Origin of the sequence: Streptomyces monticola, from assembly GCF_042665355.1 — a bacterium.
In the GTDB taxonomy this organism is placed as follows: Bacteria; Actinomycetota; Actinomycetes; order Streptomycetales; family Streptomycetaceae; genus Streptomyces; species Streptomyces monticola.
The window spans coordinates 57,672-113,877 of the sequence record NZ_JBHTCF010000025.1 but is presented as its reverse complement, the minus strand read 5'-3'; the positions used below and the strand labels follow the sequence as shown (position 1 = coordinate 113,877).

Here is a 56,206-nt window from a genome sequence, read left to right as displayed (position 1 = left end):
GGGTCGCAGCGGCCGCCCTCGTGCCGGTAGTAGCGGGCCACGAAGTAGCCGCACATGTCGATGCAGTGGTCGGCGTGCAGATGGCTGAGGAAGATCGCGTCCAGGTCGTAGAGACCGCAGTGGCGCTGCAGCTCGCCCAGGGCACCGTTGCCCATGTCGAGGAGCAGCCGGAAGCCGTCGGCCTCGACGAGGTAGCTCGAGCAGGCCGAGTCCGCGGACGGAAACGACCCCGAGCAGCCGACGACGGTGAGCTTCATGGAGCGGGAACCTCCGTGCTGGCTGGAAGGACGGGGGTTGTGCGGTCCGTTGAGCGTAAGGCGCAAAAGAGCTGGTCGCTCCTACCTGCCGGGCCGTTGTGGGGGAACTCACCTGCGTTGTCACCGGTTCGGGCGGTGAACCGGCCGGGCGAGCGGGTGCGCGGGGGCCCCGGTACCGTCGGGGGCATGGACACGTCCTGGTGGTTCGCGCTGGCCGCCGTCGTGGCGATCGCGTTGGTCGCCGCGGTCGCGGACGGCTATGGACGGTCCCGGACCCGGCCCGGCGGCCGCACCCGCCCCCCGTCCCGCCCGCGCGGCCCCCAGCGGACCCCCAAGCGGCGGCCGCAGCCAGGGGAGATCTGGTGGGCGGATGTGCCGTACGAGGACGGGCCAGGATCGAAGGACCGGCCCTGCCTGGTGCTCACGGTGCGGGGTGAGAGTGCCGTCGTCGCGAAGATCACGAGCAAGTACCACGACGAGCGGGCCGGCGTCATTCCGCTGCCGCCCGGCTCGGTGGGCGACGCCCACGGCCGTCCGAGCTTCCTCGAGACGGACGAGCTGCGGGACGTGCCGTTGTGGGAGTTCCGGCGCAGGGCGGGCATCGTCGACCCGGCGCTGTGGGACCAGGTGCGGTACCTGGCGGAGTGAGCCCGTGGCCTCGATCGCCGGACGGGTTGTCGCATCAAGCCCGTCCGGCGGTCGGGGACACCTACGGCGAGGTGCCTATGCCCACAGCTGCCCGTGCAGGGCCGCCACCGCTTCCTCCGTCGAGGACGCCGTGTAGATCCCCGTCGACAGGTACTTCCAGCCGCCGTCGGCCACGACGAACACCACATCGGCCGGCTCACCCGCGCGGAGCGCCTTGCGGGCGACGCCGATCGCGGCGTGCAGGGCCGCTCCGGTGGAGACGCCCGCGAAGATGCCCTCCTGCTGCAGGAGTTCACGGGTGCGGGTCACCGCGTCCACGGAGCCGACCGAGAACCGGGTGGTGAGCACCGACTCGTCGTAGAGCTCGGGGACGAAGCCCTCGTCGAGGTTGCGCAGGCCGTACACCAGGTCGTCGTAGCGCGGCTCGGCGGCCACGATCTTGATGTCCGGCTTCTGCTCACGCAGATAGCGGCCGACCCCCATGAGCGTGCCCGTGGTGCCGAGGCCCGCCACGAAGTGGGTGACCGAGGGCAGGTCGGCGAGGATCTCGGGGCCGGTCGTGGCGTAGTGGGCGCCCGCGTTGTCCGGGTTGCCGTACTGGTAGAGCATCACCCAGTCCGGGTGCTCGGCGGAGAGCTCCTTGGCGACGCGTACCGCCGTGTTGGAGCCACCGGCCGCCGGGGAGGAGATGATCTCCGCTCCCCACATGGCGAGCAGTTCGCGCCGCTCGGACGAGGTGTTCTCGGGCATCACACAGACGATGCGGTAGCCCTTGAGCCTTGCCGCCATCGCGAGCGAGATGCCCGTGTTGCCGCTGGTCGGTTCGAGGATGGTGCAGCCGGGCGTCAACCGGCCGTCCTTCTCGGCCTGTTCGATCATATGGAGCGCGGGGCGGTCCTTGACCGAGCCGGTCGGGTTGCGGTCCTCCAGCTTCGCCCAGATCCGGACGTCCTCGGCCGGCGAGAGCCTCGGCAGGCGGACGAGCGGGGTGTTCCCGACCGCGGCCAGCGGGGAGTCGTACCGCATATCAGGCCATGCCCGCCCGTCGCCCGGCCGCCACCCCGACAGGACGCGGCTCCGTCACGGCCGCACCTCCCGCGACGGCCGGGAGGATCGTGATGCTGTCGCCGTCGTTGAGCTTGGTGGTGATGCCGTCGAGGAAGCGGACGTCCTCGTCGTTCAGATAGACGTTCACGAAGCGGCGCAGTTCGCCGCCGTCCACCAGGCGGTCCTGGATGCCCGAGTGGCGGGACTCGAGGTCGTTGAACAGCTCGGCGAGGGTGTCGCCGCTGCCCTGGACGGCCTTCTCGCCGTCGGTGTACTGGCGGAGGATGGTGGGGATGCGGACCTCGATGGCCATGGCTGTGGGCTCCTGTCGAAGGAAGTCAGGTGGGTGGGCGCGCGGCAGCCCGCGCAGAGCGTGGTGGTACGCGTGGGAACGCCGTGGCCCGCGGGCGCCCGGCGGCAGGGTCAGCGTGGACAGATGGCGCTGTTGAGCCTGCACAGGTCGACGTGAAGGCGCGCCACGAGCAGCATGCCCGGCGTCTTGTCGTTCACGTCGTGAGAAACCATGCGGTCATCGTATCGATTCCCGGTCCGGCTCCTGGAATGTGATCTCGCATACTGGACGACTTTCGTTCGTCACGCGGACAGTCACACGGACAACGGGGCCGCGGGAAGGTAGGTGACCGTCGGAGCGCCGGTGCCCGGATGCACGCTGACCTCGGCACTCACGCCGTAGACGGAGGCGAGCAGCTCGGGCGTGAGGACCTCATCCGGTGTGCCGAACGCCACGACGCGGCCCTCGTCCAGGACATACAGGCGGTCGCAGTAGTACGCCGCGAGGTTCAGATCGTGCAGGGCCAGGAGGTTGGTGGTGCCCAGGGTGCGGATGAGGCCCAGGATCTCCAGCTGGTAGCGGATGTCCAGGTGGTTGGTGGGTTCGTCGAGCACCAGGAGGCGCGGCTGCTGCACCAACGCCCGTGCCATCAGGACCCGTTGGCGCTCGCCCCCGGAGAGCCGGGGGAAGGGGCGCCGGGTCAGGTCCCCGGCGCCGAGCCGGTCGAGCGCCTCCTGGACGAGCCGTTCGTCGGCCGCCGTGTCCGCCTCCCAGAACCGCTTGTGCGGGGAGCGGCCCATGGCGACCACTTCGGCGACGGTCAGGTCGAAGCCCGCGTGCCCGTCCTGCGGGACGGTCGCGATCCGGCGGGCACGGTCCTTGACGGAGAGCTCGCCGAGGTCGTCGCCGTCCAGGAGGACACGGCCCGACGCGGGGGTGAGCGTGCCGTAGACGCATCTCAACAGGGTCGTCTTGCCGCTGCCGTTGGGGCCGACCAGACCGACCGTCTCCCCCTCGGCGGCCCGCAGCGTGACCGCGTCGACGAGCCGGCGGCCGCTGATCTCGTACGAGAGTTCCTCGGTGCGCAGCATCAGGCTTCGGCCCCTTCGGCGGTACGTCCACGGTGCAGCAGCCACAGGAAGAACGGGCCGCCGGTGAGCGCCGTGAGCACGCCCACGGGTATGTCCTGCGGCGCCGCCACCGTGCGCGCCGCGAGATCCGCCGCGACCAGGAAGAACGCCCCGGCGAGCGCGGCGGCGGGCAGCAGTCTGCGGTGTCCGGCGCCCACGGCCATACGGACCGCGTGCGGCACCATCAGGCCGACGAAGCCGATGGCCCCGCTGTACGCCACGAGGACGCCGGTGAGCAGTGAGGCGAGGACGAAGACGGCGGCGCGGAAGCGCGCGGTGTCCAGGCCGAGCACGGTCGCACCCTCCTCCCCCACGAGCAGCAGGTCGAGCGGCCTGGCCAGGGCGAGCAGGAGCGCGGTGCCCGCGACGAGCACGGCGGCGGGCAGGGCGAGCATGTCCCAGCGGGCGCTGCCGAGGCCGCCGAGCGTCCAGTACAGGACTTCCTTGAGGTGGTCGGCGCGGGCCGAGACGACCAGGAACAGGCTGGTCAGGGCGGAGAGGATATAGGCGACCGCGACGCCCGCGAGGATCAGGCGGCCGGTGGTGAAGCCGCCGCGGCCGCTTCTGGCCAGGATGTAGACGAGCGCGAGCGAGCCCATCGCGCCCACGAAGGCCGCGATCGGCACGGACACGGTCGTCGCCACTCCGGCCAGGCCCAGGCTCCCGCCGAGCACGATCACGGCGACCGCGCCGGCGGAGGCACCGGAGGAGACACCGAGCAGGAACGGATCGGCGAGCGGATTGCGCACCAGCGCCTGCAGCACGGCCCCGATGACGGCGAGCCCGGCACCCACGCAGGCGCCGAGCAGGACCCTGGGCAGCCGGACGTCGAGGACGATCGTGCGGTACGGCGACGGCTCCGCGTTCCCGGTGAGCGCGGCCATGACATCGGCGGCCGGGATACGTACGGAGCCGAGGGCGAGCCCCGCGAGCGCCGCCACCGCGAGGGCGGCGCCCAGCACGACGAGGGTCACGGGGGTGCGGGTCACTGCCGGTCGGCGGGTGCGGGGCACCGGGGCCGGGCGGGTGCGGGTCACCGGAAGGAGTCCGGGTGCAGCTGCTTGGCCAGCTTCTCCACCGCCGCCGGTGCCCGTACGCCGAGGACCGCGTCCGACAGCGGCAGCACGGCGAAGCGCCGGTGCTTGATGGCCGGGACGTCGGCGAGGGCCGGGTCGTCCAGGAGGCGCTTCTTCTTCTGGGCGACCGAGGTACCGCCGTAGTCGTAGATCACGACGACATCCGGGGCCCGCTCGACGACCTTCTCCCAAGAGGCGTCGGCGAAGGGCTTGTTCAGGTCGGCGAAGACATTGCGGCCGCCGGCGCGCTCGATGATCTCGTTGCCGATGCCCTTGCCGCCGGCGGTGAAGGCGGTCTTGTCGCCGCTGTCGTAGACGAAGACCGAGAGCGGCTTCGCGCCCTTCAACCGGGCCGTGGTGTCCGCGACTTCGCGCTCGGCGCCCTCGACCCACTTCTGCGCGCGCCCGCGTACGCCGAAGGTGGCGCCGACCTCGCGGACCTCCCGGTGGACGTCCTTCATCGTGGAGGGTCCCGAGGTGCAGCTCTCGATGTTGAGGCGGGTCTCGATGCCGGACTTCTGCAGGGACGCGCGGGCGCGGCCGTCCGTCGCGGCGAAGGCGCTGGCGTATCCGCCGTAGACGAAGTCGGGGTTCGCGGCCAGGAGCTTCTCGTACGAGGGGTACTCGTCGGCGAGCACCGGCAGGGACTTGTAGTCCGCCGCGTACTCGGGGAGTACCCGGTCGTCGAGGTAGGCGGTGCCCGCCATCCGGTCGCGCAGGCCGAGTTCGAGCATGACCTCGGTGGCGTGCTGGTTGAGGGTGACCGCGCGTTTCGGGGGCGCCTTGAAGGTGGTCTTCACGCCGCAGTTGGTCACCGTGTACGGAAAGCCCGCGGCGGGCTCGCCCCCGGATTGCGCGGTGTTCGCGGCGCCGGACGAGCAGGCGGCGAGCGGGGCGAGCAGGGCGGCCGTGGCTATGAGGGCACGGGTGCGCGCGGGCCAGGTCACTGAGGACACAACTGGGGCCTCTCCGGGGGATTTCCGCGTCCCCTGGTCGGTGGGAGAGGGCGGCAGGTCAGTTCCTGACTTCCAGGCCGTGCCTGGTCACAGTGGCGGGACCGTCCCGGGTTCGCACCGGGTTCCTGGCTCCTGCCGCCTCAAAGGTCAGCGCTCAGTATGCCTGCACGACCTCGACCTCTTCCTCGGTGACCTCCCCCTCGACGATCCGGAAGGAGCGGAACTGGAACGGTCCGGCGTCGTCCGCGTCCGCCGTCGACACCAGGACGTAGTGGGCGCCCGGCTCGTTCGCGTACGAGATGTCCGTGCGCGACGGGTAGGCCTCGGTCGCGGTGTGCGAGTGATAGATGACCACGGGCTCCTCGTCCCGGTCGTCCATCTCGCGGTACAGCTTGAGCAGGTCGCCCGAGTCGAACTCGTAGAACGTGGGCGAGCGCGCGGCGTTCAGCATCGGGATGAAGCGCTCGGGACGGCCGGTGCCGACCGGGCCCGCGACCACGCCGCACGCCTCGTCGGGGTGGTCCTCGCGCGCGTGGGCGACGATCTGGTCGTGCAGGGCCTGGGTAATGGTCAGCATCTGATGAGAATAAGCAGATGGGCCGCGGATCTGAGATCCGCGGCCCATCTATTGAGACAGCAGCTGAGACGCCGGGTGCTCCGGACGCTTCGGTGCCGCCTCCTGCCTCAGCTCTTGGTGTCCTCCAGGGCCGGCGCCGCGGCCTGCTTGCGACGCTGCACGGCCAGATAGCCGACGGTCAGGATCAGAGCCCAGAGGGGGGCGAAGTACAGCGAGATCCGCGCTTCCTCGTCGACGCCCATGAGCACGATGGCCGCGGCGATGAAGGCGAGGGCGAACATGCTGGTGTAGGGGGCGCCGGGGGCCTTGAAGCTGGACTGCGGCAGCTCACCGCGGTCGGCCTTGCGGCGGTACTTGAGCTGGCTGATCAGGATCATGATCCAGGCCCACATACCGGAGATGGTGGCGAAGGAGACGACGTAGTCGAACGCCTCACCCGGGAACTCGTAGTTGATCCAGACGCCGAACAGCATCAGCGAGGCCGAGAAGCTCGTGCCGACGAGCGGCAGGCCGTTCTTGGTCAGCTTGGTGAAGAACTTCGGGCCCTGGCCGCTCAGCGCGAGGTCGCGCAGCATCCGGCCGGTGGAGTACATACCCGAGTTGCAGGAGGACAGGGCGGCGGTGAGGACCACGAAGTTCACGATCGCGGCACCGATACCGAGGCCCATCTTCTCGAAGGCGGCGACGAACGGGCTGACACCGGGCTGGAAGTGGGTCCACGGCACGACCGACAGAATCATGATCAGCGCACCGACGTAGAAGACGGCGATCCGCCACGGCACGGTGTTGATGGCCTTGGGCAGCACGGTCTTCGGGTCCTTGGACTCACCCGCGGTGACGCCGACGAGCTCGACGGCCATGAAGGCGAACATCACCAGGTGCAGGGTCATCAGGGAGTTGCCGACGCCGTGCGGGAAGAAGCCGCCCTCGCTCCACAGGAGCGACATGGAGGCGCTGTCGGCGGCGTCGGAGAAGCCGATGGTGAGGATGCCGGCACAGATGAGGATCATGCCGATGATCGCGGTGACCTTGATCATCGAGAACCAGAACTCCAGCTCGCCGAAGAGCTTCACGGAGATCAGGTTGGCGCCGAAGAGGACCACGGTGAAGATCAGCGCGAACACCCACTGCGGCTGATTGAGCCAGCCGTCGGCGTTCTTGGTCCAGAACTGCATGTACTCGGAGGCCGCGGTGACCTCGGTGATTCCGGTGACGACCCAGAAGAGCCAGTACGTCCAGCCGGTCACGAAGCCCGCGAACGGGCCGATGAACTCACGGGCGTACTCCGAGAAGGAGCCCGACACCGGGCGGTACATCAGGAGCTCGCCGAGCGCCCGCATGATGAAGAAGATGACCAGACCCGCGAGGGCGTACACGAGGATGAGGCTCGGGCCCGCCTTGGAAATGCCCTTGCCGGCGCCGAGGAACAGGCCGGTGCCGATGGCACCGCCGATCGCGATCATCTGGATCTGCCGGGCGCCGAGGCCGCGCTGGTACCCCTCGCCGGACGTGCCGCCGGCCACGGCCTCATTGCCGTCGTACTGCTTGTCGACCTGCGCTGAGGTCATGATGTGCGCCTTTCTCCATGCCGACCCGTGCCACTGTGGCCCGGATCGGGTCCCGACCCCCCGGATGTGGATGGAGCTTTTGCCTATCGACGTTCGGCCGACGGGGCGCCCTCGCGGTACATGGGTGGCGTCACGCGAGTGGTCGTGAAGATTTACCACGGCGCGGCGAACGCCCCTCGGGAAAAAATGTGGCACGGACCACAGGAAGAACCGGACAAAGGCCCCTTGCGACGGCAATAACGGCCGGATGGGTGACGGGATCGTTATCCGGATTTGAGAGTCCGTTGAGCGAACGCGCGAGGGCCCGCGCCCACCGGAACGGGTGGGCGCGGGCCCTCGGTCGCCCCGCCCTGCGCAGGGCGGGGCGGTCGGGCTGTCAGACCTTCGCCTTCTCCAGCGCGGCGTCCTCCGACTCCGGCTCCTGCTCGCCGTTCTTGCGGCGCTGGACGTACGCGAGGAACGAGTTCAGCTCCCGCTTGGCGATCGGGGCGAGGAGGTAGAGGCCGATGATGTTGAAGACGGCGAGGAGGAAGAGCACCGCGTCGGCCATGTCGATCAGCGTCTGCAGGGTCAGGAGCGCACCGGCGACCGAGAAGACGGTGTAGATCGCCTTGTACGTGACCTCGCTGGCGCGGCTGCGGCCGAAGAGGTACGTCCAGGCCTTGAGGCCGTAGTAACCCCAGGTCAGCACGGTCGAGATGGCGAAGAGCAGCACCGCGACGGTCAGGACGTACGAGAACCAGGGCAGCACGGTCCCGAAGGCGTCCGAGGTGACGGTGACGCCCTCGACCTGGCCGCTTCCGGCCTCCCAGCTGTCGGGGCTGGCGATGACGACGGTCAGCGTGGTCATGGTGCAGACGACGACGGTGTCGATGAACGGCTCGAGGAGCGCCACCAGACCCTCGCTCGCGGGGTGCTTGGCCTTGACCGCGGAGTGCGCGATCGGAGAGGAACCGAGACCGGCCTCGTTGGAGAACGCGGCCCGCTTGAAGCCGATGATCAGGGCACCGAGGACACCGCCCGCGACACCCTCGGGGTTGAAGGCACCCTCGACGATCGTGGCGATCGCGGACGGGACGGCGGTGACGTTGACGAGGATGACGACCAGGCAGGCCACGATGTAGAGGCCGGCCATGGCCGGGACCAGACGGCTGGTGACCGAGGCGATGGAGCGGATGCCGCCGAGCAGCACGATGCCGACCAGGGCCGCGATGATCAGGCCGAAGAAGAGCGCGCCCGCGGACGAGCCCATGGCGCCGCCCTCGCCGCCGGTGACGGAGACCAGCTGCGCGTAGCCCTGGTTGACCTGGAACAGGTTGCCGCCGAAGAGGCCGAAGAACAGGATCATCACGGAGGCGAGCACGGCGAGCACCTTGCCGAGCGCCTTGCCGCCGGAGCCGAAGCGCTCGGCGAGGCCCTTGGGCAGATAGTGCATCGGGCCGTCGGAGACACAGCCGTCCTCGTGCACCTGGCGGTACTTCACACCGAGGGTGACCTCGACGAACTTGGTGGCCATACCGAGCAGGCCGCACAGGGTCATCCAGAACGTGGCGCCCGCACCACCGATGGAGACGGCGACGGCGACACCGGCGATATTGCCGAGGCCCACGGTGCCGGAGACCGCGGCGGTCAGCGCCTGGAAGTGGTTGACCTCGCCGGCCGACCCCTTCTCGTCGCACTTCCCTCTCACCACGTCCACGGCGAGCTTGAACTTACGCAGCTGGATGGCTCCGAACCAGGCCGTGAAGACCAGGCCGGCGACCACCAACCAGGCGACGGTCAGGGGCAGTTCGGTGCCTGCGACGGGCACCGAATGGAAGACGACCTCGCCGGGCCAGGTGGCTACGGGCTCGACGTGCTCAGCTCACTGATCGCGTCGTCGATGGAGGTGGTGATGGAATCGAGTGACATGTGACTGCCTCGATGGCGCAGTGCTGCTGCACGGCTGGAGCGGCAGCAGGGCAGAAGTGCGGGCTGGAGCGAACGCCGTTGTCCGATCGGCGACTTGGGGCGTTCCTTGTCCGCGGACCCGGACAAGGTGGTGCCTCGGTCGTGCGCGCGCCGGGCATGCCTCGGGCATGCGCTGGACGCGTGTCGTTGCGTCGTGCGTTGCTGGCGATGCGCCAGGTCTCCACTGCGGCGAGGGGTGGCGCCGGAAATGGAGTTGACGATTCTCGCCATGTCTTTAACGCTGCTTTACGTGACGCAGGTCACCCGCAAAACAGCAAAAAGGCCCCCACCTGTCAGGAAGGGGCCCCGCTGTGACGGGATCGCATTCGGGCAGACGGCCGAGATTGCGTCCGGTAATCGGGCTCTCAGCCTCGGCGAACCGGGGTATATGCCGTCACATCCACCGCGTGACCGCGTGAGCGCGCTGCGCTCAGGCCATCAGCGTCTCGACGAGCGTCTCCTGCAGCCCGCCCAGCCACAGATACGCCATCACCATCGGCTTGCGCGGATCGCTGTCCGGCAGCTGATAAAGGAGGTCCGTGTCCTCCTCGTCGATGACGTCGAGGCGGGCGGCGATCGCGAGCCGCAGGTCGTTGAGGGAGCCGAGCCACTGCTTCGACTCGTCCACCGAGAGCTTGAGCACCGCGCCGCCGTCGCCGCCGGAGCTGAGCGCGTCCAGGGAGTGCACCACCACGAGGGCGCTCTCCCGCTTGCCGGCCCGCAGGTCGTTCTCCGTGAAGCGCCTGAACTCGGCCGAGTACTCCTTGAGTTGGTCGTCCGGGACCGCCTCGGGGTCGCCGTACGCGTCCGGGAAAAGGCGCTGCAGGACCGGGTCGGACGGCGGCTCGCTCGGGCCCTCGGCGAACAGCTCCGCGAGCGGGTCGGGGTCCGCTTCCGCGCCGCCGGGTCCCGGCCCGATCAGTTCGAGGAGCTGGACCGCGAGCGAGCGCAGGATGGAGATCTCGACCTCGTCGAGCGCCACGGCCGCGCCGCCGCCGGGGATCGGCTCGAAGTGCCCGGCCATCAGGTGCGGTCCTGGCTCAGGGTCGCCCACAGGCCGTAGCCGTGCATGGCCTGCACATCGCGCTCCATCTCCTCGCGGGTACCGCTGGAGACGATCGCGCGCCCCTTGTGATGGACGTCGAGCATCAGTTTGTGCGCCTTGTCCTTCGAGTAGCCGAAGTACGTCTGGAAGACATACGTCACATAACTCATGAGATTCACCGGGTCGTTGTGCACGATCGTGACCCAGGGGACATCGGGCTCCACGACGGCGGAGACCTCCTCCGCCGACTCGGGGCGCTGGACCTCTACGGGGGACACATCGGGAGCCACACTCACTTGCCCCATGCTGCCACTTGCGCCCGGCTCCCGCACAAATGACCCCCGGAAATCGTCAGAGTGACGAGATAGGGGTAGCATCCGGAAGCATGAACAGTGGGCCTTTGAACGCTGCAGACCCCGGCCTCGGTCTGCCCGTGGATGTGCCGTCGACGGCGCTCTTCACCGACCACTACGAGCTGACGATGCTGCAGGCCGCCCTGAAGGCCGGCACCGCCGAGCGCCGCTCGGTCTTCGAGGTCTTCACCCGCAGACTGCCCGAAGGGCGCCGCTACGGCGTCGTGGCAGGTACGGGGCGCGTCCTTGACGCCGTCGAGAACTTCCGCTTCGACGACGCCGTCCTCGGCTTTCTGCGCGAGCGCCGCGTCGTGGACGAGCCGACCCTGAAGTGGCTCGCCGGATACCGCTTCAGCGGCGACATCTGGGGCTACCCGGAGGGCGAGGTCTACTTCCCCGGCTCGCCGGTCCTGCGGGTGGAGGGCTCCTTCGCGGAGTGTGTGCTCCTGGAGACCGTGATCCTGTCCATCCTCAACCACGACTCGGCGATCGCCGCGGCCGCGTCCCGGATGTCGGCCGCCGCGGGCGGGCGCGCCCTGATCGAGATGGGCGCCCGGCGCACCCACGAGCTGGCCGCGGTGGCCGCCTCGCGCGCGGCGTACGTCGGCGGCTTCGACACCACGTCCGACCTGGCCGCGGGCTTCCGCTACGACATCCCCACGGTCGGCACCTCCGCGCACGCCTTCACTCTGCTGCACGACAGCGAGCGGGATGCCTTCACCGCCCAGGTGGACTCGCTCGGCCGGGGCACGACGCTGCTCGTCGACACCTATGACGTCGCCGAGGCGGTACGGATGGCCGTGGACGTCGCGGGACCCGAGCTCGGCGCCGTGCGCATCGACTCCGGTGACCTGCTCCTGGTCGCGCACCGCGTGCGGCAGCAGCTGGACGAGCTCGGCGCGACCCGGACGAAGATCGTGGTCACCTCGGACCTGGACGAGTACGCCATCGCCTCGCTCGCCGCGGCCCCCGTGGACGCGTACGGCGTCGGCACCCAGCTGGTCACCGGTTCGGGCCACCCCACCTGCTCGATGGTCTACAAGCTGGTCGCGCGGGCGAAGTCGGCCGACCCCAAGGCCACACTCGAACCGGTGGCGAAGAAGTCCCTGGGCGCCAAGTCCTCGCGCGGCGGCCGCAAGTGGGCCGCGCGGCGCCTGGACGAGTACGGCGTCGCCGAGGCCGAGGTGATCGGCACCGGGCCCGTGCCCGCCGAGCTCGCCGACCGGCAGCTCCTGGTGCAGCTGGTCAAGGGCGGTGACGTGGTGGCCCGCGAGCCGCTCGACACCGTGCGCGAGCGGCACAAGGCGGCCCGTGATCTGCTGCCGCTCTCGGCGACGCAGTTGTCACGCGGGGACGTGGTCATCCCCACGGAGTATGTATGACGGCGTGAAGGCGCGCTCGCGGTGGCCGCGCACAGACGGTCGAGCGCGCATGAACGCACGGCGAGCGGGAAGGCAACGGCAGTCACCCACCGGCGGCGTGAGCAGCCAAACGCCCTCTCCCGCAATGCACTTGGAGTCTCTAGGCTCAGTCGGTATCGGCCGAGCCGCACCTTCCACCCGGATCCTCAGCCGACGCCTCCAGCCGAAGGACAACCACCATGCGCCGCGCCCTGATTGTCGTGGATGTGCAGAACGATTTCTGTGAGGGCGGCAGCCTCGCCGTGGCCGGCGGCGCCGATGTCGCCGCGGCGATCACGGATCTGGTGGGCCAGACCGCCGGGGCGTGCTACCAGCATGTGGTCGCCACCCGTGACCATCACATCGCCCCCGGCGACCACTTCGCCGACCACCCCGACTATGTCGACCACTGGCCCGCGCACTGCGTGGCCGGCACGGAGGGCGTCGGCTTCCACCCGAACTTCGCCCCCACGGTCGCCTCGGGCGCGATCGACGCGGTCTTCGACAAGGGCGCGTACGCGGCGGCGTACAGCGGATTCGAGGGCGTCGACGAGAACGGCATGCCGCTGGCGCGGTGGCTGCGGGCGCGGGAGGTCTCCGAGGTGGATGTCGTGGGGATCGCCACGGACCACTGCGTGCGGGCCACGGCTCTCGACGCGGCCCGCGAGGGTTTTCGTACGCAGGTGCTCCTCGACCTCACGGCCGGGGTGGCGGAGGAGACGACTCAGCGGGCCCTGGAGGAGCTGCGCGAGGCCGGCGTGGAGCTGACCGGCAAGCCGGTGGTTTAGCGGGGCCGGGGCCGGGAGGGGAGAAATCAGGCGGGCCTGGCCGGGCGCAACAGGGCCCTGATCGGATGCCAGAGTTCATCCGCCTCGTCCGGTGCCGTGCGCCATATCAGGCCGTCCGGATGGTGCAGGACCGCCGTGATCTCGTCGGGGGTCGGCGGGGCGGAATTGCCCCGCAGGTACACCGCCCGCAGCCCCAGGTTCCGCAGCCGCGTCAGCGCCCGCGCCCGGTTCGCGGCATGCACCAGGACCCGCACCTTGCCCCCGGCCCGGTCAGGGCTCGGCAGGGTCAGGGCCACCACCACACTGCCGTTCGGCAGCTTGCTGAAGCCTCCTCCAGCCATCCGGCATCACACCCCCGTGAGACGTTGCGTCAATAAGAAACCCACAGGACGCACCTAAACACGATCGGCCGCGACCCGCTAGAGGGTCGCGGCCGATACGTCCCTGACCTGCAATAACGCCGATCAGTCCTGCTGGGGGCCCACCTGGACCGTGATCGTTTCGCCGTTGGCCGGCTGCTTCAAGATCGAGATCCGGGTGTTGGTGTCAGTTACCTTCACGCCCGCCGTGGGGTTCGACGGGTCGTAGTACGACACCCAGTGACCGTCGTCGAAGACCGGCACTCCGGCCCGCGCCGGGATCTTCTTCGCGACCCCGTCCTTGTGCAGAGTGATCGCGTCGGTGCGCTCCCGGCTGAAGGGCGAGTCGAAGGACTGGATGCGGTTGCGCATCAGCGTGCCGTCGCCCCACTTCTCGGCCTTCGGGCGCGCGTCGATCGGCAGGACCAGACCCTGGCCCGGGTGCACGCCCGTGTTGTTGTCGGCCTGCGAGGTGTCCCACTGCCAGAGCAGCAGACCGTTCTGGTACGGGAAGTGCTCGACCCAGTTCTCCCGCGTCTTGGCCCAACCGAAGTTGTACGGGCCGGACTTGAGGGTCTTGTCGTACGACACGTACTGCCGGTTCTCGGCGATGTAGTACTGCGCGTAGTCCTTGGTGAAGGACGCGCCGATACGGTCGAAGCCCTTCTTGGTCCAACCGCCGTCATCCGTCTCGGCGTTGTCCGTGAACAGCTTCTCGCCGTCCGCGGTCACCGAAATGCCGTCCGCCGCAAAGCCCTTGAGCGAGGTGCCGCCGTCCGTCTGGTAGCGGAAGCGGAGTTCGACCTTCTTGCCGGCGTAGGCGTCGAGCGGGTAGCCGAGCTTCTTGTACGCGCCCGAACTCCCGGTCAGGGCGGGCTTGTCACCGCCGTCACGCGGGATCGGCTTGCCGTCCGCGGTGCCGTCGAGCGGGGTGTAGCTCGCGCCGCCGTCCGTGGAGACCTCGGCGTAGGCGTAGTCGTAGTTCTCCTCGATGTCCCACCAGCCCGAGAGGTCGAGGGACGCCTTGGACCTGCCGGTCAGGTCGACCGTGCGGGTCAGGGTGTTCTTGAGGTCGTCGCCCTGGCCGCTCCACCACTGCTTGGCGCCCTCGGCCGGCTTCGTGATGGTGGTCGTCACCGGCTTCTTGGGGAGTTCGACGACGAGCGCCTGCTTGTTCTTGGTCTGGAACTCGGCAAGACCCAGCTTGTGCGTGGACTTCGTCCCGGCCTTCGCCGTGTCGTAGTCGAGCCAGCCGAGCTGCAGCTTGTCCCAGGCGGTCATGTCACCCGGCAGGTCGCCGATGGAGTCCTTGCCGCGGCCGAGCCACGAGCCGGAGGACATCAACGACCAGTAGGCGGTGGAGTTCTCACCCTTGCCCGAGGTGTCGTAGAGGTCCGGCAGACCGAGGTCGTGGCCGTACTCGTGGGCGAAGACGCCGAGGCCGCCGTTCTCCGGCTGCATCGTGTAGTCGCCGACCCAGACGCCGGTGCCGCCGATCTGGGTGCCGCCCGCCTTGTTCTCGGCAGGACCCGTCTTGCCCGCGTCCGAGCCGTACGCGTACCACCGGTGCGCCCAGATGGCGTTCTCGCCCTCGGCGCCGCCGCCGGCGGACTCGTCCTCACCGGCGTGCACGATCTGGAAGTGGTCGATGTAGCCGTCGGGTTCGTTGAAGTTGCCGTCGGCGTCGAAGTCGTAGCGGTCCCACTTGTCGTACTCGGCGAGCTGCGCCTTGATCTCGGCGTCGGTCTTGCCGGCCGCCTTCTGGTCGGCGGTCCACTGGTTGGTGCCGTCGCGCACCGCGTCCCAGACGTTGGCGCAGTTGGTGTCGCCGCAGTAATTGGAGCCGTAGCGGGCCTCGTTGTAGTCGACCTTGACCCAGTCGGAGACCTCGCCGTCCACCGAGTAGCGGCCCGAGGACTGCTTCTCGTAGTACTTCTTGACGGACTCCTTCTTCGGGTCCTTGGAGAAGTACAGGTCCTGGAAGTGCTGCTTGTTGTAATCCGCCTGCCAGGCCGTGGAGTTGTCGTTCTCGCGATCCGGCTGGGCGATCTTGTTGTGCTGCGGGCCCGGCTTGCCGCCGTACTTCTTCACCGGCGGCTTCGGTCCGTCGCCGTCCGGGTCGTACATCGTGGTGTCGTCGACCTTGTCGCCGAACTCCACCAGGATCGTGAAGATCTTGTCGGTCTTCTCCCGGCCGAGCTCGACGTACTTTCCGTCGTCCAGCTTCACGACATGGGAGGCACCGCGCTTGGTGGCCTTCGCGTCGCCGGATATGACCTGCCGCAGGGCGTCCTCGCGCAGCTGCGCCTGGCGCTCGCTGAACGGCCCCTCCAGATCGTGGTCGTCATGGCCCTTGCCCTTGGCGGGCGCCGGGTCCTGCCGCTCCACGTCGGCGGCCCGCTGCCGGCCGTGGTCATCGGCCTGCGCCATGCTGTACGCCGACACCGTCGCGCCGGCCGCGGCAAGCGCTGTCACCACGGCTGCCGCCCGCAACGTACGGCGGCGTCTGCCGCTCCTGGTCCCCTGGATCACTTCGTACTGTCCTCCCCCGCGACCGCGCCTGATGGAGCCTGCGGATGAGGAGTGATGGGTTCCGGGCGCAGGGCCGCGTCACAAGTGACGCCATTCGACCGGAGTCACGCGAGAAAAGACAGACCTTGACTTGGAGCGTTCAAGTGCGTTACGCGGTCGACCAGTTGCACTATCCGGACACTGTTGGTTCTTGAGTGGTTCCCCGTCGGACCTTGAGCGAGGGCGCGTACATCTCAAGTCATGGACTGTCGAGTGAGCCCGTGCGCCCCTCATGCTTCGGCACCGTGGGTTAGGTCACGCTTACTACCCGTTCCGCCCGGGAATCCAGCGGAATAGAGTCACGCGACGGCGCGCTAAGCCAAGTCGACCGTCCATCCGCATCTGCTGTCCCCCAGGACGACGGAGTTCGCCATGCCTCGCCCGACTGCCGCACAGCTCGCCTACGGTTCCGCCACCGTAATCTTCTCGACCCTCGCCATGCTGCTGCTGTCCCAGACGACCACGGGCATCGGCATCGCCGTCATCACCATCGCCGCCCTGGGTCTCGGGCTGCTGGTCGCCGTGACCGTGCCGATGCCGAGGGCGGCGCCGAGTCCACGTACCTCCCAGGCGCCGGAACCCGCCGTCGCCGCCACCGCGGCCGCGACCGCCTCCGACGAGCGCATACCCGTGCAGCGAGTGCACTCCGGCGCCGAGCCGCGGGTCACCGAGCCCTCGCTGCGCCGCTGAACTCCCCTTCCCCACCCCGGAGTTCGGCAGCACCCCGCACAACAGCCGGCGGGCCCGTGACGCTTGTCACGGGCCCGCCGGCGCACATCCGCCGCTCGGGGTCGTTCAGGCCGTGCTGACCACCACCGTCTTCGCGGCCTTGTCGTGCAGACCCTGCTTGTACGGCTTGTCGAAGAAGCTCCAGCCACCGCAGATCGCGGTCCAGATGCAGGCGCAGCAGAACGCGAACGGCAGCCACAGGACCGCGGCCCGCACCAGCGCGGTCTGCATGGTCGGCGTGGCCCCGTTGTCGAGGTTCGCGACCCGCAGGCCGAGCCACTTCTTGCCGAGCGTCTGACCGGTCTTGGAGATCATCACCGTGTCGTAGCCGGTGTAGAGGACCGCGGCGAGCAGCGACTGCCCGAAGGACTCGCCGTACTCGACCTTGTCGGGGTCGGTCTCGAAGTGCACTCCGCCGAAGAGCAGCGAGAGCAGATAGACCACGGCGCCGACGATGATCATGTCGATGACGCGGGCGAGTACGCGCTTGCCGCTGTCGGCGAGCGGCGGCATCCCGGCCAGCGGGTCGGTTCCGCCGTAGCCACCGCCGTACGGGTCGCCGCCGTAGGGCGGCGGCATACCGCCGCCGGGCGGGGGCGGCGGAGTGCCGAAGCCGCCCGCGCCGCCCGCGCCGTCACCGGGCGGGGGCGGGGGCGGAGTGTTGTACGGGTTGTCGGCGCCGCCGCCCGAAGGCGGGGGCGGCGGCTGCGGGCTGTCGTACGGAGAGCCGCCACCGCTGCCCGCGGGCGGCTGCTGCGGCTTGCTGAACGGATCGTCGTCCGGCGGGCCCGAGCCCGGGGGCGGCGGCGGTTGTGTGGTCATGGCCCGAGTCGACCGTGCCGGTGGGCGGCCCGCACGCGGCAGGGGGCCGAACGGGCGACGCATCACGCCCGTCCGGCGATTGCGGGCGACCCATCACGCCCGTCCGGCGATTGCGGGCGACGCATCACGCCCGTCCGGGGGCACCTCCCAGCGGTAGCTGGAGGAGTTTGAGGACAAGCCCGAAGGGCGGGTTCACGGAAGCCGGACGACGTCCAGGGACGAACCGACCTCAGCCGGTCCCGGCCACGAACGTGCGCGCCGTCTTGTCGTGGAGGCACTGTCGCCACGGCCGGTCCCACGTGCACCACAGCACGCCGATGACACCGATCATCAGGACACCGGGAACGCTGTACACCAGCCAGCGCCGCAGAGCCGCACCGAAGGTCGGGGCGACATGCTCCTCGATGTCCCGCACCTCGATCTTCATCAGCTTCTTGCCGAGGGTCACACCCCACTTGGAGGTGGGCAGGGCCTCGTAGAGGACACCGAAGACCAGCAGGACGGCGAGCACGATGCCGAGGTACAGCGACGTCGTGCCGTCGAGCAGCCACACCGTGGTCTCCACGCCGGACTGCTTGGCGTCCTGGATCTTGCCGTCGATGTGGTCCACGGACTGGGTGACCAGCGGTACGGCGACCGCCGCGGTGACCGCGCCGGTGATCACCGTGTCGATGAGCCGGGCCACGAGCCGCTTGCCGAGCGAGGCGGGCCGGGCCGCGGCCGCCGCCTGGGCGGCCGCGAGGAACGGGTCGTTGGCCACCGGCCTGATCGGCGCGGCGGGGCCCGCCGCTTCCGGACCCTGCGCCAGCTGCTGCACCTGCTGCGGCCAGGAGGCGGCACCGCCACCGGGCCCCGAGGTCATCGGCGAACCGGCGGGGCCGCCGGACTGCGGCTGCGGATAGCCGTAGCCGGACTGCGCGGGCTGACCGGGCTGACCGGGCTGACCGGGAACGGCGGGCGCTCCCTGCTGTGGGTAGCCGTAACCGGACTGCGCGGGCGCGGAGTTGCCCGGTGCGGCAGGGGCGCCGCCCTGTGACTGCGGGCCCGCCGAGCCAGGCAGCGCGCGGATCGCCATGGTGCCGGGCTCGGGCTGCTGCGGGGCCTGGCCCGCGCCCTGCGGCCCGCCCTGGCCCTGTGCTTGGCCCTGCGTCTGACCCGGTGCACCGCCGGCTCCGGGACGCACCCGGCGGACCATCACCGTGTGCTCGGCGGGCGGGCGGCCCTGGGCGTCGCCCGGCGCCGCCGGATTCTCACCGGAAGCCGGAGCGGCCGGGGACGCCGGAGCTGCCGGGGGCTGCTGGCCGCGACCGGGCTTCAGGGCGCGGATCGTGACCGTGCCGTCCGGCCGCTCGCCGGGAGCCTGGGCCGCGGGCTGCTCGGGGGACTGCGCACCGTGGGTGCCCTGCGGCGGGGTGCCGGGGACGCCCTGCGGCGGCGTACCGGCGCCGGTCTGCGGGGCCTGGCCGGTGCCGCGCGGGTCGGAGTCGTCCGGGGAGCCCCAGGAGACCCGGCGGTCCTGCTCGCCGCCGAACCCGGCCTGCCGGGACGCGTCGGCGCCCCACGCGGAGGCGGGCTCGGGGCGGCCCGGCTGGCCGGTGGCCGCCGGGCCCGGCTCGGCCGCGGGCTCCTCGTCGAAGAACATCGGGCCGGTCTCCTCGGCCGGAGCGACCTGCTGCTCGGGGAGGACGGCCGGGGCGCCGCCGGGCGGTTCGGGCATCGGCTCGCCCTCGGCGGGAGCGGGGCGGCTGGTGCCGGGCACCCAGGCCGCGCCGTTCCAGTACCGGATATATCCGGGGATGGAGGGATCCGGGTAGTACCCGCTGTTGGGGCTGGAGTCGCCGGGTGCCGGGGTTGGGGCGCTCATGGTCCGTCGTCCCGTATCTGCTCGAAGGTCTTGTTGTGGCTCCACATCTATCAGACCCTCGCAACCCCTCGGGCCGCTCCGGGCGTTCCGTCCACTTTCCGGGCACATTCCGGTCGCCGAAAAGAAACCCGGAAAAGCCGCGTAAGCACGGACGGCCATCGCGCTCTCACCTCATGCGGGCCTGCTTCGGGCCCCGCACCGCAGCAGCACAAGCCGCAGGCGCAAGCCACCGGCTCAAGCCGCAGGAACAAGAGGGAAGGAAGCGCACAAGATGCACACCGTGGTGGAACGCGAACTGGAGCTCAAGCTGGTCCTCTCGCCGGAGCGCAGCATCCCGGTACCGGCCAGGCTCACCTACCGCACGGACGACCCGTACGCCGTGCACATCACCTTCCACATCGGCTCCGACCAGCCGGTGAACTGGACCTTCGCCCGTGAACTCCTGGTCGAGGGCGTCTTCAGGCCGTGCGGCCACGGGGACGTGCGGGTCTGGCCGACCAAGATGGACGGGCGCAGCGTCGTGCTGATGGCGCTGAGCTCACCGGACGGCGACGCCCTCCTGGAGGCACCGGCGGCCGCCGTGTCCGCCTGGCTCGAGCGCACCCTTCGGGTGGTGGCGCCGGGTTCTGAGTCCGAGCAGCTCGGCATCGACGACGGCCTGGCCGAGCTGCTCGCCCCGACTCCGGCCGACGACCTGTGGCTGCGGGACCCGTGGCCGTCCGACGAGTCGAAGGACGGTGAGTGAACCGCGTACCCGCGCGCGTGCCCGCGGATCGTGCGGAAGCAGGAGAGCCGAGGTCAGAACAGCTTGCCCGGGTTGAGGATGCCGAGGGGGTCGAAGGTCTGCTTGATCCCGCGCTGCATCTCGATGCCGACGGGGCCGATCTCGCGCGCCAGCCACTCCTTCTTGAGTACGCCCACACCGTGCTCGCCGGTGATCGTGCCGCCGAGTTCCAGACCGAGCCCCATGATCTCGTCGAAGGACTCCCGTGCGCGCCGGGACTCGTCGGGGTCCTGTGCGTCGAAGCAGACCGTGGGGTGGGTGTTGCCGTCCCCCGCGTGTGCGCAGACGCCGATGGTCAGTCCGTACTTCTCGGCGATACGGGCGGTGCCGTCGAGCATGTCGGCGAGCCGGGAGCGGGGGACGCAGACGTCGTCGATCATCGTGGTGCCCTTGACCGCTTCGAGCGCGGTGAGCGACAACCGCCGCGCCTGGAGCAGCAGTTCGGACTCGGCGTGATCGTCGGCGGGCACCACGTCGGTGGCCCCCGACGCGGCGCACAGCTCACCGACCGCGGCCAGGTCGGCGGCCGGGTCCGCGGTGTCGAAGGCGGCGAGCAGCAGGGCTTCGGTGCTGTCGGGCAGCCCCATCTGCGCCATGTCGTTGACGGCCTTGATGGTCGTACGGTCCATCAGTTCCAGGAGCGAGGGCACATGCCCGCCCTCCATGATCTTGCAGATCGCCTCGCAGGCGGCGGCCGTCGAGCCGAACTCCGCGGCGAGCGCGAGCTGCGCGGGCGGCTCCGGCTTCAGCGCGAGCACCGCGCGTACGACGATGCCGAGACTGCCCTCTGAGCCGACGAACAGGCGCGTGAGGTCATAGCCCGCGACGCCCTTGGCGGTACGGCGGCCGGTGGTCATCAGACGCCCGTCGGCGAGGACGACATCGAGTCCGAGGACGTACTCGGCGGTGACCCCGTACTTCACACAGCACAGGCCGCCCGATGCCGTGCCGATGTTGCCGCCGATGGTGCACTCCTCCCAACTGCTGGGATCCGGCGGGTAGTAGAGACCGTGTTCGTTCACGGCGCGGGAGAGCGCGGCGTTGACGACGCCCGGTTCGACGACGGCTATCCGGTCGACCGGGCTGATCTCCAGGATCCGGTCCATCTTGATCAGGGACAGCACGATGCAGCCGTCCGACGCGTTGGCCGCGCCGGACAGGCCGGTGCGCGCGCCCTGGGGCACGACGGGGACGCGCAGCGCGGTGGCGGTGCGCATGATGTGCTGCACCTCTTCGACGGTGCGCGGCATGACCACGACGGCGGGGGCCCCGGCGTCGCAGAAGCTCGCCATGTCATGGGCGTACGAGGACATCACGTCCGGATCGGTGAGCACCGCGTCGGCGGGCAGTCCGTCACTCAGCCGGGCCAGGAGCACTTCGGATCCACCGTTCATGATCCAAGGGTCGCACCGGGGGCCATCGGTGTGAACCCGTCTGCCTTCGCCTTCCTGTGCCACCATGTGCTCTTCGTATTGACGCACAGTGTGCGCCATGGAGAACGAACAGCCGGTCCCCGCCGCCGTACCGGAACCGGAGCCCGTGCCGGAGCCCGCACAGGAGTCGGCACATGCGCCGGCGCCGGTACGTGAAGCTCCGCGCCGCCGCCTCTCCCCCGCCGCGCGGCGCGCCCTGTTCACCTCGGTCGCGGGGGCCGCGGTGCTCACCGGCCTGCTGACCCTCGTACCGCTCCTGCAGGACGAGGAGACCAAGCCCGCGCTCGGGCCCGTGGGGCGTGCGATGGCCGCGACCGGAGCCGGCGCACCGGCGGCGCTGCCCGATCTCGCCGCCCTGATCGGCGACCGCGAGGCGCATGTGCGCACCCACCCGGGCGACGAGGAGTCCTGGGCCGTGCTCGGTGCCGCCTATGTCGAACAGGCCCGCCGCACCGCTGACTTGACGTACTACCCGAAGGCCGAGGACGCCCTGAAACGGTCGCTCGCCACCCGCCACGCCGACCAGGGCAACGTCGAGGCGCTCGCCGGGATGGCGGCGCTCGCGGCCGCGCGGCACGACTACCGCGCGGCGAAGAAGTGGGGCGAGCTGGCGGTGATGCAGGCGCCCGAGCGCTGGACCCTGTACCCGAATCTGATCGACGCCTACGGCAGGCTCGGCGACCACAAGGCGGTCGGCAAGACCCTGGAGAAACTGCAGGAACTGCAGTCCGGCAGCGCCGTGATGGCGCGTACCGCCCAGGTCTACCGGGACCGCGGCTGGCGCGAGGACGCGGCGGCGGCCCTCTCCGACGCGGCCGCGCTCGCCGAGACCCCCACCGAGCAGGCGGCGTATCTGCACCGCGTCGGCGAGCTGGCCTTCGAGCGCGGCGAGGCCGCGGAGGCACTGCGCTACTTCGAGGCCGCCCTGCGCACCGACCCCGAGCAGCACGCCGCCCTCGCGGGCAAGGGCCGGGCCCTGATGGCGCTCGGCAGGACCTCCGAGGCGCTGGTCGCCCACCAGGCGGCGGTCACCAAGCTGCCGCTGCCCGAACACATCCTGGAACTCGGCGAGTTGTACGAGTCGCTCGGCATGGAGCCGGCCTCGCAGGCCCAGTACGACACCCTGCGGGCCCGGATCAAGGAGGAGAGCGCGGGCGGCGTCAACGACGCCCTCGTCCTCGGTCTCTTCGAGGCCGACCACGGGGACGCCGACGCGGCGGTGCGGCGTCTCACCGCCGAGTGGAAGCGGCATCCGGGCCGCCAGACCACGGACGCTCTCGGCTGGGCGCTGCACCGGGCGGGCGACAGCAAGAAGGCCCTCTGGTACGCGAAGAAGGCGATGAAGGACGGTCCTCGCAGCGCCCTGTTCGCCTACCACCGGGGGCAGATCGAGCGGGGCCTCGGGGAGCCGGGGGCGGCCCGCCGGTACCTCCAGGAGGCGCTGCGGATCAACCCGCGCTTCTCACCGCTCTTCGCGCCGTACGCCGAAGAGGCGCTGGACGAGCTCGGCGAACCGCCCGAGGGCGGCCCCGCGAACATGCACGGCAAGCCGCCACAGTCCCCCGAACTGCGGCGTCCGGCGACGGGGCAGCGGCCGGCGCGGCCCGGACGCACCTCGGGGAGCAAGCCGTCCACCGGCAAGCCGTCCACGGGCAAACCGTCCGGCTCCGGCTCCGGTGCGGGCGCCGGCTCCCGGGAGACGTACCGCAAGAGCCCGCAGCAGCAGAGCCCGCGCCGTGAGCAGAGCGCCACTCCGCGCCGCACCGGGCAGTCCGAGCCGAAACGGACCGCGCCGCGCAAGCAGCCGCAACGACAGCAGCCCGCCAAGCCCGCACCGAAGCGGACGGCAAGCCGCTGACGACGGGACGGCGGCGGGCTCACCCAAGGGGGGGGCATTGAACCTCCGGCGGCCGCACGGGCCGCCGGGGCAGCAACCAGCCCAGCAAGGAGCTCTTCATGCGCCGAGCGCGCCTGCTGGCCGGTGCCGTCCTGGCATCGGCCCTCGCCCTGACCACCGCACTTCCCGCCACCGCGGCGCAGGCCAACCCGAAGCCGCCGCCGGACCCGTTCCACGCGGGCACCGTGGCGTCCGACATCAATCTCTACGTCGCCCGCGGCGGTCACGCCGAGATCAAGCTCGCCCCCGGCCTGCAGGCCAAGGTCAAGGCCGCCGGCGCCTCGTTGAAATACCTGCACCCCTTCAGCAACATCCCGGGCAGGGACACGCTCGCGGGCTTCCGGATGCCGGTCGGCAACCGCTACGACGCGATCCAGCTGGACACCCGCTTCACGTACCCCGGCGGGCTCGTCCTCACCAACCCCAAGCTGAAGAAGACCTTCTCCTTCAACGGCGTCTCGCTGTACATCGAGCCGGTCATCGCCGGCTTCTACGCCCACCCGTGGGTCGGCGACAAGCAGCTCGGCAAGAAGTTCAAGCTGGTCGACGCGAGCTTCGTCGAGGCGCTCACCACCGGCGGCTTCTTCGCCCCGCACTTCGAGGACGGGCAGTTCTCGTGGGGCCCGACCAACGTCAGCCTGCGGGTCACCGCGGAGCTGTCGGACGCGCTGAAGTCCGTCGGCGTCAAGGCCGCCAAGGGCGAGGTGTTCGGGCACATCACCGTGCGCTGGAACGACAACCCGGAGTGGAAGGACGAGGACAAGATCAAGCTGGGCAAATAGCGGCACTGAAGCGACACCGAGAGCGACACCGAGGCGGGCGGCTCACGTCGGCCTGCTCTTCGCCTGGCGTTCGGTCACCGGACGTCGCGCGGATCGCCCTGCCCCGGACGGGCTGAGAGATCGGCCCGTCCCGGGGGCTCCTCCCAGCGGTGGCCGGGGAGCTCGGGCGGCAAGCGGCCATCGGTGTGAAGTTGGCCCGCGGGGGACGACCGGGGGCGCACGCCGGTCGCGTCCCGCCCCCACAGTGGCAACGTGAAGCTCCTGATCCGCACCGCAGTCGCAGCCCTAGCAGTCGCCGGGATCGGGTCCTGGCTGCTGACCCTCGGGCCCGGTGAGCCACCGCCGCCCGCACCGCCGGCCGCGGTGGCCCCGGCCTCCGCGCCCGATCTGCCCCAGCTGCTCGACGCCCGGCAGAAGTGGCTGCGCGCACACCCGGACGACGACCGTTCGTGGGCCGTGCTCGGCTCCGCGTACGTGGAGCAGGCGCGGCGCGGCGCGGATCCCTCGTACTACCCCAAGGCCCAGGCCGCACTTGAGCGTTCGCTGAAGCTGCGGCCCGAAGGCAATGTCGACGCACTGGTCGGAATGGGCGCGCTCGCCAACGCACGGCACGACTTCGCGGCGGCCCGCGACTGGGGCGAGCGGGCCCGGAGGGCGGCGCCCGCGAGATGGCCGGCCTATCCGGTCCTGGTCGACGCCTACACCCAGCTCGGCGACTACCCGGCGGCCCGCGACGCGCTGCAGCGGCTGCTCGATCTGCGGCCCGGACTGCCGGCCTTCACCCGCGCCGGGTACGAGCTGGAGATGCGCGGCCGCGGCGACGAGGCCGCGGACGCGCTGCACCGCGCCCTCGACGACGCCACATCCCGCTCCGACCGCGCCTTCTGTCTGCACCGGCTCGGCGAACTGGCCTGGGAGCGCGGTGAGGTGCGCGGGGCGCTGCGGAGTTACGAGGACGCGCTGCGGGCCGACGCGAAGGCGCACCAGGCGCTCGCCGGGCGGGCCAAGGCGCGGGCCGCGCTCGGCGATACGCGGGCCGCCCTCGCGGACTACGAGCAGCTGACGGAACGGGTTCCGCTGCCCGAATACGTGCTTGCGCGGGGCGAGTTGCTCCAGTCGCTCGGGCGTGAGCGGGAGGCGGGCGAGCAGTACGAGGTGCTGCGCGCCGAGATCGCCCTCTTCGCCGAGAACGGCGCCACCGACGACCTCACCCTCGGCCTGTTCGAGGCGGACCACGGCAGCCCGGAGCGCGCGGTGCGGCAGCTGCGCGGCGAGTGGAAGCGGCGGCAGAGCGTCCTGGTGGCCGATGCCCTCGGCTGGGCCCTGCACCGGGCCGGGCGCTCCCAGGAGGGCCTCACCTATGCCCGTAGGGCTTCCGAACTCGGCTGGGAGCGCGCCGAGTTCGCGTACCACCGCGGGGAGATCGAGCGCGCCGTCGGCCTGCACGACGAGGCCAGGACCCATCTGCGGCAGGCCCTGCGCCTCAACCCGCACTTCTCACCGCTCCAGGCTCCGGCGGCCCGCAAGGCCCTGGGGGGTGACGGGGTGTGAGGCGGGCAAGGCGGGCGGCTGTGGTGCTCGTGACGGTGATCCTGGCCGCCTTGTGCGGTCAACCCGCGGCCACAGCGCACCCGTTGGGGAATTTCACCGTGAACCACTACCACGGGCTGCGGGTGCTGCCCGGACGGATCGAGGACACCGCCGTCATCGACCGCGCCGAGATCCCGACGCTGCAGGCACGGGGGCGGGACGATGCCGCCGGGGTGTGCGGCGCCGTGGCCGGATCCCTGCGGGCGCGGGCCGACGGCGAGGAGCTCACCTGGCGGGTCACGGAGAGCCGGCTCACCCACCCCGCGGGGCAGGCCGGACTGCGCACCACCCGGATCAGCTGCTCCCTGCGGGCCGATGCCGATCTCGCGGACGGCGGCGCGATCGAGTTCTCGGACGGCTACGGGGAGGGGCGCCTCGGCTGGCGCGAGGTGACCGCCACGGCAGCGGGCGGGGTCCGGCTCGCCGCCTCCGATGTGCCGGGCCGGAGTGTCTCCGACGAGCTGCGCCGCTACCCGGACGATCTGCTCGCCGCCCCGCTCGACGTCCGGGGGGCCGTGCTGCGGGTCGAGCCGGGGGCGGCCACCGGGGCCGGTGCGCCCGCCGCGCTCGCGTCGGACGGGATGAGCTGGCTGGCCGGGATGGACCAGCGGCTCGCCTCCTTCGCCGCCCGTGACGGCCTCACTGTGCCCGTCGGCCTGGCCGCCGTGGCCCTCTCCCTGCTGCTCGGCGCCGCACATGCCGCGCTGCCCGGGCACGGCAAGACCGTGATGGCGGCCTGTATGGCGGGGCGGCGCGGCGGAGTGCGGGACGCGATGACGGTGGGGGCGACCGTGACGTTCACGCACACCGCGGGCGTCCTGCTGCTCGGGCTGCTCCTCACGGTGTCCGCGACCCTCGCCGCCGACCGTCTCCTCAGCCTGCTGGGGGTGGTGAGCGGGGTGCTCGTGGTGGGGGTGGGGGTGATGCTGCTGCGGGGGGCGCGGGTGCCACATGGCCATGCGCACGGCCATGGGCACACGCACGGACACGGGGACGGGCATACGCACGGGCCCGGCGAGGGCCACGCACACGGACACGGGGACGGGCATACGCACGGGCCCGGCGAGGGACACTCGCACGGGCCCGGCGAGGGCCACACACACGGGCCCGGTGAGGGCCACACGCATGGTCCCGGTGAGGGCCACTCACACGGACACCAGGGCGGCCACGCCCACGGACACACGGACGGCCACTCGCACGGGCCCGGTGCGGGTCACTCGCACCGGCACCGCCGGCGCACCCTGCTCGGCATGGGCGTCGCCGGCGGACTCGTGCCCAGCCCCTCCGCCCTCGTCGTACTGCTCGGTGCCGTCGCCCTGAACCGGACCGCGTTCGGTGTCGCCCTGGTGCTCGGCTACGGCCTCGGCATGGCGGTCGTGCTCACCGCCGCCGGGCTGCTCGTGGCCCGGTTCGGCGACCGGGCCGAGCGGCTGCTCGCCCGCAAGGGCCGTGCCCTATGGCTACGGCGCTTGCGGGCGCGGCTTCCGCAGCTGACCGCCGCGCTGGTGATCGCCGTGGGAGCGGGGCTCGCGGTGCGCAGTGCGGTGCCACTCCTCGGCCCCTGAGACGGCGCGGTTACGGCAACGCCCGTGGCTCCGCGACATAGGGGAAGCTCGCCGCCACCCCGGGGACCGGGCCCCTGGCCAGGCTGAAGCGGTACAGCTCGGGGTGGCCCTTGCCCGCGGGCTCGCCCAGGATGATGCGGCTGAAGATCAGCGTCGCGTCGTCCGTGAAGCGGCGGCCGTTGGGGAAGCCCGCCCGGTCGCCTTCCAGCCAGCCCTCCAGCTTGGGCTTGGCGCTGGGCGGCACCGACATGTTGAGGCGCAGCATCTCGGCGGGGCGCAGCGCCGAGGGGCTCGCGTCGCGGTTGAGGGCGTGGGCGTTGAGGTCCTGCTTGACGGGGCCGTTGCCCTTGCCCACGCCCTTCATCAGGATCTGCCACAGGTCGTCGCGCGGCTGCTTGGGCGGCGGTGTGGTCAGGAAGTGGAAGAGGTTGACCAGGTGCGGCCCGCCGGGCTTGCGCACCATGTCGTTGATCGGCTTCCACCGGTGGTCGTCCTGTGGCCTGCGCGCGTTGAACTGGTCGGCGACGCCGCCCGGCAGGCCGACGAGGAGACCGCCCGGCTGCAGGAAGCCGTCCGGCGAGAGCCCCTCGTTGAAGAAGGACTGGCCGACCCGGGAGACCTGCACCCACTTGGGCTTGCCGCCCTGCACGTTGAGGGACTTGCGGGCGGCGCTGGCCCAGACGCCGGCGACCGGGTTGCGGCCCGGGTCGCCCTTCAACGCGAGCTGCTTCTTGGGCACTTGGACGGACATGACGTTGACGTTGCTGAAGATCAGCGGGTTCACCGGCACCGGCACGTCCACGCCGAGCTTCAGCATCGCGAAGTGGCGTACGTCGATGAAGAACGGGTCGGAGGCCTGGCCCGCGTAGGTCTTGCCGCCGCCCGGCAGCGGATAGGTGGCCTGGCGCATCAGACGGCCGTAGTCGGGCATCGAGACGAGGCCGGCCCGCGTGGGGGCGGCGATCTTCTGGTTCACCAGGGTCTTCGCGGCCTTGCCGGGGCGCAGCTCCTGCAGGGTGTAGCGCTGGCGGAGCAGCAGGTCCTTGTCGTCGAGCGTGTTGACATGGCCCTTGGCCTGGGCGATGCCGGCGATCCGCTTGTCCTCCGTGTCGAAGGTCCAGCGGTAGGTGAGATCCGGCTTGCCGTCCCCGGAGCTGTCCACGTTGATGTCGTAGCGGGTGTTCTTGCCGAAGAGAGCGGGCGGCAGCACCCCGCCGGCCTGGGGCAGGGTGATCGGGTTGTAGGTGACGGCGAGCGTCACCATGTCGGGGTTGTCCGGGCTGGTGAAGGCGAACAGGTCGGCGCCGTTGACGTCGGGGTTGAGGATCGCGCTGGGCGCGTCCACATGGCTGCCCGCGTGCCCGGTGCCCGTGCCGGGCCCGGCGAGTGCCGCGGCGGCGAGGACGGAGACGGTGACGGTGGCGCCGATGGCGTACAGGTGCGGCTTCCTGAGGCGCGGGTTCTTGCGGCTCAGGCGCCGCGCCCCCTCATTCGTGAGGCTCATGCGCCCTGCCCCTTGAGGCGCGCCCAGAAGTCCGGTCCCGGCAGGAAGCTCAGGGTGGCGTCCAGGTTGAACAGCGGGGTGCCCTCGGGGAGTTGGACATCGAACTGCGCGAGCGCCGACTGCAGGTCCTTGCTGGCCCGGAACTCCCAGTCCTTCGGGCCGAAGCCCAGCTCACCGGTCTTGGGGTTCACCCGCGGGGTGATCACGGGGTGGAAGGAGCTGGAGCCGACGAGCAGGTCCTTGGCGGTGGTGGAGGCGAGCTGGACGCGCTGCTCCTTGCCGCCGTTGATGCTGAGGTTGCAGTACGCGCCGGGCTTCGGGAACACCGCGAGCCAGATGCCGTCGCAGACCGCCCGGTCGTCGGTGGCGGGACGGGCGATGGTGAGCCCGCCCGGGTAGCAGACCCGGAACAGATGCTGGATATCGGGCTCGATGCTGTCCTCGAGCCAGCCGAGCGGGAAGCGGAACTGGTCGGTTCTGCCCGGGTTGTTGGAGAGCGGCGCGATCGGTGCGAGGGAGGCTTTCTCCTTCTTCAGGAGCTCCTTGACCTCGGGTTTGAGGGTGACGTCTGCGTGCCCGAAGGGCGAGAAGTAGACACCGCCGGTACGGGTCTTGCAGGGGCCCTCACCGGGGGCCGTCCGCTGCGGGGCGCGGTCGGCGGCACGGTCGGCGGCCGTGGCTGTGGTGCCGGTCAGGGTGAGGGCGAGCGTGGCGGCGGCTGCTGCGAGGGCGGCGGCCGTGCGGGCGAGGCGCATGGGTGACTCCTGGGTCGCGAAGGTCCTGGGGTCACTGAACCCCGGACCTTCGCGACCGGCGACACGGAGGGTGCCGAATGAGTAACGATGCGTTACTTCGTACGGCGCAACCGCTGCTCAGCGGCGCCTTCTGACGGCTCCTCAGAGGTTGCCGCGCTTCTCCTGCTCCCGCTCGATCGCCTCGAACAGGGCCTTGAAGTTGCCCTTGCCGAAGCCCATGGAGCCATGGCGCTCGATCATCTCGAAGAAGACCGTCGGCCGGTCCTGGACCGGCTTGGTGAAGATCTGCAGCAGATAGCCGTCCTCGTCCCGGTCGACCAGGATCTTCAGCTCGCGCAGGGTGTCGACGGGCACGCGGGTCTCGCCGGCCCACTCGCCGAGGGTGTCGTAGTAGGAGTCGGGGACGTCGAGGAACTGCACGCCGGCGGCGCGCATGGTGCGTACCGTCGAGACGATGTCGTTCGTGGCGAGCGCCATGTGCTGGACGCCGGGGCCGCCGTAGAACTCCAGGTACTCGTCGATCTGCGACTTCTTCTTCGCGATCGCGGGCTCGTTGATCGGGAACTTGACCTTCTTGGTGCCGTCCGCGACGACCTTCGACATCAGCGCCGAGTACTCGGTGGCGATGTCGTCGCCCACGAACTCCTTCATGTTCGTGAAGCCCATGACCTGGTTGTAGAAGGCCACCCAGTCGTTCATCTTGCCGAGCTCGACATTGCCGACGCAGTGGTCGATGGCCTGGAAGGTGCGCTTGGCGGGCGGCTCGACGATCGGGTCGGCGGCGACGTAGCCGGGCAGGTAGGGGCCGTCGTAGCCCGTGCGCTCGACGAGGGTGTGCCGGGTCTCGCCGTAGGTGGCGATGGCGGCGCGGACGACCGTGCCGTGCTCGTCCTTCGTCTCGTACGGCTCCTCGACGCCGGTGGCGCCGTGCTCGACGGCGTACGCGTAGGCCGCGCGGGCGTCCGGCACCTCGATGGCGAGGTCGATGACGCCGTCGCCGTGCTCGGCGACATGGGCCTCGAGGAAGCGGCCCCAGTCGGTGGACGCCTTGATGACGGAGGTGAGGACGAAGCGGGCGGCACCGCTCTCCAGGACGTAGCTGGCGGTCTCGCGGCTGCCGTTCTCCGGTCCGGAGTACGCGACGAGCTTCATGCCGAACGCGGTGGAGTAGTAGTGCGCGGCCTGCTTGGCGTTGCCCACGGCGAAGACGACCGCGTCCATTCCCTTGACCGGGAAGGGATCGGCCTGCCGTGCGGTGTCGGGAGTGGGCGTCGTGTTCGTAGAAGTAGCTGCCATGGCCGCAGGGTCCCGCCGATCCACAAGGTGCGCAATAGTTCGCTGATTTGCTGGGCAATCTGCTTAGCAACCAGCCAGTATGGCCGGGCGTTCTGTACAGGATGACCATCAGGAGTGTGATCCAGGCCATGCCTTCCATCGACGAGCTCGACGGCCGGCTCATCGTGCTGCTCGCCCGTGAGCCCCGGATCGGTGTGCTCGAGGCGTCCCGGCGGCTCGGCGTCGCGCGCGGCACCGTGCAGGCCAGACTCGACCGGCTTCAGTCGAATGGAGTCATCCGCGGCTTCGGTCCGGAGGTCGACCCGGCCGCCCTCGGCTACCCCGTCACCGCCTTCGCGACCCTGGAGATCAAACAGGGCCAGGGAGCCGACGTCCGGGCGCACTTGGCGACCGTGCCCGAGGTCCTCGAACTGCACACCACCACCGGTCAGGGCGACATGCTCTGCCGCCTGGTGGCCAGGTCCAACGCCGATCTCCAACGTGTGATCGACCGGGTTGTCGGTTTTGATGGCATCGTTCGGGCCTCCACGGCGATCGTCATGGAAAACCCCGTTCCGCTGCGGATCATCCCGCTGGTGGAGCAGGCCGCGTCATGGGAGCCCGACAGCCCCTGAGCTCTGTGCTCCGCGCCCTGACCCGTGAGGTGAGCCGGTTGTGAACTTCTGGGACTACCTGGGCAACCGCCACCAGCAACTTCTGACGGACGCCTTCCAGCACGCCAGCGCGGTCTTCCAGTGCATGGTCGTGGCCACCCTCATCGGAGTGGTCATCGGCGTCGTCACCTACCGCAGCGAGTGGGCGGGCAACCTCGCCACCCTCTCGACCTCCACCATCCTGACCATTCCCTCGCTCGCGATGATCGGTCTGCTCATCCCGATCGTGGGCCTGGGCGTCGCGCCGACCGTGATCGCGCTGACCCTGTACGGGCTGCTTCCGATCGTGCGGAACGCGATCGTCGGCCTGCGCGGCGTCGATCCGTCCCTGGTGGACGCGGCCAAGGGCATCGGGATGTCCCGTGCGGCCCGGCTCTTCAAGGTGGAACTGCCGCTCGCCTGGCCGCCGATCCTCACCGGAATCCGGGTCTCCACCCAGATGCTGATGGGCATCGCCGCCATCGCCGCCTATGCGTCGGGGCCCGGGCTCGGCAATGAGATCTTCCGCGGCATCGGCTCCCTGGGCAGCAAGAACGCGCTCAACCAGGTGCTCGCGGGCACGCTCGGGATCATCATCCTGGCGCTTCTGTTCGACGCCGCGTACGTCCTCATCGGACGACTGACCATTCCGAGGGGCATCCGTGTCTGAGACCACGACCACGAGCACGGCGAGCACCAGCACGGCGGGCGGCGGTACGACCACCGGCGCCACCATCGAGCTGGAGAACCTCTCCAAGCTGTATCCGGGCAATCCCAACCCGGCCGTCGACGAGGTCAATATGGAGATCAAGGCGGGTGAACTCGTCATCTTCGTGGGCCCGTCGGGCTGCGGAAAGTCCACGACCCTGAAGATGATCAACCGTCTGATCGAGCCGACCGGCGGCCGTATCCGGATCAACGGCGAGGACGTCACCGAGATGGACCCGGTGAAGCTGCGCCGCAAGGTCGGCTACGCGATCCAGTCCTCCGGGCTCTTCCCGCATATGACCGTCGCCCAGAACATCGCCCTGGTGCCGAAGATGGTCGGCTGGCCCAAGAACAAGATCAAGGACCGGGTCGAGGAGATGCTCGACCTGGTGGGCCTCGACCCCGGCGAGTTCCGCGGCCGCTATCCGCGCCAGCTCTCCGGCGGCCAGCAGCAACGCGTCGGCGTGGCAAGGGCGTTGGCGGCCGACCCGCCGGTGCTCCTGATGGACGAGCCGTTCGGCGCCGTGGACCCGATCACCCGTGACCACCTCCAGGACGAGCTGATCCGGCTGCAGCACGAGCTGCACAAGACGATCGTGTTCGTCACGCATGACTTCGACGAGGCGATCAAGCTGGGCGACCGGATCGCGGTCCTGCGCGAACGCTCGCACATCGCGCAGTTCGACACCCCGGAAGCCATTCTCACCAACCCGGCCGACGACTTCGTCTCCGGCTTCGTGGGCGCGGGCGCGGCCCTCAAGCGCCTGAACCTGACCCGCGTACGGGATGTGGAGATCCGCGAGTACCCGACCGTCACGGTCGACGACCCGCTGCAGGACATCTTCAACAAGCTCCGCTCCGGCAACACCAACGAGATCCTGCTCCTGGACAAGCGCCGCCGCCCCTACAAGTGGCTCAGGCGCGGCGACCTGATGCGCGCCAGGGGCTCACTCGCCCGCGCCGGCACCCTCGTCCACGACACGGTCACCCGCGACGCCACCCTGCGCGACGCGCTGGAAGCGGTGCTCACGGACAACGCGGGCCGGGTCGCGGTGACCGGGCGGCGCGGCGAGTACGAGGGCGTCGTCGACATGGAGACGCTGATGAACTCCGTACACGAACTCCTGGAGGCCGACCGGCTCGACGCCGTGGAGCACCAGCACGAGCTGGAGGAGCAGCGCGCCGAGCAGACGCACCGCGAGCAGGAGGGCGCCCTGGGCGCCGGACCGGAGGAGGAGAGGGCGTGAATCCGTCGCGCAAGCCGCCGCACTCCCCCGGTCCCGGCCGCCCCGAGGGCGAACACGAGGTCAAGGGCGTGGCGTTCCGCGATGTCGGCGAGGCCGAGCAGGAGGCGCCGCCGCCCGAGGAGCCGCTGCGGGACCCACCGCGGATCACCTGGCAGAAGCTGACGTTCCTGCCCGCGGTCCTGGCGGTCGTGCTGCTCGTCACCTGGCTGTGGTTCCGTAACGCGGACCTGGACTCGATCGCGCAGAACGCCCTCGCCAACGGCAACGTCTGGCTGCGTTTTCGCCAGCACATCGAACTGACCGCGATCTCCACGTTCTTCGTGCTGATCATCGCGATTCCGCTCGGCATCCTGCTGACCCGCCCCGGGCTGCGCAAGGCCGCCCCCGTGGCGATGGCCCTGGCCAATATCGGGCAGGCGACACCGGCGATCGGTCTGCTCGCGCTGCTCGTCATCTGGATGGGCATCGGCATGAAGGCCGCCCTGTTCGGCATGGTGATCTACGCGGTGCTCCCGGTCCTGTCCAACACCATCGCGGGCCTGAAGGGCAACGACCCGACGCTCCTCGAAGCCGCCCGGGGCATCGGCATGTCCCCCATGGGCGTGCTGCGCAAAGTCGAACTGCCGCTCGCGGTCCCGCTGATCCTGGCGGGCGTGCGCACGGCGCTCGTCCTCAACGTCGGCACGGCGACCCTCGCCACCTTCGGCGGTGGCGGCGGCCTCGGCGACCTGATCACCACGGGCATCACCAATCAGCGGATGGCCGTGCTCGTCCTCGGCTCGATCCTGACGGTGGCGCTGGCGCTGCTCGTGGACTGGCTGGCATCCCTCGCGGAGCTGCTGCTCCGGCCGCGGGGCCTGGAGGTGAAGTCATGAGGCGTACGTCCGTGATCGCCCTGGCGGCCGCCGCGGTGCTCGCCCCGTCCCTGCTCGGCGGCTGCGGGCTCACCAGCGGGTCCCCCATGGTCGACGATGTGAAGCCGGGCTCGATCGGCGCCGGGCAGCCGCTGAAGGGGGCCGATCTCACGGTCACCTCCAAGGAGTTCACCGAACAGCTCGTCCTCGGCCAGATCACCGGGATCGCCCTGCAGGCGGCCGGCGCGAAGGTCCTCGACCGCACCGGCATCCAGGGCTCCATCGGGGCGCGCGAGGCGGTCAAGAGCGGTGACGCGGACCTCATGTACGAGTACACGGGCACCGCGTGGATCACCTATCAGGGCAACACCGAGCCCATCGACGACCCGCACAAGCAGTGGCAGGCCGTGCACGACGCCGACCTCAAGAACGGCATCACCTGGCTGCCGCCCTCGGCACTCAACAACACCTACGCGCTCGCCATGAACGCGGCCAACGCGAAGAAGTACAAGACCAAGACCCTCTCGGACGTGGCCGCGCTCGCGAAGTCCGACCCGAAGGCGGTCACGCTGTGCGTGGAGAGCGAGTTCGCCTCGCGCAACGACGGGCTGCCCGGCATGGAGAAGGAGTACGGGATGAAGATCCCGGCCTCCAACATCACCAAGATGGACAGCGGCATCATCTACACGCAGGCCTCCAAGGGCACCTGCACCTTCGGCGAGGTCTTCACCACGGACGGCCGCATCAAGGCGATGGACCTGACCGTGATGGAGGACGACAAGCACTTCTTCCCGAACTACAACGCCGCTCCCGAGGTCAACTCCAAGTCCCTGGAGAAATACCCCGAGTTGCAGAAGATCCTGGACCCGATCACCAAGAAGCTGAACAACGACGTCGCCCGCGAACTGAACGCCCGCGTGGACGTGGAGGGCGAGGACCCGCACTCCGTGGCGATGGACTGGATGGTGTCGGAGGGGTTCGTCAAGAAGAAGTAGACCGAGTTACAAAGAGACCCTTGCAAAGGGTCCTTTGCATCTCTACGCTGACGGCATGACGGAACACCCGGGCGAGCGGTCGGTTCGCGATCTGGATCCGCGGTCGCTGCGGGGGCTCGCCCACCCGCTGCGGATGCGGCTGCTCGCCGAGCTACGCCTTCGCGGACCCGCGACTGCCTCCCAACTGGGCGGCAGACTGGGCGAGTCGAGCGGTTCCACCAGCTACCACCTGCGCCAGCTCGCCGTACACGGATTCGTCGAGGACGACCCGGAGCGGGGCAAGGGGCGGGAGCGGTGGTGGCGGGCCGTGCACATGGGCACCCGGACCACCGATGAACTGATCCACCATCAGGACCCGGAAGTCCGGGGCGCGATGAGCACGCTGCTGCACGAGATGGCCTCGGGCCACGCCCTCGAACTCTCCACTTTCATCGGGTCGTTCTACGACTGGCCCGACGAGTGGAGAGACGCCTCAAGCCTCAGCGACTACTCCCTGCGCCTCACTCCCGAACTCGCCCGGGAGCTCAACAAGAAGCTGCACCAGCTGGTCGAGAGCTACCCGAGCCTTGAGGACGAGACGCCCGAGGGTGCCGTCGGCTATCGCGTGCATCTGCACGGATTTCCGCGTCCCGCGGACTGACCACGGAGGACTGGTCCATGCATCCTGAGATTCACCTGCTGCTGCACACCCAGCGCGCCGGGGAGTTCCGGCACGAGGCGGCGCAGCGCGTCACGGGAGGCGGCTCGCTGCGGGTTCAACTCGGCTGGCGGATGGTGGAGTTGGGGCTTCGGCTCGCCACTCCCCGGACCGCCGTCGCGGCAGCGGTCAGCAGCTAGGAACCTTGTCACCCTTCTCAAGGGCCCGCAGTGAGTCCACCGTGCCGGAGAGGGTCGTCACCGGGATCAGTCGCAGTCCCTTGGGGAGTTCGGCTTTCGCGTCCGTGCACTCCGCCTTCGGTACCAGGAAGACACTCGCGCCGTCGCGGCCCGCCGCCTGGGTCTTCAGGGCGACCCCGCCGACCGCGCCGACAGTGCCGTCGGCGGCGATCGTGCCCGTACCGGCGATGGTGCGGCCGCCGGTGAGGTCGCCGCCGCTGCCGTCGCCGTCCAGCTTGTCGACGATGCCGAGGGAGAACAGCAGACCCGCGCTCGGCCCGCCGATATCGGCCAGCTTGAGCTGCACCTTCACTTCCTTCGGGCTCCTGCCCAGATACTTCAGGGCCGCCGTGACCGCCTCGTCCTGGGACTTCTTCATCTCACCGAGGTTGTGCTCCTCGATCTCCTTGACGGAGTCACCGCTCGGATAGACGGCCTCGCGCGGCATCACGGCGCGGTCGGTGCGGAACCAGCCGTCGATCACATCGCCCAGACCGACGTCCATCGTCGGCCCGGTCGCGATGATCGTCGTCATCCGCAGCTGCCCGTCCGTCTTACGGGTCGGCGCGCCCTCGATGGTGATCACCGGTTCGCCCTTGTGCTCACCGAGGACATCGGAGGTGCCGCCGGGCTGGGCGACCGAGTACGGCAGCGGGGCGAACACGGTCACCCCGAGCAGCGCGAGAAAGGGCACGGCGCCCAGAGCGATGGCCTTGGGGCGGGAGAGACTGGCGAGGCGAGAGAGCACCCCGCCAATGTAGTGCGTGGCGGCCCTGTCCAAGGCGTCACCCCGGGCGCCTCAACGCAGCGCGTCCGCGACCTCACGCGCCGCGTCGACCACCCGCGGCCCCACCCGTTCCGGCACCGAGTCCGCCAGCATGACCACGCCGACGCTCCCCTCTATCCCCGTCACACCGAGCAGCGGTGCCGCCGCTCCGCTCGCGCCGGCCTCCAGCTCGCCGTGGGTCAGGGTGTAGCCGGGGTCGGTGACCAGGCCCTGGCGGGCGGAGAGTATCGCCTTGCCCGCGGCGCCGCGGTCGAGAGGATGACGGAAGCCCGTGCGGTACGCCACGTGATAGTCGGTCCAGGTCGGCTCGACCACCGCCACCGCCAGGGCCTCCGTGCCGTCCACCATCGTGAGGTGGGCGGTGGCCCCGATGTCTTCGGCGAGTGCGCGCAGCGCGGGCAGCGCGGCCTCCCGCACCAGCGGGTGCACCTGCCGGCCGAGCCGCAGCACCCCGAGACCTACACGCGCCCGGCCGCCCAGGTCACGGCGTACGAGAGCGTGCTGTTCGAGCGTGGCGAGCAGGCGGTAGACCACGGTGCGGTTCACCCCGAGCTTGTTGGACAACTCGGTGACGGTCAGGCCATGGTCGGTGTCGGCGAGCAGTTTGAGGACCCGCAGGCCCCGGTCGAGCGTCTGAGAAGTCTCCGCGGTCACGACGCCCTCTCCTTAGTGGTGAGTTGCGACGGCCCCCTACGCGGCGGTACGTCACCGAGTCCCGTCGGCGACGCGCGTCAGAGGCCGCCGGGCGAAGGGGAGGTGCGGGGCGTGCGTGCCCCGGCACCACCTGGCACCGGCTGCGCTCCGCGGCGGCGCTGCCACGGGGCGTGTGCGTTGCCGGGACAGTAGCGAGACGTTCCCGCTGAGCGGAAGACTCCGTCCAGAATCCGGGCACCGGGTACGGCGAATTCGCCACGATTCCGGGAAACGAAATTCCCGTACACCCCTTATCTCCGCAATGCCCGTTTCACTTTGCCCGTTTGGGGACCAAGGGCACTCAGGTCAGGACTTTCGCGATCCGGAGTTCGGGACCTTTGCGGTCGGAAGGGCACTTATTTGATCAATACGTTGACGTTCAACAGCCTCAAGATCGCCGTACGCCTCCGCCCCTCAGCACCTTCACGCCCCTCCATGAGCACCACGAGCACCATGAGCAAAGGCCTGCCCCCGCAATGAAGCTCCGCCGTACCGTCCGCCGCACCTCTCCCTTCGTCGTCGCCGCCGTCATCGCCCCCGCTCTCGCCTTCGCCGCCCCCTCCCCCGCCCTCGCCGTCACCGAACCGCCGTGCTCGCTCGCCGCTCAGGCCGCGGCCGCGGGGGAGGCCCCGGCCACGCCGGACACCGACGGTCAGCACCCCGCGGCCACCCCCTCGGCCACCCCCTCAACTGCCCCGGAGACCCCGGCGACGACCGAGCCGCCCGGCGGGTCGACGGAGGACTCCGAGAACTCAGGGAACCCGGGGAACTCGGGGAACCCGGGGAACCAGGAGGAGGCTGAGGACGCCCCCGGTGTGGCGGTACGGGAAGCAGGCGAGGGCACCGACGGCGCCGAAGGCCAGGAGCAGGCCGGGCCCGCGCTCTCCCTGTCCGGCTTCCCCTCCCTCTTCCGGGCGGGCGGCGACTGGTCGGTGTTCACCCTGGACGTCGACAACAAGGGCGGTGCGGATATCGCGGAGTTCAGCCCGGCCGTCGTCGTGGCGCACGCGTCCCCGACCTTCCAACAGCGCCATCTGCGGGTGGAGTTCCAGACTCCGGACGGTACGTGGCAGCGGCCCGACATGGCCGGCGGTGAGGGCTGGGTGGTGGCCGACCTGGGCTACGGCCCGCTCAAGGCCGGTGAGCGGCTGCACCTGAAGACGCGGATCAAGTTCACCGCACAGGCACCGGCGGGCGAGGGCCTGAGCATCGCCTTCGGCTTCTCGGACGAGGACCACTACTCCGAGAGCAAGGACTACTGGTTCACCGTGCGGGCGGCGGGCACGGGAGCCGACGGCAGCGGTGGTGACGGCGCCAACAGGCCGTCGCCCGAGGGCGGCGCCGAGGCTCTGCCGGGCGCCGGACAGGACGCCCCCGCGGGCGGGGCAGGCGCGGCCAGGCCCGCCTCCACCGCCCTGGCCGGCCAGCTGGCCCAGACCGGAAGCGACGCCTCCGGCACCCCCTGGATCATCGGGGCGGGCGCCCTCACTCTGGCCGTGGGCACGTCCATGGTCGTCATCGGCCGCCGCCGCGGCTCCCGGGGCTGAGCCCGAGCCCCCCATGCCCCCGGGGCCGGTGGACGGACCGGCTCCGGGACGGATCCCGTCCCCGCGGGATGAGCGGGGCCCGTACGAACGTCTCCTTCGCACGGGCCCCGCAATCACCGGCGATCAACGGCGGCCAAGGACAACCACCAGCGACGACCGACGACGACCGGCAACCGGCAACCGGCAACCGGCAACCGGCAACCAACCGTCCAGCACCGTCACTTCATGCGCGTGGCCCACTCCTGCACCTTGGCGATCCGCTGCCGGATCTGGCCCCCCGTGGCCTCCGCGCTCGGCGGGCCGCCGCACACCCGGCGCAGCTCGGTGTGGATCACGCCGTGCGGCTTGCCCGACTGGTGGACGTACGCGGCGACCATGGTGTTGAGCTGCTTGCGCAGTTCGAGGAGTTCCTTGTGGGAGACCACGGGGCGGCGCTCGGCGGGCAGTTCGAGCAGGTCCGCCTCCTCGTCGGGACGCTTCTTGCTGTGCGCGATCTGCCGGGCCTGCCGCTTCTGGAGCAGCATCTGGACCTGGTCGGGTTCGAGCAGCCCCGGAATGCCGAGGTAGTCCTGCTCCTCCTCGCTGCCCGGGTGCGCCTGCATCCCGAACTCGGCGCCGTCGTAGAGGACCCGGTCGAAGACGGCGTCCGACTCCAGCGCCTCGAAGGGCAGCATGTCCTGCTCGCCGGTGTCCTCGTCCTGCTCCTTGTTGGCCTCGTCCATCTCCTTCTCGGACTCGGCGTAGGGGTCCTCTTCCTCGCCATCCTTCTTCGGCTTGTCGAGCATGTGGTCGCGCTCGACCTCCATCTCGTTGGCGAAGCCGAGGAGGTCGGGGATGGTCGGCAGGAAGACGGAGGCCGTCTCGCCGCGCCTGCGGGACCGGACGAAACGGCCCACGGCCTGCGCGAAGAACAGCGGCGTCGAGATGGTCGTGGCGTACACACCCACCGCGAGGCGCGGCACGTCGACGCCTTCGGACACCATCCGGACGGCGACCATCCACCGGTCGTCGTTGGCGCTGAAGTCATCGATCCGCTTGGAGGCGCCGGTGTCGTCGGACAGGACGACCGTGGCCTTGGTGCCGGTGATCTCCCTGATCAGCTTGGCGTAGGCGCGCGCGGAGTCCTGGTCGGATGCGATGACAAGGCCGCCGGCGTCCGGAATGCCCTTGCGTACTTCGCTCAGGCGCTGGTCGGCCGCCTTCAGCACATTCGGCATCCAGTCGCCGCGCGGGTCGAGCGCGGTGCGCCAGGCCTGGCTGATCGCGTCCTTGGTCATCGGCTCGCCGAGCCGCGCGGCGATCTCGTCACCGGCCTTGGTGCGCCAGCGCATATTGCCGCTGTACGAGAGGAAGATGACGGGCCGCACGACGCCGTCGCCGAGGGCGTTGCCGTAGCCGTAGGTGTAGTCGGCGGCGGACCGCCGGATCCCGTCGTTGCCCTCCTCGTACTGCACGAAGGGGATGGGATTGGTGTCGGAGCGGAACGGCGTACCGGTGAGCGCGAGCCGCCGCGTCGCCGGCTCGAAGGCCTCAAGACAGGCCTCGCCCCACGACTTGGAGTCACCGGCGTGGTGGATCTCGTCGAGGATGACGAGGGTCTTGCGCTGCTCGACGCGGTTGCGGTGCAGCATCGGGCGTACGCCGACACCGGCGTAGGTCACGGCGACACCGTGGTACTCCTTGCTCAGCGGACCGGCGCTGTACTCCGGGTCCAGCTTGATCCCTATGCGGGCCGCCGCCTCCGCCCACTGCTTCTTCAGATGCTCGGTCGGCGCGACCACCGTCACCTGCTGCACCACGTGGTGGTGCAGGAGCCAGGAGGCGAGCGTGAGCGCGAAGGTCGTCTTGCCGGCGCCGGGCGTCGCCACGGCGAGGAAGTCCCGCGGCTGCTCCTGGATATACCTGTCCATGGCCCCCTGCTGCCAGGCACGCAGCTTGTTGGCGGTACCCCAGGGGGCGCGGCCGGGGAAGGCGGGAGAGAGGTGGTGGGAGGAGGTGGCGGTGGTAGTCACGGTCTCCGTCGGGGTTTGGCGGCTCGACTGGTACGTCGAGGACGTCGGCTACGTATGACAACCGGGCCACCCTACCGGTGCCGGATTGACGGTTCCCGACGACTGCGCCGGAGGGGGTGACGGTGGGACGTGGGTCACACCGTCCCGAGCAGTTCCCGGCCCCGCTCACTCCGCGCCCGGAACCCGCCCCTACGCGCCGTCCGGCACCCCCTCACTCCCCGCCTCACTCCCCGCCTCACTCCCCGTCCGGAACCCGCAGCCGTCCCGCCACGAACACCCCCGCCAGCGCCACCACGGCCGACAGGGCGAAGACCGCGACGAACGCGGCGGGGTGCGAGCCCGCGGACGCGGTGCCGTGGACGGCGCCCACCGTGCCGCCGCCGAGTGCCGCGAAGGCCGCGCCGCCCGCGGCCAGGAGCAGGATGTTGGAGAGGCCGTCCGAGATCTGCAGGGCGGCCGAGTTGGAGCCGGCCTCGTGCGGCGCGGAGAGCTTCAGGAGCAGCACGCCGGTCGAGGAGATGGTCAGGCCCATGCCGAAGCAGCCCCACGTCCAGGCGACCGCGACGAGCCACACGGGTACGGCGTCGATCAGCACCGTCGGCGCCGTCGCGATCGCGCTCGCCACGAGGAGCATGCCGAGCCGGACGAGGCGCTCCCGGTGCGGTTCGAGGCGCGGCCGTGACTGGAGGTAGGAGCCGAGCGCCCAGGTCGCACCGCCGACGGCGAGCGACAGCCCGGCCATCGTCGGCGACAGGCCGCGCTGGGCGACCAGCATGAGGGGCACGAAGGACTCGGCGGCGATGAAGGAGCCGGCGGCGATCCCCCGCAGCAGGACGACGGCGGGCAGTCCGCGCCCGGCCCGGAACGTGCCGCGGGGCAGCAGGCCGCGCTTTCCCGACACCGACGGCACGAGCAGCGCCGCGCCCGCGAGAGCCGGGACGAGGGACAGCGGCGCCAGGTCCTGGCCCGCGTACTGCAGCAGTGCCGCACCGAGGGAGACACCGAGTGCGAGCCGGATACGGCGCGGGTCGATGGGCGGCGCGGCACCGGCGGAGCCCGCAGGACCTGACGCGGTGCGCCGGATCGCGGGCAGCGCGAGCACCAGCGGGATCACGACCAGGACCGGGATGCCGAGGAACACCCAGCGCCAGCCGAGGTGTTCGGTCACGGTGCCGGAGGCCAGCGGTCCGACGATCGACGGCACGATCCAGCTCGCCGCGAAGGCGGCCATGATCGCCGGCCGCAGATGGTCCGGATAGGCCCGGCTGACCACGACGTACAGCGCGACGATGACCAGGCCGCCGCCGAGCCCCTGCACCGCACGGCCCACGATGAACAGCCACATCGCCCCGGCGGTCCCGGCCAGCACCAGCCCCGCCGCGAACGCCCCGATCCCGGCGGCCAGCGGCCCGAGCGGCCCGCGCCGGTCGGCCCACTGCCCGGAGAGCACCATGCCGAAGAGGCTGGTGGTGAAGTACCCGGAGAAGGCGAAGGCGTAGAGCGCGACTCCGTCGAGCTCACGGGCGGCGACGGGCATGGCGGTACCCACGGCGGTCGCCTCGAAGGCGATGAGCAGGACGACGGAGACGATGCCGATGCTGAGCGCACGATAGGGCCGCCGCAGCACGCCGTCCGGCACGGAGTTCGCGGTGGCGTCCTCGGCGTCGTCGGCGCCCTTCGCGACCTCGTCACGCGGTTCGATGGCGGTCATGGCCGCCAGCGTAAGGGCCTATACGGGAATTGACCCCTGTCGTTGGACGGTCACCGACTGGTCCCTTGGTCGTACGCCCACGACCACGCCCGTCTCACTCCGCCTCACTCCGCCTCACCCCGCCCTGCCCAGCCTCGCCTCACCCCCGCCTCGCCCGTGAACGCCGTATGGCAGTCGCGTTGCAGGCGCGCCCGATCCCTTGAGCGCCACGTCCGGCCCGGCCTACGGTCGGGTCACACCCACCGAACACGGCCGTGTGCCCGAGTGGTTGAGGGGCTCGCCTGCAAAGCGAGTTACGCGGGTTCGATTCCCGCCACGGCCTCCAGGGCTCACGTGCTTGCTTGCCCACCGACTCGCTGAGTTGCCGACTCGCTGAGTTACCAAATCGCTGAGTCACCAACTCGCTGAGTTACCGGGTCACTTGTTGTCGTACGCGTCCCGCAGTCCCTGGACGTCGATCTTGCCCATGCCGAGCATCGCCTTCATGACGCGTCCCGCCTTCTCGGGGTCGGGGTCGGCGAGGAGTTCGGGGAGGGCCCTGGGGATGATCTGCCAGGACAGGCCGTACTTGTCCTTCAGCCAGCCGCAGGGGCCTTCCTCGCCGCCCTCACTGAGCTTGGCCCAGAGTTCGTCGACCTCGGCCTGGTCCTCGCAGTCGACGGAGAGCGAGATGGCCTCGGTGAAGTTGAACTGGGGGCCGCCGTTGAGGGCGGTGTAGGTCTGGCCCGCGAGCTCGAAGACGACCAGCATCGGGCTGCCGGGGGTGCCCGGGCCCTCCTTGCCGTACCGCTGCACCTCGGTGATGCGGGAGTCCTTGAAGAGCGAGGTGTAGAACGCCGCCGCCTCCTCCGCCTGGCCGTCGTACCAGAGGCAGGGGGTGATCTTCTGCTGGGTGCTCATGAGGGTCTCCTCTGTGTCGTTCCGGCGCCAGTGCCGGTCCTGGTATGCAGACCGGCCGGCGGCCCCGAACTCATCGGTCCCCGGCGAAGTGCTCCCAGGTGTGCAGAACGAGCCGGCGGCCCTTCTCCGTGACTCGCTCCGCCTCGGCGTCTTCGACGAGCCGGTACCCGGCCGCGCGGGCGACCTTGATGCTGGCCGCGTTCTCGCGGTCGATCTGCAGGCAGACGCGCGGCAGGCCGAGTTCGTCATGGGCGTACGCGGTCAGAAGGCGGGTGGCGCGCAGGGCCAGGCCGAGGCCGCGGTGCGCGGGGCCGATCGCATAGCCCAACGTCGGGGCACCGACCGGCCGTTCGGCGCCGAGTGCGCCGATCAGGACTTCGCCGAGCGGGGTCTCGCCGTCGGTGGTGACGGCGAGCTGCAGCCGGGTGCCGGCGGCGCGGGCGGCGCGCAGCCTGTCCAGGTACGCGCGGGCCGCGGCCAGGTCGAAGGGGCTGACGAGCGGGGTGAAGTGGGCGACGGCGGGATCGTCGAAGAGCTCGGACATACGGGGCGGGTCCGCCTCGGTCCACTCCCGCAGCACCAGTCCGTCGCCACGGATGACCACGGGCTCCTGCGGGAGCGGCGGCTGCTGTGGCAGCGACTGCGGCTGGGGCTGCGGCTGTGACTGCGGCGCCAACCGCTGCCGCCCCTCAGTGCCCGCCGCCGACGCCCGTGTCGACACCGGCGCATCTTCCACAGCATCTCCACCTTCGGTATGCATAGAGCCCTCCCGCCCCTTCCGGCCTGCGCTTCCTCTGCACTTGCATGCCATTTCAGTCTGCATCCATCAGGGAGGGGACGGCATCTCGATTGAATGAGGGCGGCACTTCGCCCGTCTCGCCCCGAATCGTCGCCTCCCGGCCGGGATACCTTCGACCCGGACTGAACAGGGCCGTGCGGCATGATGTGCGCATGGCAAGCACGGGGGATCTCATAGCGGGGCGCTACCGCATCGCGACGCGGCTCGGCCGCGGCGGCATGGGCACGGTCTGGCGCGCCCAGGACGAGCTGCTCGGCCGTGCCGTGGCGGTCAAGGAACTCCACGTGGACGACGAACTGTCGTACATGGACGCCGAGTTGCAGCGCGAGCGTACGCTACGCGAGGCGCGCACCGTGGCCCAGGTCCGGCACCCCAACATCATGGTCCTGCACGACATCGTGGAGCACGGGGCGCAGCCCTGGATCGTGATGGAGCTGATCGACGGCCGCTCCCTCGCCGACCGCATCGCACTCGACGGCCCCCTCTCCCCCGCCGCTGCCGCCCGGATCGGGCTCGCCCTGCTCGACGCCCTGCGTGCCGCACACGCCTCGGGCGTCCAGCACCGTGACCTGAAGCCCGCCAACGTCCTGCTCGAAGCGCGCACCGGCCGCGTGGTCCTCTCCGACTTCGGCATCGCACAAGTGGCGGGCCAGACGACGCTCACCGAGACCGGCGCGTTCGTCGGCTCGCCCGAGTACACCGCGCCCGAGCGGATGTCGGGCACCCGCACGGGCCCCGAGTCCGATCTGTGGTCGCTCGGCGTGCTGCTCTGCGCGGCGGTGGACGGCGAATCCCCCTTCCACCGCGATTCGGTGGCGGGAGTGCTGCACGCCGTGGTCATCGACGACGTCCGCGTCCCGGAGGCGGCGGGCCCGCTGGCTCCGGTCGTACGCGGGCTCCTGGAAAGGGACTTGGGGCGGCGGCTCGGTCTCGACGAGACGGAGAAGCTCCTTCGGGCGCTGGTGGAGGACGAGGCGGCGTACGCGGCGACCACGCCCCAGGACCCGCGGGCCACCCCGCCGGCCCCGCACACCCACCGCTCCACCCCGTCCCAAGTGCCGTCCCCCGCACCGGAACCGGTGGTGTCCCCCACCCTGCCGGGTCCGCCCCACGGCCCCCGGCGCCGGATGCGGACCGCCCTGGTGAGCGGCATCCTGGCGGCCGTGATCGCCGCGGGCGGCACCGGGTTCGGCGTCTGGTACGCGACCCGGGACGACGGCGGCACCGACTCTCAGTCGGCGGGCCGGGTGGAGGACGCGGGCGACGGCACACAGACCCCGCAGGGCCCGGAGGGCGGGCGGGTCCCGGAACCGTCCGCGAGCAGGTCGGGCGGCGGCGGCAAGAAGAAGCCCGCCGAGCCCTCGAAGCCATCGGGTGACGGCGGCCGCACACAGCGCCCCGACGGGGGTACGGGCACCACCGCGCCCGACAAGGACCCCGCCCCCTCGGGCTACCGCACGGTCGTCGACCCGCTCGGCTTCAAGCTCTCCGTGCCGACCGGCTTCACCCGTTCCTACGAGGCGCCGCGCGTCTACTACTACTCCCCCGGCAAGGAGTTCCGCCTCGGCGTCCACCCGCAACAGCAGGACCCCGACGGCCCGTTGGCGGTGATGCGGCAGGCCCACCGCGACGGCCCCGACGACTATCCCGGCTACCGCGGCGGCTCGGTCCGCGAGACCACGCACAACGGCCACCCCGCCGCGCTGTGGGAGTTCACCTGGGACGGCGGCGCCGACGACGGCGGCCCCCGGCACACGTACGACCTGAGCTGGAACGAGGGCGGCAAGATGTACGACCTGTGGATCTCGGCCCCGGCACAGCAACAGGCCACGGAGAAGCGGCACTTCGACAAGGCCCTGGCCACCTTCGTAGTGACGCCCTAGCCGCCACTCCTCGCGCCCCGCTTCACCGCTTCACTCCGGCACGCCTCACGCCTCACGCCTCACGCCACCCGAGCCTCGTCTAGCCGTCCAAGGAGCGCGTCCACCGTCTCCTCCACCGTCAGCTCCGAGCTGTCCAGCCAGAGGCCGATCCGTGGGGTCTCCTGCCGGAGTCCGCTCTGCAGTGCCTCCACGGACCACTCGCCGTAGCCCGTCTTCCCGCGGCCGGCCTCGCGTGCCGCCACCACATCGGCGTCGGGGTCGAGCACGACGACGTAGAACGGCCGGGTCCGCACCCCCGCGACGTACTCCTTGAGCACCTCACCGATGACGACGTCCTGCACGACGGCCGTGAACCCGGCGTCCGCGTAGGCGTCGGCGGTCGACGCCGAAAGGCGGTAGCGGAGGCGCAGTTGGGCGAGGGCTTCCGCCTCCGCGCCCGGCGCCATCTCGGCCCGCCCCGACACGACCATCCGCCGGAACACATCACCGCGCACATGCGCGGCCCGGGGCAGCCGCTCGGCGAGCGCCTGGGCGACGGTGGACTTTCCGGAGGCCATGATTCCGGTGAGCAGGACGACGGCGGGCCCGGGGTCCCGGGACACGGGGAGGCCTGGATCTTGGGTCATGAACCAGACCGTAGCGCCGGGCGCGGCCTCTGCCGCAAACCCTTTACGGGCCTTACGGGCCTTACGGGCCCTCAAGCCCCGCCCTGCACCACAGCCGCCTGCGGCCGGATCGGCAGCCGGTTCACCGGGCGGCCCGTGGCCGCGCGGACCGCGGCCGCCACCGCCGCCGGTGAGGTCACCACCGGTACCGCCGAGGCCGCCTTCGCGCCGAAGGGAGCGACCACGTCGCGTTCCTCGACCAGCTTCACGATGCGGATGTCGGGGGCGTCGAGGGCGGTCGGCAGGGCGTACCCCGTCAGGTCGGGATGGCGGACGACACCGCGCGAGGTGCGCAGATTCTCCATCAGCGCCGCACCGACCCCCTGGGTGACGCCCGCCTCGATACGGGCGGTCAGCTGCGCCGGGTTGAGGACGCGGCCCACGTCCTGGGCCACCGCCAGCTCCACCACACGCACCGAGCCGATCTCCACATCCACGTCGACCACCGCGCGGATCGCGCAGAAGGCGAGGCCCACGAACGCGTCGCCCTGGCCCGTGTCGTCCAGCGGCTCCGTGGGGTGCGGGCGGCACTGCGCCGTGGCCCACAGCTCCTTGCCGTCCATCGCCTCCGTGACCGTGGTGGACAGGACGCCGTCGTACGACGTGATCTTGCCGTCGGTGATCTGGAGCAGTTCCGTTGACATCCCGAACTTGGCCGCAAGCGGCTGCAGCAGCTGCGTACGGACCATCTTCGCGGCGCGTTCGACGGCGCCACCCGAGACCCAGGTGTGCCGGCCGCGGCAGGCCGGGCCCGCGGGCGGCTGGTCGGTGTCGACCGACGCCACATGAACCTCGTCGAGACCCAGGGTCTCCTGGACGATCTGCCGGGCGAGCGTGGAGAAGCCCTGGCCCGTGTCGACCGCCGCGCAGATCACCGTCGCGACGCCGTCCTGGACCTTGACCGTCGCCGTCGAGACCTCGTCCGCGCCCTCCGCGCCCAGCATGTGCACCATGCCGAGCGCGTAGCCGACGCCCCTGCGGACCGCGCCGGGCTCGCCCGCGCCCTCCAGGCCGCCGGGGAGCAGCCAGTCCTCCTCCGGGGTGTCCTTGGGCAGGTCGGGAAGCGGGAAGTCCCTTACGGAGCGCAGGAGTTCGGCCACCGGGGCCGGGCAGGTCACCGTCTGCCCTGTGGGCAGGATGTCACCCGTCGCCATCACGTTGCGCATCCGCAGTTCGGCCGGGTCGACGCCCAGCTTCGCGGCCAGCTTGTCCATCTGCGCCTCGTACGCCGCGCAGACCTGCATCGCACCCTCGCCGCGCACATGCCCCGACGGCGGGTTGTTGGTGCGTACCGCCCAGCCCTCGATGAAGGCGTGCGGGACGACATACGGGCCGCAGGCGAAGGACACGGCCGCCGCCAGGGACTCCGACGAGGCGTCCGCGTAGGCGCCCGCGTCGAGCAGGATCTGGGCCTCCACCTTCACCAGGCGGCCCTCCGCGTCCGCGTGGTGGCGGTAGCGAAGGAGCGTGGGGTGACGGTGCGCGTGGCCGAGGAAGGACTCCTCGCGGGTCGCCGTCAGCTTCACCGGGCAGCCGGTCTTCAACGCCAGGAGCCCGAGCGGGAGTTGGAAGCCCGGGTCCTCACGGTCGGCGGTCGCGCCGGGGACGCCGGTCACCACCACCTTCACGCGGTCCTGCGCCAGGCCGTAGCAGGCGGCGGCCAGATCGCGGTCGGCATGCGGATCGGTGGACGCGACATACAGCTCCACGCCGCCGTCGGGGCGCGGCACCGCGAGGCCCGCCTCGGCGCCGATGGGAGCGGGGTCCTGGCGGCCGATGCGGTACAGGCCCTCGACCACGACCTCGCCCGCCGCCTCCGGGTCGCCGTAGCGCAGCGGAATGTGGCGGATCAAGTTGCCGTCGGGGTGCAGGGGTTCGGCGGCGAAGGCCTGCTCCGGGTCGGTGACCGGCTCCAGGACCTCGTACTCCACGGCGATGGCGGCGGCCGCCATCCGGGCCGTGTCCGGGTGGTCGGCGGCCACGGCCGCGAGCGGCTCGCCGTGGTGGCGGACCAGCTCGGACGCGAAGACCGGCCGGTCGGCGACCCGGCGGCCGTGCGCCTGGTCGCCGGGGACGTCGGCGGCGGTGACGACCGCGCGTACGCCCGGCATCGCGGCGGCCTGCGAGGTGTCGATCGAGACGATCCGCGCATGCGGGTGCGGGGAGCGGAGCAGCGCCGCCCAGAGCAGCCCCTCGGCCCACAGGTCCGCGGCGTAGGGGAAGGTGCCTTCCGTCTTCGCACCGGCGTCCAGGGGCGGCAGCGAGGCGCCGAGTCCGTGCGGGGGCTGCTGCGGGGCGGAGGGGGCGGGGGTGGTCGCCATGGCGGCCGTTTCGTTGCTCACGCCGGGCCTCCGTCCTGCGGATAGTGCTGCGGGTTGACACCGCCGGCGCCCGGTGCCGCCTGATGCGGGATACGGGCCGTCTCGTCCGCCCCGTCCCCGCTGCCGTCGGCCGCCGTCGCGGACGCCCGGCGCTCGGCCACCACGTCCTGCACGGCGTCCAGTACGCCCCGGTAGCCGGAGCAGCGGCACAGGTTGCCGCACAGCGCCTGCCGGGTCTCGCGCTCGCTGGGGGCCGGGTTGCCTTCGAGCAGATCGTGCACGGTCATCGCCATGCCGGGTACGCAGAAGCCGCACTGCACCGCGCCGCCGGCCGCGAGGGCCCGCTGCACGTCGGACGGCTGTCCGTCCGTGGCCAGGCCCTCGACCGTACGCACCTCACTGCCGGCCGCGGTCGCCGCGGGCACCAGGCAGGACGCCACGAGACGGCCGTCCACCTGGACCGCGCACGCCCCGCACTCGCCCTGGGAGCAGCCGTCCTTGGCGCCCGCGAGGCCGAGGCGCTCCCGCAGCACGTACAGCAGGGACTCGCCGATCCAGGCGTCGGTGACGGGCCGGTCGGCGCCGTTGACCCGCAGGACGTAGGAGACCAGGGGGTGTTCGTCATGGAAGGCGGCGGAGGTCTCCGCCCCGGCGGCCTCGGCTTCGGTGCCGGTACCGGCTTCGACTTCGGTACCGGCCCCGGTACCGGCTTCGGCTCCTGTCACGGTGCCGACTCCGGCTCCGGTCACGGCTTCGGCGCCGGGTTCCGCAGCGCTCAGTGCAGCGGTCTCCGCGGCGCTCTCCGCCACGGTCCCTGCCGCACTCTCCGCCACGGTCCCTGCCGCGGGGGCGGACTGCGGCTCACTCGCGGGTGCGGGCTGCGGCTCACTCTCGGTGGTGGCCTGGAGCTCGCTCTCAGGTGCGGCCTGGGCCTCGGCCTGTACGTCGTCCTCGGAGGAAGCCTCCGGCTCACCCTCGGGCTGCTCGGCGGACGGCGCGGCCGCCTCCGTCTCCACCGCGGGCGCGGGCTCTGGCTCTGGCTCTGGCACAGACTCCGGCGCGGGCGCGGCCTCGGGCTCCGGCGGCGCCTCGGCGGCCTTGGCCTGCTGCTGCGCCCACGGCGCGGGAGCGCCGCCCGGCAGCGTCGCCGGTGCGTTGCCGCCCCACTGCTCGATGAGCGCGGACTGAGTGAACTCGCCCGATTCGTCCGGGAGATCGCCCCCCGCGAGCGGGATGGACCACTGCCCGGTCACATTGGCCTGCGCGCTGGCGTCCTGGTAGCCGTGCCCGGCCGCGCCACCGTCGTAGGAGTCGGTCCCGCGGCCGTCGTATCCGTCGTATCCGTCGGCCCCGCGACCCTCGTACGAGTCACCCTCATACGGGCCGTAGGGCTGCGCCCCTTGTTCGTGGCGCTGCTGCTCGTAGGGCGGCGTTCCCTGTTCATAGGGCTGCTGCTCGTAGGACTGCTGTCCATAGGGCTGCGCCCCTTGTCCGTACGCCGCCGCCTCCGTGAACGACCACTGCCCGGTCGCGCCCGGGTCCGGCGGCCCCGGCGCGGGCGGCTGCGGCGCGTTCGGCTCGGGCCACTGCACTGCCTGACCGCCGCCGCCGTGCCCGTGGTCATGTTCCCGGTCCTGCGCCCCCGACGCGTCCATGGCCGGCATGACGAACGTCCCCGTCGCCGCGGGATCCGTCGCGGCGCCGCCGGTCACGGCGATCTGCGGGGGCACATAGCCGCCGGGGGCGGCCAGCGGAGCGCCCGGTGAGGCGCCGTCCTCGAAGTCCGCGAGGCCGAAGCCCTCCGGGATCTGCACGAACGCCGTGGCGTCGGCGTCGTACTCGCCCTGTGGGGTGGGCTGCCAGCCGCCGTGGCCCGCGTTCCCCCGTGCGTCGTCGTCGTTGCTCACGACAGCGCCCTCCCCAGTGCTCGTCGGGCCAGCGCGGCGACGGTGCGCCGCAAGTGCAGTACGGCCGGCGGCAGCTGCTCCTGAGTGCCGTCCGGGGCCTGGTCGGGAATGCAGGCGGCGGCGACGTACTCACCGAAGGCGTGCAGCGCTTCGGGGGCCAGGGCGCGCTCGGCGTCCCAGTCGATGAGCGAGGCCACCCAGTTCTCCGCCTCAAGAGGGCGCAGCGGCATCGGGGCGATGGCGCCGACCGCACAGCGCACCCCGCGGCGCGCGGGGTCGAGGACCAGGGCGACGGAGGAAGTGGCGCGGCCGGGCCCGGTGCGTCCCGTCGCCTTCAGGAAGACCTGGGGAGCGTGCAGGAGGGGCACCCGCACGAAGCCGATGAGTTCGCCGGCGCCCAGCATCTCCATGCCCGCGAGGAGATGCGAGACGGGGACCTCGCGGCGTACGCCATGGGGGCCCGCGATGATCAACGTGGCTTCCAGGGCGGCCAGTACGGGCAGCGTGTCACCGGTCGGGGCGGCCGAGGCGATATTGCCGCCGAGCGTCCCGGCGTTACGGATCGTGGGCGGTCCCGCGGCGCGGGCGGAGGCCGCGAGGGCGGGGATCAGGGCGGCGAAGTCGGGGCGGCCCATACGGGCGTGGGTGAGGCCCGCGCCGAGCAGCGCGTGTCCGTCCTGGTACTGCCAGCCGCGGATCTCGCTGATCCGGCCGAGGCCGACGAGGGCCGCGGGCCGAAGGAGACCGGAGTTGACCGAGGTCATGAGATCGGTGCCGCCCGCGACGGGAACGGCGGCGGGCATGGCGGCGAGCGCCGCCACTGCTTCGTCGAGCGTGGCAGGCAACGTCACCGCGTGCACGGACTGCGCCGCCTGCGAGGAGTGCGGTGCGTGCGTGGTCAAACCGGCTGCCCCTTCCCTATGACCGGCCAAGCGAGCCTTGAGCCTGTGAGCCTGAGCTGTGAGCCAAGGTGTGCCTGCTGCGCCGTACGGTACGTGCTCACAGGCCGGACGTGGCAACTCTGGCACATCTTCCAGGCCTGCCGACGCGGGGGTCCGCTAGGAGCTGTTCCTCCCTCGACCTGCGCAAAAGTCCGGTTTCTCATGTCCTCACCGGTCAGTACACATTGCCACTCTTCGGTGACCCTTGTGGCAGTTCTTCCTGGCGGCCACCCACAGTCCCAGGGCCGCACCCCCGGGACCGCTGACTTGCGGGTCGCCTCACACGTTTGGGGGCGACCCCTCGATCGGGCGTCCGAGCACCCCCGGACGCCGCTGCCAGGGCAACGGCCCGCCGGGCGGCCGGTAATCGACGCCGAGGGCGTCAAGTCGCGCGTAGTGGGCGGTCATTCGGGCCTCGAAGGCGGCGAAATCCCGCTCGGCGGCCGGCGGCAGGGCGCTCCAGGCGACCTCGGCGAAGGCCACGAGCCGCGGGAAGGCCTGATAGTCGACGCGCCCCTGGTTCTCCATCACCTCGGTCCACACATTGGCCTGGGTGCCGAGCACATGGCGGGCCTCGTCGGCGGTGAGCTGCGGCGGTACGGGCTCGAAGCGGTAGACGTCCTCAAGGGTGCGGACGTATCCGATGGGCACCGGCTCGTCGGCCCCGCCGTCCTGCCGGTGATCCAAGTACACCTGCTGTTCGGGGCACATGACGACGTCGTGCCCCGCCTTGGCGGCGGCGATGCCGCCCGCGTAGCCGCGCCAGGAGGAGACGGCCGCGCCGGGCGCGAGGCCGCCCTCCAGGATCTCGTCCCAGCCGATCAGGCGCCGACCGCGCCCGGCGAGCCAGCTGTCGAAGTGCCGGATGAACCAGGACTGCAGCTCGTCCTCGCCGTGCAGGCCGAGCTCCGCGATCCGGGCCTGGGCCGCGGGCGACTGCTTCCACTGGTCCTTGGGACACTCGTCGCCGCCGATGTGCACGAAGGCCGAGGGGAAGAGTTCGAGGACTTCCTCCAGGACACCTTCGTAGAAGCGCAGGACGGTGTCGGTCGGGGCGAGCACATTCGGGTTGACGCCCCAGGTGTCCCAGACGGAGAGGGCGGCGGTGTCGACGACATCGGTGTTGCCGAGCTCCGGGTACGCGGCGATGGCGGCCTGCGAGTGCCCGGGGACGTCGATTTCGGGGACGACGGTGATGTGCCGCTCGGCGGCGTACGCGACGATCTCGCGGATGTCGTCCTGTGTGTAGTAGCCGCCGTGCGGCTTGTCCTCCCACAGGGGCGAGGCGCGGTGCCCGTACTTGGTGCGCGAACGCCAGGAGGCCTGCTCGGTCAGCTTCGGGTGGCGTTTGATCTCGATGCGCCAGCCCTGGTCGTCGGTGAGATGGAAGTGGAAGACGTTCAGCTTGTGCGCGGCCAGGAGGTCGAGATAGCGCAGGACGCCGTCCTTGGGCATGAAGTGCCGCGACACGTCGAGCATCATCCCGCGCCAGCCGAAGCGGGGGGCGTCTTCGATGACGGTGCCGGGCACCGTCCACACCTGGTCCGCGCGCAGCGGTGCCCTGCGGAAGGCGTCGGGCCCGAGGAACTGGCGCAGGGTCTGGGCGGCCCAGAACACTCCGGCGGCGTCAGCGCCGGTGACGGTGATGCCGTCGGCGCCGACGGAGAGCCGGTAGCCCTCGGCGCCGGTCACTTCCTGCGGCGCGATACGCAGCCGCAGCGCGGGTCCTTCGGTGCCGGGCGCCAGGGCGAGACCGGTGGCCGCGCCGAGCGTGGCCCGCAGCCAGCGGGCGGTGCGCTCGGTGCCGGGGCCCGCGTCCAGGACCGTCGCCTCGTCCAGGACGAAGGAGTCGGGGGTGCTCCGCCGGGTGACGGGAGCCGGGATCACATCCGCAGGTGTCATGTGATCGAGCCTGCCACGCCGCAGCGCCGTACAGATATGCCGCACACATGCCCGCGCCGGGACCGCACCGCCGTACGCGTACGGCTCCGGCGCACGCCGAAGCGCACACCGAAGCCGTGGCCAACGTCCGGAAAAGCGGGGCTACTTCTTGCCGCCGCCCTTGCCGCCGTCCTTGTCCTTGTCGCCGCCCGCGCCCATGGACTCGTAGATCTCCTTGCACATGGGGCAGACCGGGTACTTCTTCGGGTCGCGGCCCGGCACCCAGACCTTCCCGCAGAGCGCGACGACCGGCGTGCCCTCCAGGGCGCTCGCCATGATCTTGTCCTTCTGGACATAGTGGGCGTAGCGCTCGTGATCGCCGTCCCCGTGCGACGTCTGCGGCGTCGGCTCAACGAGGGTCCCCGTACCTGTCCCGCGCTCGGGCTCAAGAGTGCTCATGAATTCAAGGGTACTGAAGCCCCGCCACATCGGCGGCAGAGCGTCAACCGAGTCCACGGGAGCAGCCAGTTCGCGGCCGCCCGTGACGGTCAGTTCAGGGATGGATCGTCCGGATACGTCGCCACCATCGCCAGTTCGCTGCGCTGGCGTCGCAGGACCGCGCGCCACAGCCGCTCCGGCACCGGCGACGACACATCACCGGGCTCGGACTCGACGACATACCAGGCACCCTCGGCGAGCTCGTCCTCCAGCTGCCCCGGGCCCCAGCCCGCGTACCCCGCGAAGATCCGCAGTGAGCCGAGGGCGGCGGCGATGAGTTCGGGCGGGGTCTCCAGGTCGACGAGCCCGATCGCGCCGTGCACCCGGCGCCAGCCGAGAGGGCCCTCCTCACCGGGGATCACCCCGACCCCGAGGGCGGAGTCGAGCGAGACGGGACCGCCCTGGAACACCACACCGGGCTCACCGGCGAGTGAGGCCCAGTCCTCCAGGATGTCGCCCACGTCCACCGGCGTGGGACGGTTGAGGACCACGCCGAGTGAGCCCTCGTCGTCATGGTCGAGGAGCAGCACCACGGCACGGTCGAAGTTCGGGTCCGCCAGGGCGGGTGTGGCGACTAGCAGCCGCCCTGTGAGCGAGGACACCTCGGTCATGGCAGACATGATCCCGCATCTTCGCCCTCGGTGGGGAGGCAACGGCCTTACGTGAGCCATCCCAGCTCAGGGCGCACGGAGGCGGAACCCGCGCACATGTACAGAACCTCCGATTCCGGTGACCGTATGCGCTGGATAAGGCACGGTTCGTGTTGTAGCGGAGTCATGACGTCCTTGACCGCCCTTGGCCTTACGGGAAGGGGGTAGGAGCCCATTACCCTTGCTCTTCGGCCCCCTGCCCACCTCATCGGAACGCGAGATACATGACCGTCAACGGCAATGACGACGTCCTGCTTGTCCACGGCGGAACCCCGCTGGAGGGCGAGATCCGTGTCCGCGGCGCGAAGAACCTGGTTCCCAAGGCCATGGTCGCCGCGCTGCTCGGCAGCGGTCCGAGCCGGCTGCGCAATGTCCCCGACATTCGCGACGTCCGGGTCGTACGCGGTCTGCTGCAGCTGCATGGCGTGACCGTCCACCCGGGAGACGAGCCCGGTGAACTCGTCCTCGATCCCTCGCACGTCGAATCGGCCAATGTCGCCGACATCGACGCGCACGCGGGCTCGTCCCGTATTCCGATCCTGCTCTGCGGCCCGCTTCTGCACCGCATCGGCCACGCGTTCATCCCGGGCCTCGGCGGCTGTGACATCGGCGGCCGCCCGGTCGACTTCCACTTCGAGGTGCTCCGGCAGTTCGGCGCGAC

General features: G+C 70.9%; 51 protein-coding genes, 1 tRNA gene, 1 pseudogene and 1 riboswitch (2 of these 54 only partly in view). Of the genes and pseudogenes, 20 read left to right on the top strand and 33 right to left on the bottom strand.

The window, feature by feature from the left end; genetic code table 11:
• Positions 1-257: the beginning of an MBL fold metallo-hydrolase gene (locus ACFQVC_RS37480; RefSeq protein ID WP_381839384.1), read on the bottom strand. It extends 496 nt beyond the left edge of the window; only the first 257 of its 753 coding nucleotides appear in the window; it begins with the start codon at positions 255-257; the stop codon falls past the left edge of the window.
• A 186-nt stretch (positions 258-443) separates the two neighbouring features.
• Here ACFQVC_RS37480 and ACFQVC_RS37475 point away from each other — a divergent pair, with 186 nt between their 5' ends.
• A complete protein-coding gene (locus ACFQVC_RS37475; RefSeq protein ID WP_381839382.1) occupies positions 444-905 on the top strand; it encodes a type II toxin-antitoxin system PemK/MazF family toxin in 462 nt (153 codons plus the stop codon).
• Between the two features lie 75 nt (positions 906-980).
• Here the strand turns inward: ACFQVC_RS37475 and ACFQVC_RS37470 are convergent, their stop codons facing one another.
• From ACFQVC_RS37470 to clpS, 11 genes and pseudogenes are all read right to left on the bottom strand, one after another.
• On the bottom strand, positions 981-1,931 hold the full coding sequence (locus tag ACFQVC_RS37470; RefSeq protein WP_381839379.1) for a PLP-dependent cysteine synthase family protein: 951 nt from the start codon (positions 1,929-1,931) through the stop codon (positions 981-983).
• Between the two features lies 1 nt (position 1,932).
• Positions 1,933-2,265: a MoaD/ThiS family protein gene (locus tag ACFQVC_RS37465; RefSeq protein WP_381839376.1), complete on the bottom strand. Its 333-nt coding sequence runs from the start codon at positions 2,263-2,265 to the stop codon at positions 1,933-1,935.
• A 110-nt stretch (positions 2,266-2,375) separates the two neighbouring features.
• Positions 2,376-2,477: a putative leader peptide gene (locus ACFQVC_RS37460; RefSeq protein WP_349017425.1), complete on the bottom strand. Its 102-nt coding sequence runs from the start codon at positions 2,475-2,477 to the stop codon at positions 2,376-2,378.
• An 81-nt stretch (positions 2,478-2,558) separates the two neighbouring features.
• Entirely contained in the window at positions 2,559-3,335 is a 777-nt protein-coding gene (locus tag ACFQVC_RS37455) for an ABC transporter ATP-binding protein (protein WP_381839372.1), read from the bottom strand.
• Positions 3,335-4,348 (bottom strand): FecCD family ABC transporter permease, encoded by a 1,014-nt coding sequence (locus ACFQVC_RS37450; protein WP_417851993.1) that lies wholly within the window; start codon positions 4,346-4,348, stop codon positions 3,335-3,337. The genes ACFQVC_RS37455 and ACFQVC_RS37450 overlap by 1 nt, the downstream gene beginning before the upstream one ends.
• 59 nt (positions 4,349-4,407) lie before the next feature.
• Positions 4,408-5,397: an ABC transporter substrate-binding protein gene (locus ACFQVC_RS37445; protein ID WP_381839390.1), complete on the bottom strand. Its 990-nt coding sequence runs from the start codon at positions 5,395-5,397 to the stop codon at positions 4,408-4,410.
• A 48-nt stretch (positions 5,398-5,445) separates the two neighbouring features.
• Positions 5,446-5,589, bottom strand: a riboswitch (cobalamin riboswitch).
• On the bottom strand, positions 5,561-5,983 hold the full coding sequence (locus ACFQVC_RS37440; protein ID WP_381839366.1) for a M67 family metallopeptidase: 423 nt from the start codon (positions 5,981-5,983) through the stop codon (positions 5,561-5,563). (Overlaps the previous riboswitch by 29 nt.)
• A gap of 107 nt (positions 5,984-6,090) precedes the next feature.
• Complete coding sequence (locus ACFQVC_RS37435; protein ID WP_381839363.1) at positions 6,091-7,551, bottom strand: amino acid permease; 1,461 nt, start codon at positions 7,549-7,551, stop codon at positions 6,091-6,093.
• 376 nt (positions 7,552-7,927) lie between these two features.
• Positions 7,928-9,462 (bottom strand): annotated as a pseudogene (locus ACFQVC_RS37430) (alanine/glycine:cation symporter family protein).
• Between the two features lie 469 nt (positions 9,463-9,931).
• The gene (locus ACFQVC_RS37425) at positions 9,932-10,525 is read right to left on the bottom strand and encodes a DUF2017 domain-containing protein (protein ID WP_381839360.1); all 594 of its coding nucleotides are present in this window, start codon (positions 10,523-10,525) and stop codon (positions 9,932-9,934) included.
• Entirely contained in the window at positions 10,525-10,851 is a 327-nt protein-coding gene (gene clpS, locus ACFQVC_RS37420; RefSeq protein ID WP_381839357.1) for an ATP-dependent Clp protease adapter ClpS, read from the bottom strand. Before clpS ends, ACFQVC_RS37425 begins: the two co-directional genes overlap by 1 nt.
• A 95-nt stretch (positions 10,852-10,946) precedes the next feature.
• Between clpS and ACFQVC_RS37415 the strand changes: the two genes are divergently transcribed.
• Positions 10,947-12,281, top strand: coding sequence for a nicotinate phosphoribosyltransferase (locus ACFQVC_RS37415; protein WP_381839354.1), 1,335 nt, complete (start codon positions 10,947-10,949; stop codon positions 12,279-12,281).
• A 218-nt stretch (positions 12,282-12,499) separates the two neighbouring features.
• Positions 12,500-13,087, top strand: coding sequence for an isochorismatase family protein (locus ACFQVC_RS37410; protein ID WP_381839351.1), 588 nt, complete (start codon positions 12,500-12,502; stop codon positions 13,085-13,087).
• A gap of 26 nt (positions 13,088-13,113) precedes the next feature.
• Here the strand turns inward: ACFQVC_RS37410 and ACFQVC_RS37405 are convergent, their stop codons facing one another.
• Together ACFQVC_RS37405 and ACFQVC_RS37400 are read right to left on the bottom strand one after the other, a co-directional pair.
• On the bottom strand, positions 13,114-13,428 hold the full coding sequence (locus tag ACFQVC_RS37405; RefSeq protein ID WP_381839348.1) for a hypothetical protein: 315 nt from the start codon (positions 13,426-13,428) through the stop codon (positions 13,114-13,116).
• A 123-nt stretch (positions 13,429-13,551) separates the two neighbouring features.
• Complete coding sequence (locus ACFQVC_RS37400) at positions 13,552-15,924, bottom strand: immune inhibitor A domain-containing protein (RefSeq protein WP_381839345.1); 2,373 nt, start codon at positions 15,922-15,924, stop codon at positions 13,552-13,554.
• Between the two features lie 465 nt (positions 15,925-16,389).
• Here ACFQVC_RS37400 and ACFQVC_RS37395 point away from each other — a divergent pair, with 465 nt between their 5' ends.
• Complete coding sequence (locus ACFQVC_RS37395; RefSeq protein ID WP_381839343.1) at positions 16,390-16,707, top strand: hypothetical protein; 318 nt, start codon at positions 16,390-16,392, stop codon at positions 16,705-16,707.
• 105 nt (positions 16,708-16,812) lie between these two features.
• On the opposite strand, the gene ACFQVC_RS37390 is transcribed toward ACFQVC_RS37395, so the two are convergent.
• Both ACFQVC_RS37390 and ACFQVC_RS37385 read right to left on the bottom strand, forming a co-directional pair.
• The gene (locus ACFQVC_RS37390; RefSeq protein WP_381839341.1) at positions 16,813-17,568 is read right to left on the bottom strand and encodes an RDD family protein; all 756 of its coding nucleotides are present in this window, start codon (positions 17,566-17,568) and stop codon (positions 16,813-16,815) included.
• Positions 17,569-17,797: 229 nt separating this feature from the next.
• A complete protein-coding gene (locus ACFQVC_RS37385) occupies positions 17,798-19,432 on the bottom strand; it encodes an RDD family protein (protein WP_381839338.1) in 1,635 nt (544 codons plus the stop codon).
• A 271-nt stretch (positions 19,433-19,703) separates the two neighbouring features.
• Between ACFQVC_RS37385 and ACFQVC_RS37380 the strand changes: the two genes are divergently transcribed.
• Complete coding sequence (locus ACFQVC_RS37380; protein WP_381839335.1) at positions 19,704-20,177, top strand: SsgA family sporulation/cell division regulator; 474 nt, start codon at positions 19,704-19,706, stop codon at positions 20,175-20,177.
• Between the two features lie 53 nt (positions 20,178-20,230).
• Here ACFQVC_RS37380 and ACFQVC_RS37375 read toward each other — a convergent pair whose 3' ends face one another.
• Positions 20,231-21,610 (bottom strand): FAD-binding oxidoreductase, encoded by a 1,380-nt coding sequence (locus ACFQVC_RS37375; protein ID WP_381839332.1) that lies wholly within the window; start codon positions 21,608-21,610, stop codon positions 20,231-20,233.
• 97 nt (positions 21,611-21,707) lie between these two features.
• Here ACFQVC_RS37375 and ACFQVC_RS37370 point away from each other — a divergent pair, with 97 nt between their 5' ends.
• The 4 genes from ACFQVC_RS37370 to ACFQVC_RS37355 all read left to right on the top strand — a co-directional run bounded on the left by ACFQVC_RS37370 (position 21,708) and on the right by ACFQVC_RS37355 (position 27,483).
• Positions 21,708-23,507, top strand: a complete 1,800-nt coding sequence (locus ACFQVC_RS37370) for a tetratricopeptide repeat protein (protein ID WP_381839329.1) — start codon at positions 21,708-21,710, stop codon at positions 23,505-23,507.
• Between the two features lie 98 nt (positions 23,508-23,605).
• Entirely contained in the window at positions 23,606-24,328 is a 723-nt protein-coding gene (locus ACFQVC_RS37365; RefSeq protein WP_381839326.1) for a hypothetical protein, read from the top strand.
• Positions 24,329-24,580: 252 nt separating this feature from the next.
• A complete protein-coding gene (locus ACFQVC_RS37360; protein WP_381839323.1) occupies positions 24,581-25,879 on the top strand; it encodes a tetratricopeptide repeat protein in 1,299 nt (432 codons plus the stop codon).
• A gap of 98 nt (positions 25,880-25,977) precedes the next feature.
• Positions 25,978-27,483, top strand: a complete 1,506-nt coding sequence (locus ACFQVC_RS37355) for a nickel transporter (protein WP_381839320.1) — start codon at positions 25,978-25,980, stop codon at positions 27,481-27,483.
• Positions 27,484-27,493: 10 nt separating this feature from the next.
• Here ACFQVC_RS37355 and ACFQVC_RS37350 read toward each other — a convergent pair whose 3' ends face one another.
• The 3 genes from ACFQVC_RS37350 to hppD all read right to left on the bottom strand — a co-directional run bounded on the left by ACFQVC_RS37350 (position 27,494) and on the right by hppD (position 31,038).
• Complete coding sequence (locus ACFQVC_RS37350; protein ID WP_381839317.1) at positions 27,494-28,987, bottom strand: DUF4331 domain-containing protein; 1,494 nt, start codon at positions 28,985-28,987, stop codon at positions 27,494-27,496.
• Entirely contained in the window at positions 28,984-29,742 is a 759-nt protein-coding gene (locus tag ACFQVC_RS37345; protein ID WP_381839314.1) for a hypothetical protein, read from the bottom strand. Before ACFQVC_RS37345 ends, ACFQVC_RS37350 begins: the two co-directional genes overlap by 4 nt.
• 141 nt (positions 29,743-29,883) lie before the next feature.
• Positions 29,884-31,038, bottom strand: a complete 1,155-nt coding sequence (gene hppD / locus ACFQVC_RS37340) for a 4-hydroxyphenylpyruvate dioxygenase (RefSeq protein WP_381839311.1) — start codon at positions 31,036-31,038, stop codon at positions 29,884-29,886.
• Between the two features lie 128 nt (positions 31,039-31,166).
• On the opposite strand from hppD, the gene ACFQVC_RS37335 reads away from it, so the two are divergent.
• The 7 genes from ACFQVC_RS37335 to ACFQVC_RS37305 are packed head-to-tail and all read left to right on the top strand — an operon-like array spanning position 31,167 to position 36,311.
• Positions 31,167-31,652: an Lrp/AsnC family transcriptional regulator gene (locus ACFQVC_RS37335; RefSeq protein ID WP_381839308.1), complete on the top strand. Its 486-nt coding sequence runs from the start codon at positions 31,167-31,169 to the stop codon at positions 31,650-31,652.
• A gap of 40 nt (positions 31,653-31,692) precedes the next feature.
• Positions 31,693-32,340, top strand: coding sequence for an ABC transporter permease (locus ACFQVC_RS37330; RefSeq protein ID WP_381839305.1), 648 nt, complete (start codon positions 31,693-31,695; stop codon positions 32,338-32,340).
• Positions 32,333-33,625, top strand: coding sequence for a betaine/proline/choline family ABC transporter ATP-binding protein (locus ACFQVC_RS37325; protein WP_381839303.1), 1,293 nt, complete (start codon positions 32,333-32,335; stop codon positions 33,623-33,625). The genes ACFQVC_RS37330 and ACFQVC_RS37325 overlap by 8 nt, the downstream gene beginning before the upstream one ends.
• Entirely contained in the window at positions 33,622-34,500 is an 879-nt protein-coding gene (locus tag ACFQVC_RS37320) for an ABC transporter permease (protein ID WP_381839300.1), read from the top strand. The genes ACFQVC_RS37325 and ACFQVC_RS37320 overlap by 4 nt, the downstream gene beginning before the upstream one ends.
• On the top strand, positions 34,497-35,474 hold the full coding sequence (locus ACFQVC_RS37315) for a glycine betaine ABC transporter substrate-binding protein (RefSeq protein WP_381839297.1): 978 nt from the start codon (positions 34,497-34,499) through the stop codon (positions 35,472-35,474). The genes ACFQVC_RS37320 and ACFQVC_RS37315 overlap by 4 nt, the downstream gene beginning before the upstream one ends.
• A 55-nt stretch (positions 35,475-35,529) precedes the next feature.
• Positions 35,530-36,114, top strand: coding sequence for a helix-turn-helix domain-containing protein (locus ACFQVC_RS37310; protein WP_381839294.1), 585 nt, complete (start codon positions 35,530-35,532; stop codon positions 36,112-36,114).
• 17 nt (positions 36,115-36,131) lie between these two features.
• Positions 36,132-36,311 (top strand): hypothetical protein, encoded by a 180-nt coding sequence (locus ACFQVC_RS37305; RefSeq protein ID WP_381839292.1) that lies wholly within the window; start codon positions 36,132-36,134, stop codon positions 36,309-36,311.
• Here the strand turns inward: ACFQVC_RS37305 and ACFQVC_RS37300 are convergent.
• Together ACFQVC_RS37300 and ACFQVC_RS37295 are read right to left on the bottom strand one after the other, a co-directional pair.
• Entirely contained in the window at positions 36,301-37,098 is a 798-nt protein-coding gene (locus ACFQVC_RS37300) for a S16 family serine protease (RefSeq protein ID WP_381839289.1), read from the bottom strand. The two genes, ACFQVC_RS37305 and ACFQVC_RS37300, sit on opposite strands and share 11 nt — an antisense overlap.
• Before the next feature lie 51 nt (positions 37,099-37,149).
• On the bottom strand, positions 37,150-37,791 hold the full coding sequence (locus ACFQVC_RS37295) for an IclR family transcriptional regulator (protein ID WP_381839286.1): 642 nt from the start codon (positions 37,789-37,791) through the stop codon (positions 37,150-37,152).
• A gap of 515 nt (positions 37,792-38,306) precedes the next feature.
• Here ACFQVC_RS37295 and ACFQVC_RS37290 point away from each other — a divergent pair.
• Entirely contained in the window at positions 38,307-39,377 is a 1,071-nt protein-coding gene (locus ACFQVC_RS37290) for a hypothetical protein (RefSeq protein WP_381839283.1), read from the top strand.
• Positions 39,378-39,595: 218 nt separating this feature from the next.
• On the opposite strand, the gene ACFQVC_RS37285 is transcribed toward ACFQVC_RS37290, so the two are convergent.
• Both ACFQVC_RS37285 and ACFQVC_RS37280 read right to left on the bottom strand, forming a co-directional pair.
• Complete coding sequence (locus tag ACFQVC_RS37285; RefSeq protein ID WP_381839280.1) at positions 39,596-41,389, bottom strand: DEAD/DEAH box helicase; 1,794 nt, start codon at positions 41,387-41,389, stop codon at positions 39,596-39,598.
• A gap of 235 nt (positions 41,390-41,624) precedes the next feature.
• Entirely contained in the window at positions 41,625-43,100 is a 1,476-nt protein-coding gene (locus ACFQVC_RS37280) for an MFS transporter (RefSeq protein WP_381839277.1), read from the bottom strand.
• 250 nt (positions 43,101-43,350) lie between these two features.
• On the opposite strand from ACFQVC_RS37280, the gene ACFQVC_RS37275 reads away from it, so the two are divergent.
• Positions 43,351-43,425, top strand: a tRNA-Cys gene (locus ACFQVC_RS37275).
• A 92-nt stretch (positions 43,426-43,517) separates the two neighbouring features.
• Here ACFQVC_RS37275 and ACFQVC_RS37270 read toward each other — a convergent pair.
• Positions 43,518-44,000, bottom strand: coding sequence for a VOC family protein (locus ACFQVC_RS37270; RefSeq protein ID WP_381839274.1), 483 nt, complete (start codon positions 43,998-44,000; stop codon positions 43,518-43,520).
• A gap of 70 nt (positions 44,001-44,070) precedes the next feature.
• Positions 44,071-44,721 carry a GNAT family N-acetyltransferase gene (locus ACFQVC_RS37265; RefSeq protein ID WP_381839271.1) on the bottom strand — a complete coding sequence of 217 codons (651 nt, stop codon included), beginning with the start codon at positions 44,719-44,721 and terminating at the stop codon, positions 44,071-44,073.
• Positions 44,722-44,951: 230 nt separating this feature from the next.
• On the opposite strand from ACFQVC_RS37265, the gene ACFQVC_RS37260 reads away from it, so the two are divergent.
• Entirely contained in the window at positions 44,952-46,682 is a 1,731-nt protein-coding gene (locus ACFQVC_RS37260; protein ID WP_381839268.1) for a serine/threonine-protein kinase, read from the top strand.
• A gap of 59 nt (positions 46,683-46,741) precedes the next feature.
• Here the strand turns inward: ACFQVC_RS37260 and ACFQVC_RS37255 are convergent, their stop codons facing one another.
• The 7 genes from ACFQVC_RS37255 to ACFQVC_RS37225 form a co-directional block, all read right to left on the bottom strand.
• Positions 46,742-47,308 (bottom strand): AAA family ATPase, encoded by a 567-nt coding sequence (locus ACFQVC_RS37255; RefSeq protein ID WP_381839265.1) that lies wholly within the window; start codon positions 47,306-47,308, stop codon positions 46,742-46,744.
• Between the two features lie 71 nt (positions 47,309-47,379).
• Positions 47,380-49,689, bottom strand: coding sequence for a xanthine dehydrogenase family protein molybdopterin-binding subunit (locus ACFQVC_RS37250; RefSeq protein ID WP_381839262.1), 2,310 nt, complete (start codon positions 49,687-49,689; stop codon positions 47,380-47,382).
• A complete protein-coding gene (locus tag ACFQVC_RS37245) occupies positions 49,686-51,575 on the bottom strand; it encodes a (2Fe-2S)-binding protein (protein WP_381839259.1) in 1,890 nt (629 codons plus the stop codon). Before ACFQVC_RS37245 ends, ACFQVC_RS37250 begins: the two co-directional genes overlap by 4 nt.
• Complete coding sequence (locus ACFQVC_RS37240) at positions 51,572-52,477, bottom strand: FAD binding domain-containing protein (protein ID WP_381839256.1); 906 nt, start codon at positions 52,475-52,477, stop codon at positions 51,572-51,574. Before ACFQVC_RS37240 ends, ACFQVC_RS37245 begins: the two co-directional genes overlap by 4 nt.
• A gap of 318 nt (positions 52,478-52,795) precedes the next feature.
• Positions 52,796-54,418 carry a beta-N-acetylhexosaminidase gene (locus ACFQVC_RS37235; protein ID WP_381839253.1) on the bottom strand — a complete coding sequence of 541 codons (1,623 nt, stop codon included), beginning with the start codon at positions 54,416-54,418 and terminating at the stop codon, positions 52,796-52,798.
• Between the two features lie 141 nt (positions 54,419-54,559).
• Complete coding sequence (locus tag ACFQVC_RS37230; protein ID WP_381839250.1) at positions 54,560-54,856, bottom strand: DUF3039 domain-containing protein; 297 nt, start codon at positions 54,854-54,856, stop codon at positions 54,560-54,562.
• A gap of 89 nt (positions 54,857-54,945) precedes the next feature.
• Entirely contained in the window at positions 54,946-55,506 is a 561-nt protein-coding gene (locus tag ACFQVC_RS37225; RefSeq protein WP_381839387.1) for a YqgE/AlgH family protein, read from the bottom strand.
• A gap of 263 nt (positions 55,507-55,769) precedes the next feature.
• On the opposite strand from ACFQVC_RS37225, the gene murA reads away from it, so the two are divergent.
• Positions 55,770-56,206 carry the start of a UDP-N-acetylglucosamine 1-carboxyvinyltransferase gene (gene murA / locus ACFQVC_RS37220; protein WP_381839247.1) on the top strand. Its footprint extends 910 nt past the window's final position, so the window shows 437 of its 1,347 coding nt (coding positions 1-437); it begins with the start codon at positions 55,770-55,772; its stop codon lies off the right edge, out of view.

Excerpts from the sequence above, each read along its gene's own strand:
- ACFQVC_RS37335 (WP_381839308.1), top strand. The coding sequence starts at position 31,167 with ATGCCTTCCATCGACGAGCTCGACGGCCGGCTCATCGTGCTGCTCGCC.
- ACFQVC_RS37395 (WP_381839343.1), top strand. The coding sequence starts at position 16,390 with ATGCCTCGCCCGACTGCCGCACAGCTCGCCTACGGTTCCGCCACCGTA.
- ACFQVC_RS37380 (WP_381839335.1), top strand. The coding sequence starts at position 19,704 with ATGCACACCGTGGTGGAACGCGAACTGGAGCTCAAGCTGGTCCTCTCG.
- ACFQVC_RS37370 (WP_381839329.1), top strand. The coding sequence starts at position 21,708 with ATGGAGAACGAACAGCCGGTCCCCGCCGCCGTACCGGAACCGGAGCCC.
- ACFQVC_RS37405 (WP_381839348.1), bottom strand. The coding sequence starts at position 13,428 with ATGGCTGGAGGAGGCTTCAGCAAGCTGCCGAACGGCAGTGTGGTGGTG.
- ACFQVC_RS37460 (WP_349017425.1), bottom strand. The coding sequence starts at position 2,477 with ATGGTTTCTCACGACGTGAACGACAAGACGCCGGGCATGCTGCTCGTG.
- ACFQVC_RS37255 (WP_381839265.1), bottom strand. The coding sequence starts at position 47,308 with ATGACCCAAGATCCAGGCCTCCCCGTGTCCCGGGACCCCGGGCCCGCC.
- ACFQVC_RS37475 (WP_381839382.1), top strand. The coding sequence starts at position 444 with ATGGACACGTCCTGGTGGTTCGCGCTGGCCGCCGTCGTGGCGATCGCG.
- ACFQVC_RS37230 (WP_381839250.1), bottom strand. The coding sequence starts at position 54,856 with ATGAGCACTCTTGAGCCCGAGCGCGGGACAGGTACGGGGACCCTCGTT.
- ACFQVC_RS37470 (WP_381839379.1), bottom strand. The coding sequence starts at position 1,931 with ATGCGGTACGACTCCCCGCTGGCCGCGGTCGGGAACACCCCGCTCGTC.
- ACFQVC_RS37365 (WP_381839326.1), top strand. The coding sequence starts at position 23,606 with ATGCGCCGAGCGCGCCTGCTGGCCGGTGCCGTCCTGGCATCGGCCCTC.
- ACFQVC_RS37305 (WP_381839292.1), top strand. The coding sequence starts at position 36,132 with ATGCATCCTGAGATTCACCTGCTGCTGCACACCCAGCGCGCCGGGGAG.
- ACFQVC_RS37270 (WP_381839274.1), bottom strand. The coding sequence starts at position 44,000 with ATGAGCACCCAGCAGAAGATCACCCCCTGCCTCTGGTACGACGGCCAG.
- ACFQVC_RS37345 (WP_381839314.1), bottom strand. The coding sequence starts at position 29,742 with ATGCGCCTCGCCCGCACGGCCGCCGCCCTCGCAGCAGCCGCCGCCACG.
- ACFQVC_RS37435 (WP_381839363.1), bottom strand. The coding sequence starts at position 7,551 with ATGACCTCAGCGCAGGTCGACAAGCAGTACGACGGCAATGAGGCCGTG.
- ACFQVC_RS37440 (WP_381839366.1), bottom strand. The coding sequence starts at position 5,983 with ATGCTGACCATTACCCAGGCCCTGCACGACCAGATCGTCGCCCACGCG.
- ACFQVC_RS37425 (WP_381839360.1), bottom strand. The coding sequence starts at position 10,525 with ATGGCCGGGCACTTCGAGCCGATCCCCGGCGGCGGCGCGGCCGTGGCG.
- ACFQVC_RS37410 (WP_381839351.1), top strand. The coding sequence starts at position 12,500 with ATGCGCCGCGCCCTGATTGTCGTGGATGTGCAGAACGATTTCTGTGAG.
- ACFQVC_RS37225 (WP_381839387.1), bottom strand. The coding sequence starts at position 55,506 with ATGACCGAGGTGTCCTCGCTCACAGGGCGGCTGCTAGTCGCCACACCC.
- ACFQVC_RS37310 (WP_381839294.1), top strand. The coding sequence starts at position 35,530 with ATGACGGAACACCCGGGCGAGCGGTCGGTTCGCGATCTGGATCCGCGG.
- ACFQVC_RS37375 (WP_381839332.1), bottom strand. The coding sequence starts at position 21,610 with ATGAACGGTGGATCCGAAGTGCTCCTGGCCCGGCTGAGTGACGGACTG.
- ACFQVC_RS37385 (WP_381839338.1), bottom strand. The coding sequence starts at position 19,432 with ATGAGCGCCCCAACCCCGGCACCCGGCGACTCCAGCCCCAACAGCGGG.
- clpS (WP_381839357.1), bottom strand. The coding sequence starts at position 10,851 with ATGGGGCAAGTGAGTGTGGCTCCCGATGTGTCCCCCGTAGAGGTCCAG.
- ACFQVC_RS37465 (WP_381839376.1), bottom strand. The coding sequence starts at position 2,265 with ATGGCCATCGAGGTCCGCATCCCCACCATCCTCCGCCAGTACACCGAC.
- ACFQVC_RS37455 (WP_381839372.1), bottom strand. The coding sequence starts at position 3,335 with ATGCTGCGCACCGAGGAACTCTCGTACGAGATCAGCGGCCGCCGGCTC.
- hppD (WP_381839311.1), bottom strand. The coding sequence starts at position 31,038 with ATGGCAGCTACTTCTACGAACACGACGCCCACTCCCGACACCGCACGG.
- ACFQVC_RS37280 (WP_381839277.1), bottom strand. The coding sequence starts at position 43,100 with ATGACCGCCATCGAACCGCGTGACGAGGTCGCGAAGGGCGCCGACGAC.
- ACFQVC_RS37235 (WP_381839253.1), bottom strand. The coding sequence starts at position 54,418 with ATGACACCTGCGGATGTGATCCCGGCTCCCGTCACCCGGCGGAGCACC.
- ACFQVC_RS37390 (WP_381839341.1), bottom strand. The coding sequence starts at position 17,568 with ATGACCACACAACCGCCGCCGCCCCCGGGCTCGGGCCCGCCGGACGAC.
- ACFQVC_RS37260 (WP_381839268.1), top strand. The coding sequence starts at position 44,952 with ATGGCAAGCACGGGGGATCTCATAGCGGGGCGCTACCGCATCGCGACG.
- ACFQVC_RS37290 (WP_381839283.1), top strand. The coding sequence starts at position 38,307 with ATGAAGCTCCGCCGTACCGTCCGCCGCACCTCTCCCTTCGTCGTCGCC.
- ACFQVC_RS37350 (WP_381839317.1), bottom strand. The coding sequence starts at position 28,987 with ATGAGCCTCACGAATGAGGGGGCGCGGCGCCTGAGCCGCAAGAACCCG.
- ACFQVC_RS37315 (WP_381839297.1), top strand. The coding sequence starts at position 34,497 with ATGAGGCGTACGTCCGTGATCGCCCTGGCGGCCGCCGCGGTGCTCGCC.